Annotated in this window: 36 protein-coding genes; 7 read left to right on the top strand and 29 right to left on the bottom strand. The window is 74.0% G+C overall.

Going from position 1 to position 49,301, the window contains the following annotated elements:
• Nucleotides 1-207: 207 nt before the first annotated feature.
• The 5 genes from ABT247_RS04830 to ABT247_RS04810 form a co-directional block, all read right to left on the bottom strand.
• Nucleotides 208-1,134, bottom strand: a complete 927-nt coding sequence (locus ABT247_RS04830; RefSeq protein ID WP_350737969.1) for a FadR/GntR family transcriptional regulator — start codon at nucleotides 1,132-1,134, stop codon at nucleotides 208-210.
• Nucleotides 1,135-1,342: 208 nt separating this feature from the next.
• The gene (locus ABT247_RS04825; RefSeq protein WP_350737966.1) at nucleotides 1,343-2,248 is read right to left on the bottom strand and encodes a hypothetical protein; all 906 of its coding nucleotides are present in this window, start codon (nucleotides 2,246-2,248) and stop codon (nucleotides 1,343-1,345) included.
• 3 nt (nucleotides 2,249-2,251) lie between these two features.
• Entirely contained in the window at nucleotides 2,252-3,799 is a 1,548-nt protein-coding gene (locus ABT247_RS04820) for an ATP-binding cassette domain-containing protein (RefSeq protein ID WP_350737963.1), read from the bottom strand.
• A 268-nt stretch (nucleotides 3,800-4,067) separates the two neighbouring features.
• The gene (locus ABT247_RS04815; protein ID WP_350737961.1) at nucleotides 4,068-4,826 is read right to left on the bottom strand and encodes an NUDIX hydrolase; all 759 of its coding nucleotides are present in this window, start codon (nucleotides 4,824-4,826) and stop codon (nucleotides 4,068-4,070) included.
• Between the two features lie 240 nt (nucleotides 4,827-5,066).
• Nucleotides 5,067-7,190 (bottom strand): amylo-alpha-1,6-glucosidase, encoded by a 2,124-nt coding sequence (locus ABT247_RS04810; protein ID WP_350737980.1) that lies wholly within the window; start codon nucleotides 7,188-7,190, stop codon nucleotides 5,067-5,069.
• 766 nt (nucleotides 7,191-7,956) lie between these two features.
• On the opposite strand from ABT247_RS04810, the gene ABT247_RS04805 reads away from it, so the two are divergent.
• Nucleotides 7,957-9,270, top strand: a complete 1,314-nt coding sequence (locus ABT247_RS04805) for an alpha/beta fold hydrolase (RefSeq protein ID WP_350737958.1) — start codon at nucleotides 7,957-7,959, stop codon at nucleotides 9,268-9,270.
• Nucleotides 9,271-9,301: 31 nt separating this feature from the next.
• On the opposite strand, the gene ABT247_RS04800 is transcribed toward ABT247_RS04805, so the two are convergent.
• Nucleotides 9,302-10,843, bottom strand: coding sequence for a DUF4192 domain-containing protein (locus ABT247_RS04800; protein ID WP_350737956.1), 1,542 nt, complete (start codon nucleotides 10,841-10,843; stop codon nucleotides 9,302-9,304).
• Between the two features lie 239 nt (nucleotides 10,844-11,082).
• On the opposite strand from ABT247_RS04800, the gene ABT247_RS04795 reads away from it, so the two are divergent.
• Complete coding sequence (locus ABT247_RS04795) at nucleotides 11,083-13,278, top strand: RecQ family ATP-dependent DNA helicase (RefSeq protein WP_350737952.1); 2,196 nt, start codon at nucleotides 11,083-11,085, stop codon at nucleotides 13,276-13,278.
• 437 nt (nucleotides 13,279-13,715) lie between these two features.
• Entirely contained in the window at nucleotides 13,716-14,435 is a 720-nt protein-coding gene (locus tag ABT247_RS04790; RefSeq protein WP_502892381.1) for a hypothetical protein, read from the top strand.
• Between the two features lie 264 nt (nucleotides 14,436-14,699).
• On the opposite strand, the gene ABT247_RS04785 is transcribed toward ABT247_RS04790, so the two are convergent.
• The 3 genes from ABT247_RS04785 to ABT247_RS04775 form a co-directional block, all read right to left on the bottom strand.
• A complete protein-coding gene (locus tag ABT247_RS04785; RefSeq protein WP_350737949.1) occupies nucleotides 14,700-15,383 on the bottom strand; it encodes a hypothetical protein in 684 nt (227 codons plus the stop codon).
• A 101-nt stretch (nucleotides 15,384-15,484) separates the two neighbouring features.
• Entirely contained in the window at nucleotides 15,485-16,183 is a 699-nt protein-coding gene (rnhB, locus tag ABT247_RS04780; protein WP_350737946.1) for a ribonuclease HII, read from the bottom strand.
• Nucleotides 16,184-16,471: 288 nt separating this feature from the next.
• Nucleotides 16,472-17,023 carry a TetR-like C-terminal domain-containing protein gene (locus ABT247_RS04775; protein WP_350737943.1) on the bottom strand — a complete coding sequence of 184 codons (552 nt, stop codon included), beginning with the start codon at nucleotides 17,021-17,023 and terminating at the stop codon, nucleotides 16,472-16,474.
• Nucleotides 17,024-17,590: 567 nt separating this feature from the next.
• Here ABT247_RS04775 and ABT247_RS04770 point away from each other — a divergent pair.
• A complete protein-coding gene (locus ABT247_RS04770; RefSeq protein ID WP_350737940.1) occupies nucleotides 17,591-19,141 on the top strand; it encodes an MFS transporter in 1,551 nt (516 codons plus the stop codon).
• Between the two features lie 310 nt (nucleotides 19,142-19,451).
• Here ABT247_RS04770 and ABT247_RS04765 read toward each other — a convergent pair whose 3' ends face one another.
• The 15 genes from ABT247_RS04765 to nrdR all read right to left on the bottom strand — a co-directional run bounded on the left by ABT247_RS04765 (nucleotide 19,452) and on the right by nrdR (nucleotide 37,225).
• Entirely contained in the window at nucleotides 19,452-20,957 is a 1,506-nt protein-coding gene (locus ABT247_RS04765) for a DUF4153 domain-containing protein (protein ID WP_350737937.1), read from the bottom strand.
• Between the two features lie 267 nt (nucleotides 20,958-21,224).
• Nucleotides 21,225-22,358 (bottom strand): carbohydrate ABC transporter permease, encoded by a 1,134-nt coding sequence (locus tag ABT247_RS04760; protein ID WP_350737935.1) that lies wholly within the window; start codon nucleotides 22,356-22,358, stop codon nucleotides 21,225-21,227.
• On the bottom strand, nucleotides 22,355-23,392 hold the full coding sequence (locus ABT247_RS04755; RefSeq protein WP_350737932.1) for a carbohydrate ABC transporter permease: 1,038 nt from the start codon (nucleotides 23,390-23,392) through the stop codon (nucleotides 22,355-22,357). The genes ABT247_RS04760 and ABT247_RS04755 overlap by 4 nt, the downstream gene beginning before the upstream one ends.
• Before the next feature lie 384 nt (nucleotides 23,393-23,776).
• Nucleotides 23,777-25,162, bottom strand: coding sequence for an ABC transporter substrate-binding protein (locus ABT247_RS04750; protein WP_350737929.1), 1,386 nt, complete (start codon nucleotides 25,160-25,162; stop codon nucleotides 23,777-23,779).
• A gap of 424 nt (nucleotides 25,163-25,586) precedes the next feature.
• Entirely contained in the window at nucleotides 25,587-26,801 is a 1,215-nt protein-coding gene (locus ABT247_RS04745; protein ID WP_350737926.1) for a cytochrome P450 family protein, read from the bottom strand.
• A gap of 96 nt (nucleotides 26,802-26,897) precedes the next feature.
• On the bottom strand, nucleotides 26,898-28,142 hold the full coding sequence (locus tag ABT247_RS04740) for a cytochrome P450 (RefSeq protein ID WP_350737923.1): 1,245 nt from the start codon (nucleotides 28,140-28,142) through the stop codon (nucleotides 26,898-26,900).
• Entirely contained in the window at nucleotides 28,139-28,774 is a 636-nt protein-coding gene (locus ABT247_RS04735; RefSeq protein WP_350737920.1) for a GTP-binding protein, read from the bottom strand. Before ABT247_RS04735 ends, ABT247_RS04740 begins: the two co-directional genes overlap by 4 nt.
• Nucleotides 28,755-29,123, bottom strand: coding sequence for a DUF742 domain-containing protein (locus ABT247_RS04730; protein WP_350737917.1), 369 nt, complete (start codon nucleotides 29,121-29,123; stop codon nucleotides 28,755-28,757). The genes ABT247_RS04735 and ABT247_RS04730 overlap by 20 nt, the downstream gene beginning before the upstream one ends.
• Complete coding sequence (locus ABT247_RS04725; protein WP_350737914.1) at nucleotides 29,120-29,596, bottom strand: roadblock/LC7 domain-containing protein; 477 nt, start codon at nucleotides 29,594-29,596, stop codon at nucleotides 29,120-29,122. Before ABT247_RS04725 ends, ABT247_RS04730 begins: the two co-directional genes overlap by 4 nt.
• The gene (locus ABT247_RS04720) at nucleotides 29,596-31,458 is read right to left on the bottom strand and encodes a sensor histidine kinase (protein ID WP_350737911.1); all 1,863 of its coding nucleotides are present in this window, start codon (nucleotides 31,456-31,458) and stop codon (nucleotides 29,596-29,598) included. The genes ABT247_RS04725 and ABT247_RS04720 overlap by 1 nt, the downstream gene beginning before the upstream one ends.
• A 327-nt stretch (nucleotides 31,459-31,785) precedes the next feature.
• Entirely contained in the window at nucleotides 31,786-32,349 is a 564-nt protein-coding gene (locus ABT247_RS33600; RefSeq protein WP_502892380.1) for a Clp protease N-terminal domain-containing protein, read from the bottom strand.
• A gap of 3 nt (nucleotides 32,350-32,352) precedes the next feature.
• Entirely contained in the window at nucleotides 32,353-32,589 is a 237-nt protein-coding gene (locus tag ABT247_RS04705) for an RNA polymerase subunit sigma-70 (protein WP_350737908.1), read from the bottom strand.
• A 32-nt stretch (nucleotides 32,590-32,621) separates the two neighbouring features.
• Complete coding sequence (locus ABT247_RS04700; RefSeq protein ID WP_350737905.1) at nucleotides 32,622-33,401, bottom strand: SDR family oxidoreductase; 780 nt, start codon at nucleotides 33,399-33,401, stop codon at nucleotides 32,622-32,624.
• 253 nt (nucleotides 33,402-33,654) lie between these two features.
• Nucleotides 33,655-36,522, bottom strand: a complete 2,868-nt coding sequence (locus tag ABT247_RS04695; protein WP_350737902.1) for a vitamin B12-dependent ribonucleotide reductase — start codon at nucleotides 36,520-36,522, stop codon at nucleotides 33,655-33,657.
• Nucleotides 36,523-36,727: 205 nt separating this feature from the next.
• Nucleotides 36,728-37,225, bottom strand: a complete 498-nt coding sequence (gene nrdR / locus ABT247_RS04690; RefSeq protein WP_350737899.1) for a transcriptional regulator NrdR — start codon at nucleotides 37,223-37,225, stop codon at nucleotides 36,728-36,730.
• Between the two features lie 529 nt (nucleotides 37,226-37,754).
• On the opposite strand from nrdR, the gene lexA reads away from it, so the two are divergent.
• The gene (gene lexA / locus ABT247_RS04685) at nucleotides 37,755-38,450 is read left to right on the top strand and encodes a transcriptional repressor LexA (protein WP_188299320.1); all 696 of its coding nucleotides are present in this window, start codon (nucleotides 37,755-37,757) and stop codon (nucleotides 38,448-38,450) included.
• 291 nt (nucleotides 38,451-38,741) lie between these two features.
• Here the strand turns inward: lexA and ABT247_RS04680 are convergent, their stop codons facing one another.
• Genes ABT247_RS04680 through ABT247_RS04660 form a run of 5 tightly spaced genes read right to left on the bottom strand, consistent with a single transcriptional unit; the run spans nucleotide 38,742 to nucleotide 46,527 of the window.
• Entirely contained in the window at nucleotides 38,742-40,850 is a 2,109-nt protein-coding gene (locus tag ABT247_RS04680; RefSeq protein WP_350737896.1) for an ATP-dependent DNA helicase, read from the bottom strand.
• A gap of 12 nt (nucleotides 40,851-40,862) precedes the next feature.
• Entirely contained in the window at nucleotides 40,863-42,686 is a 1,824-nt protein-coding gene (locus ABT247_RS04675; protein WP_350737893.1) for an IucA/IucC family protein, read from the bottom strand.
• Nucleotides 42,664-44,073, bottom strand: a complete 1,410-nt coding sequence (locus ABT247_RS04670) for a lysine N(6)-hydroxylase/L-ornithine N(5)-oxygenase family protein (RefSeq protein WP_350737890.1) — start codon at nucleotides 44,071-44,073, stop codon at nucleotides 42,664-42,666. Before ABT247_RS04670 ends, ABT247_RS04675 begins: the two co-directional genes overlap by 23 nt.
• Before the next feature lie 7 nt (nucleotides 44,074-44,080).
• The gene (locus ABT247_RS04665) at nucleotides 44,081-44,776 is read right to left on the bottom strand and encodes a GNAT family N-acetyltransferase (RefSeq protein WP_350737972.1); all 696 of its coding nucleotides are present in this window, start codon (nucleotides 44,774-44,776) and stop codon (nucleotides 44,081-44,083) included.
• Nucleotides 44,668-46,527, bottom strand: a complete 1,860-nt coding sequence (locus ABT247_RS04660) for an IucA/IucC family protein (protein ID WP_350737886.1) — start codon at nucleotides 46,525-46,527, stop codon at nucleotides 44,668-44,670. Before ABT247_RS04660 ends, ABT247_RS04665 begins: the two co-directional genes overlap by 109 nt.
• A 337-nt stretch (nucleotides 46,528-46,864) precedes the next feature.
• Between ABT247_RS04660 and ABT247_RS04655 the strand changes: the two genes are divergently transcribed.
• Both ABT247_RS04655 and ABT247_RS04650 read left to right on the top strand, forming a co-directional pair.
• Complete coding sequence (locus ABT247_RS04655) at nucleotides 46,865-48,091, top strand: trypsin-like serine peptidase (protein WP_350737884.1); 1,227 nt, start codon at nucleotides 46,865-46,867, stop codon at nucleotides 48,089-48,091.
• 28 nt (nucleotides 48,092-48,119) lie between these two features.
• Nucleotides 48,120-49,250 (top strand): trypsin-like serine peptidase, encoded by a 1,131-nt coding sequence (locus ABT247_RS04650; RefSeq protein ID WP_350737881.1) that lies wholly within the window; start codon nucleotides 48,120-48,122, stop codon nucleotides 49,248-49,250.
• The last annotated feature ends 51 nt before the right edge of the window (nucleotides 49,251-49,301 follow it).

Here is a 49,301-nt window from a genome sequence, read left to right as displayed (position 1 = left end):
GGCCCCGGGGCGGCCGTCGGGGCCACTCCGGGGCCGGCTGCCGTACGGGTCCGCGGGGTCGCCACCACGCGGAAGCCCTCCGGCTGCGCCGCGCGGGTGCGGCCGGAGGGCCTGGCGGAAGACTCGGCGGAGGGCCCGGCCGAAGGCTCGGCGGAGGGTGGCGGAGCGGGCCGCGCCCGGCGGGCCCGCTCGCGGAGAACAGCCCGCTCAGTGCTCCCGGGGCGCGGGGACGGAGGGCTCGATCTCGGGGTGGACGGTGAGCAGCGCCCGCATCGCGGCCTCGGCCGCGGTGCCGTCGCCGGTGCCCAGCGCGTCGACCAGCCGGGCGTGCAGGCCGACGGAGGCCTCGGAGGGCCGCTCGCACGAGATCGCCGGGCCGCCCGAGACCTGCAGCGCGCAGGAGACGATGCCGGACAGGTGCTCCAGCATCCGGTTGCCGGCCATCTGCAGGACCAGGCCGTGCAGCTCGGCGTCGGCCCGGGTGTAGGTCGACAGGTCGGCCTGGGCGGCGGCGTGCCCCATGATCTCGATCAGCTCGACCAGCCGCTGCTGGACGTCCTCCCGGCCGTGGCCGGCGGCGAGCCGGGCGGCCAGCGGCTCGATCGCCCAGCGGAGCTCGAAGAGCTCCCGACGCTGCTCGTCCCGCTGCGGGCCGAAGGCGCGCCACTCGATGATGTCCGGGTCCAGCAGGTTCCAGTCACTGACCGGACGGACCCGGGTGCCGACGTTCGGACGGGCGCTGACCAGGCCCTTGGCCTCCAGCACGCGCAGCGACTCGCGGACGACGGTCCGGGACACCTCGAACCGCTGGCCGATCTCCTCCGGCACCAGCGGACGGTCGGCGCCGAGGTCGCCGGAGACGATCATCTGACCGAGCTGCTGGACCAGCTGGCCGTGCAGACCGCGGCCTCGGCTGCTGGTGGTCTTGCGGCCGACCCGGGCGATGTCCGACTCGGCGCCCTCCCAGCGGGGCACCGGCGGCCGGTCGGCGTACGAGAAGCGGTCCAGATCGCCGGAGCCGTGGATCGGCCCCTCGGCGGAACGGGCGGGGGTCATGGTGGGGTGCGCAAGGGTACTCACGCCTCCTTTGTCGGCGATCCGCCGACGCAGCTTGAGAATTCTCGTGAAAAGCACACGAAAGGGTGATCGACCGTGACTGGATAATTGACTTCTTATCAGGAAGAACCGCTCATTACGGTCACTGCTGGTCGATCTTGGTGGATCGGGGCGGTCTGACGGGCAACTGGCGGCTCGGCGGCGGGCGTTACGGCCGCTGGACGGTGGGGCTGCGGTGCCTTGCGGCGGGGCGCGACGGGTCCTCGCGGGCGGTGGGCGACGGACGCTACAGCGCTCGGCGGCGGGCCTGGACGAGCAGCGCGGCGAGCAGCAGGACCGCCCCGGGCGCCGCGACCGCCGCGAGCAGCGCCGGGTCCGTCAGCGCCGAACCGCTGGCCGCCACCTGGCGCGCCCCGCCGTACACCCAGCCGTAGGCCCATTCGATGCCGGACTGGAAGGGCAGCAGCCCGGCCGCCCGGCTCGGCCAGGGCCGACCGGTCCGGCGCAGCAGCAGGGCCACCCCGGCCTCCAGCAGCGGCGGCAGGGCGCACAGCAGCAGCATCCCCGCGGCGGCGCTGCGGGTCAGCGAGGCGGTCAGCACGCCCGTCCAACCCGCCACCACGGTCAGCAGCACGAACGCCAGCAGCGCGGCCGGCACCCCGTGCCCGGCCACCAGCGCCAGCGGGGCGAAGCCGCCCGGCAGATCCCCGAGCCCGTCCAGCCCGAGGGCGCCCAGCGCCTCGGACACCTGCGCGGAGAGCGCGGCCGGGTCCGACCAGGCCGCCACGCTCACCCCGGCCGGCAGCGCGAGATGCACCGCCACCGTGTCGAGCAGCAGGGACGCCAGCGCCAACAGCGCCGCCACCGGGCCGATCACCAGCAGCTTGGCCAGCAGCAACCGGACCCGACGGGAGTAGCGGACGTGCGAGGCCGCCAGCCCCGGCTGGCGCACCTCGTGCCCGTAGGAGAGCGCACCCAGCAGGCCGGCTCCGAGTGCCGTGAAGGGCAGCGGGATCAGCGGGACGGCGGCGGTCAGCAGTCGCACCCCGGCCGGGGCGGCCAGCAGGCCCGCCGGGGCCTGGCTCGCCAGGACGGCGGCCACGACCACGTCGCAGAGCAGCACGGCGGCGAACAGCAGCCAGGTGGAACGCAGGCCGCGGAGGCGGCGCAGCTCGTAGGCCAGGACACGCACGGTTCACTCGCTCCGGTGGTCGTCGGGGGTGGCGGGGGCGTTGCCGGTGGTCAGGCGGCCGAGGCGGACGGTGTCGTCACTGAGCAGGTCCTCGGCGCTCTCCCGACGGCGCGGGTGTTGGGCCGGGGTGCGGGCGGAGCCGTCCGACGGGGCCGGGGCGCTCGCCATGGCGGTGGCGCCGGTCGGGGCGGTGGCCCCGGTCGGGGCGGGGGCGCCGGTCGGGGCGGTGGCGCCGGTCGGGGCGGTGGCGCCGGTGGGGGCGGGATCCGGCGTGGGGGCAGTGGCGTCTACGGGGCCGGGCTCACCGGGGAAGAACCGGTCCATCGCCAGGGTGGGGGCGGGGTCGGTCTGGCGGGCGGCGGCGGCCGCGCCGAGGGCGGGGAGCGCTGCCCGCACGGCGGCCACCGGCAGCGCTCGGGTGGGCAGGGAGGCGTCGGCCCGGCCGCGGCCCTCGGCGGCGGGCTCGGGGACCGCTGGCTGACGAGCCGGCTCGAGGTGCGGCTCCGGATGGGGGCCCGAGGTCGGATGAGGGACCGAGGTCGGGTCCGGGTCGGGGTCCGGGTCCGAGCCCGGGCTCGGGCTGGGCTGGTCGGTCCCGGGCGCCGGCTCGGGGTGCTGGTCCGGCGTCTGCTGGACCCTGAGGTGGCCGGACCGCCCGGAGGGGGCCGGCAGGGCGGCCCGGGGCACCGGTTGCTCGACCACCCGGTCCGCCAGCTCGTGCAACAGGATCCCGTGGCGGTAGGCGAGTTCACCGATCTCGGTGCGGTCGATGCCCGCCACCGCGAGGCCCGCGCCGCCGTCCCGGCGCACCTCGGCGCCCTGGCTGACCAGCAGGTCGGCCAGGCGCGCCATCTGCGGCCCGCGGACCGCGACTTCGGGGCTGAGCCTGGTCCGGCAGAACTCCGACACGGGCTGATCGGCCACCATCCGACCGCGGTCCAGGGTGACCACTCGGTCCGCCAGCTGCGCCGCTTCCTGCGGGGTACGGGTGGTGACCAGGACCGTTCCGCCCGCGACCGCGAAGGACCGCAGGAAGGAGTGGAACCACTCGACGTTGCGCGGCGACAGCCCCTCGGTCGGCGCATCCAGCAGCAGCGTGCCGGGATCGCCGAGCAGCGCGGCGGCCAGGGCGAGCCGGCGGTGCATGCCGGGCGAGAAGCTGCGCAGCCGCTGCCCGGCGACGGCGGCCAGCCGGGTCTGCTCCAGCAGTTCGTCGGCCCGGCGAGGGGGTACGCCGACCGCCGCGGCCAGCATCCGCAGGTGGCCGCACGCCTTGCGCCCCGGGTGCCCGGCCCCCTCCCCCGGCCCGGCCAGCAGCACACCGATCTCCCGCTCGGGGCGCCGGATCCGGCGGTACGGCCGGCCGTCGAAGAGCGTGATGCCCTGGCCGCGTTCGAGTTCGAGCATCAGCCGCAGGGCGGTGGTCTTGCCCGCTCCCTCGTCGCCGAGCAGCACCGTCACCATTCCGGGCCGGGCGTCGAAGGTCAGATCCAGCACGGCGGGCGGGACGCCTTTGCGATACGCCCTGGTCAGTCCCGTGATCTGGATCATCGCTGGCTGCTCCCATGCGCTCGGCCGACCTTCTCGACGCCAGCACATTAGGGGTCAGCACCGCCGATTCCGGGCATTCTCGAACCGCCACGGGCCGACCGCCTGTCCACCTCACCCGATCAGGGGACAATCCGATCCTGCGATTCACAGGTCCGGGCATGCCGTCGGGCATCGCTACCGGCGATCCGCCGCAGGGGGTGCGGTGCGGTGGTCCGCCGGCGGGGGGCGCGGTGGTCCGCCACCAGCTTCCCGGCCGGACTCCGGGCTCTCAGGATTCCGGGCGGAGCATGGGCGGGTTGAGGACCGTGGCACCGCCGGCGGTGAAGAGCTGGGCTGGGCGCCCGCCCTGACGGGTCGTGGTGCCACCCGACGGGAGGAGGAAGCCGGGGGTGCCGGTGACCTTGCGGTGGAAGTTGCGCGGGTCCAGGACCACGCCCCAGACGGCCTCGTAGACGCGGCGCAGCTCACCGACGGTGAACTCGGTCGGGCAGAAGGCGGTCGCGAGGGAGGAGTACTCGATCTTGGAGCGAGCGCGTTCCACACCGTCCGCCAGGATCAGACCGTGGTCGAACGCGAGCGGGACGCCGTCGGCCGGGCTCTCCCCGAGGAGTTCGCTGACCGGCGCCCAGCGGGCACTGCTGGCGTCGCCGCCGGCTCGGGGGGTGGGGAGGTCGGGGGCGAGCACCAGGTAGGCCACACTGACCACGCGCATCCGAGGGTCGCGCTGCGGGTGGCCGTAGGTGGCGAGCTGCTCCAGGTGGGCACCGGCCGCGCCGGGGCCGACCGCGTCATGACCGGGGGCGGAGTGGGCGCGCAGGCCGGTCTCCTCCGCCAGCTCCCGGGAGGCGGCCTCGGCCAGGCCCTCGTCCGGGCGGACGAATCCGCCGGGGAGCGCCCAGTACCCCTGGTAGGGCGGCTCACCGCGCCTGACCAGCAGGGCGCAGAGTGAGTGGTCGCGCACCGTCAGCACCACCAGGTCTACCGTGACAGCGAACGGCGGGAAGGCCGACGGATCGTAACGCGACATGGCGACGATCATAGTCGTCTCTCTGACGATAAGCACAGGCCAGGACACGGAGGGGCGGTGTCGGTGGCCTGCCCGCGCGGGCACGTTCGGGCACGGGCGGACGCGGCGGTGATGCCACGGCGACCTCGGCCCGGCGACGGTCGGTGCGGCTACCTGGGCCCGGCCGACGGCGCCAGGCAGCTCCGGGCCCGGGCGGGGCCGCCGCGGCGGGTCCCGAGCCGGGGGCACCGCCGGGGCGCGTCAGCGGGCGACCAGTTGAAGATCTGCCGAAGCCTCCTCCACTATCGCCACCCCGATCCGGCTGACCCGGACCGAGAACGGCTCACCCGCCACCCGTAGGCCCGTCAGCTCCAGTTCGCCCAGCGGGGCGGTACTGGCCGGGCGGACCAGCACCCGGCCGCCCGGGACGTCGGGCCGCACCCCCGCGAGGGCGAACACGGCGTGGACGGCTCCGGCCGCGGAGACCGCCGCCGGGCGACAGGCGGCCGGGTGCGGCACCGGAGGGCAGCCCAGGGTGCGCTGCTCCCCCGCGTACATCTCCGGCAGCCGGCCCTCGAAGTGGGCGGACGCCGCCAGCAGTCCCTCCAGCAGGGTCCCGGCCTCGTTCTCATGGCCGGCCTCGGCGAGCCCGGCGATCGCCAGCGCCGTCTCATGGATGCGCACCGCGCCGCCGCGGTGGCCCAGCGGATTGAAGCGAGGGGACTTGGCGCTGAGCGTGCGGAGGCCCCAGCCGCTGTCCAGCTCCGGCGCGACCAGACGCTGGGCCAACAGCCGGGTCTGCTCGCGGTCCAGCAGGCTCTCGTGCCGACCGCCGTCGACGGCGAGCCCGGTGTCGAGCAGGTGCACCAGGGAGGACGCGAGGGCCGGCAGCGGCTGGCCGCCGGGGGCGAGGCCGGCTGCGGGGCGGCCACCGGAGAGGTCGTCGATCCAGAACCGCTCGCGGAAGCGGCCGCGCAGCTCGGTGGCCCAACTCCGCCAGTCGTCGGCGCCGGGGCGGCCGAAGGCCTCCAGGAGCTCGGCGCCGTGCAGCGCCGCGCGGTGCGCCTGCGCCTGCACCTCGGCGCGGGCCGCCACCGGGTGGGCCGCGCGGTCCTCCACCGGACGGCTCAGGTCCGTGACGAAGCCGTCGACCAGGCCCTCGCGCAGCACGGCCAGGGCCCGCTCGGCGGCCGGGAGCAGTTCGGCGACCTCGGCCCGCGGCAGGCCCCAGCGCCATGCTTCCGCCAGCACGGTGACGAACAGCAGGGTGGCCTCGGTGGCCGTGCAGGTGGGCGGCAGCTCGGGGCCGCCGTGCCGCAGCGCGCCGGGCAGCAGTCCCTCGACGCGGCCCGGAGCGGCGGAGAGCTGCTGACGGCGGGCCAGCGCGCGCAGGGTCCCGGCGGCGAGCCTGGTGCCGAGCGGCAGGGTCAGCCGGGCGGCCCAGAGTGCGTCGGCCGGGGCGAGGCCGAAGCGCCAGGGTGCTCCGGAGGCCGGGTAGAGGTCGGTCGGGCGGTCGGGGTCGGCGAACAGCAGCCCGCCGAGGGCGTCCAGCGAGCGGGTGACCAGCGGGGCCGCGCGGGTGTCGTCGCTGCGCACCTCGGGTTCGGCCCAGGGCAGTGGGACGCCGGTGCCGCGCCCGGCGGGCGGGCGGGGACCGCCGGGGGAGCTCTCGAGCTCGGCGCGCAGCTCGACCGACCAGCGGGCGCCGGGCTGGACCTCCAGGTCCCAGCGAAGCACTCCGGCCCCGGCCAGGACGGCGTGCGGGGAGGGCTTGGCACTGACGACGGCGCTGTGCACCGGGCCGGACCAGCGCAGCCCGGCCGACTGGACCTGGCCCGGGAGGTCGGCCGGGCGGTGCCCGGCCGCGATCTCGGCGACCGGGCCGAGGTCGGTGCCGAGGGCGATCTCCAGCGGCAGGCGGGCCGGTCTGGTCCCTGTGTTGCGTACGGTGACCGTCTCCACGCCGTCGGCGTGGCGCAGCCGCTCGACGGTGAGCGCCGGGTCCGGGTCGAGGTCGCCGGGCAGACGGAGGGCGCCGAGGAAGCGGGCCTGGGTGGCGCTGGTCTGGGTGCCCTGGAGCGGCAGCGGCTCCATGCCGCCGAGCCGCAGCTCCATCCGGGCGAGCACCCGGACACCGTTGCGGTAGAAGCCGTGCAGTCCGTGGCCGCGCAGCTGGCCGTCGGGACCGGAGGCGGCCATCGCGGGGGCGTTGACGCAGAGCACCGCGTGGTGGACGGCCGGGGGCTGGGGGCGCGGCGGGGCCGCGAGCCGTCCCGGGGCGGCGGGCGCGCCCGCCGGCCCGGGCGCCGGAATCTGCTCGGACCGACCGGCCGGCCTGGGCGCGCCGACCACGCTCTCGGCCGGCATGGCCTGGGGTGGCCTCATGGCGGTCACCGGACTCTCCTCCCCTCGGCGGTCCGGCGGCCGGTCAGGGCCGGTGGGCCGCGAGCATGCTCGATCGCGTACTGATGGTGCCGCACCGGCGGGCTTCTCCCGTCGGCGCCTGTGCCGTGTCTGGCCGTACCCGGTGGTGGGCCGTGCCAAGCGGCGTGCGGTACCTGGCTGGTACCGGCGCCCCATGCCGTCGTGTCGGGCACCTCCTCGTGCCCAGCGCCTCGCCCGGCCGGCACCTCGTCAGGTCCGGCGCCCCGTCAGGTGCACGGCGCCACCGACCTGCCGGGACGCCTCGCCCGTACGCCCCGATCGCGGCGCGTCGCCCCCGTGGCCCGCGCCCGGGGGCTCGCGGCCGAGCTCGGCCGGTCGGCACCTCGGGGCGGACGGCCGCTCGGATCCGGGCGGCCGGTCCGGCGCCGTACGGGCGCAGGGCCCCCGGGGTGAACGCCGCGCACCGCCCCCAGGTCACGCCCCCGCCCGTGACTTCCGGTCGCCTCCGGGCGGCCGGGCCGTCGCGCCCTCGCGGCCGGACCTCCCTCACAGGCCTTGCCGAGGCCCGCCACCGCTCAAGGACCGCACGGGCCCGGTTGGTTGGAGTCGGTGATTCGACCGCCGGCGGCCGCCCCGCCGGGGAGAGGGACGGTCGAACCGGTGCTCGATCGCGGCCAGGATACGGTGCGGGGGTCGCGGCGCTCGCACCCGGTGACCCCGTGAACCGCGACGCAACCGCTGTGACCAGCAGAGACCGAGGAGTTACATGTCCACCGTCAGCCGGCTGCCCGGGATCGTCACGACCGACCACGTCTTCCTGGTCCCCCTCGACCACAGCGCCCCCGACGGCGAGCAGATCGAGGTGTACGCCCGCGAGGTGGTGGCCTGCGGCCGTGAGAAGGACGACCTGCCCTGGCTGGTCTTCCTCCAGGGCGGCCCCGGTGGCAAGGCCGCCCGCCCGCTCGGTCGCGACACCTGGCTGGACCGCGCCCTGGACGACTACCGGGTCCTGCTGCTCGACCAGCGCGGTACCGGACGGTCCACGCCCGCGACTCGGCAGACCCTCGCTCGGCGCGGCGGCCCGCAGGAGCAGGCCGACTACCTGGCGCACTTCCGCGCGGACTCGATCGTGCGGGACGCCGAGCTGATCCGCCGGCGCCTGCTCGGCGCCGACAGGCGCTGGAGCGTGCTCGGCCAGAGCTTCGGCGGCTTCTGCACCCTCACCTACCTCTCCTTCGCTCCTGAAGGTCTGACCGAGGCCTTCATCACCGGCGGCCTCGCCGGTCTCGACAGCTCCGCCGATGACGTCTACCGCGCCGCCTACCCGCGCGTGATCGACAAGAACGAGGCCCATTACGCCCGCTTCCCGCAGGACGTCCAGGCCGTGCGGCGAATCGCCGCCCATCTCGCCGACGCCCCCGCCACCCTGCCCGACGGGGGGCTGCTGACCGTCGAGGCCTTCCAGTCCCTCGGACTCATGCTCGGCCGCGGCAGCGGCTCTGGCGCCCTCCACTACCTGCTGGAGGAGGCCTGGGTGGAGGGCCCGGCCGGGCCCGAGCTCTCCGACACCTTCCTGGCCGGCGTGCAGGCCCGGCTCTCCTTCGCCGAGGGACCGCTCTACGCCGTGCTCCACGAATCGATCTACGGCCAGCGCTCGGTGGACCAGGGCGGCACCGCGTGGTCGGCCGAGCGGGTCCGCAAGGAGTTCCCCCGGTTCGACGCCCAGGCCGCGCTGGCGTCCGACGCGCCGGTGCTGTTCACCGGGGAAATGATCTACCCCTGGATGTTCGACACCGACCCGGCGCTGCGCCCGCTGAAGGAGACCGCGGACCTGCTCGCCGCCCGCGCCGACTGGCCCGACCTGTACGACCCGGCCCGCCTGGCCGCCAACACGGTGCCGGTCGTGGCGGCGGTGTACCACGACGACATGTACGTGGACACCGCCGACTCGCTCCGAACCGCCCGTGCCGTGCGCGGCCTGCGGACCTGGGTCACCAACGAGTGGGAGCACGACGGCCTGTCGGTGAGTGGCGGCAAGGTGCTGGACCGGCTGATCAAGATGGCCCACGGCGAGGTGTAGCAGCCGCGGGAGGGCCAGCACGGCGAGCGGATCAGTGCGCACGACGGCCCGCTCTCGCCGCCTGTCGGGCGCCCCGGCACCGATGGAGCCCGGTACCGGCTCGGACGGCGGCCGACGCACACGCCGCCGCCCGGCCGAGCCGGATGCCCCGGGCGGGCCGGCGCCCGGCCACCGGCCCGCCACCCGGCGTCGGTCCGCACCCGCGCGCCGGGATCATGACCGCAGACCCGGGGCCTGGCCCGTTCCCGTCCGGTACCGGCCCGGGTGAGCCTCCGGAGTCGCTGGATCCGCCGGGGCCGCGTTCGGCCGGGCTGGGAGCGGTAGCCGCCCCCTTCCGGCGAGCGCCCCGTCGGCGTCGACGCCCACCCCCGGACGACCCGGACCGCCCACCGGGAGCATCGGGGTCCGCGCCCGCAGTCGGGGCGGACCCCGGTCCGGGCACGCCGTCTCCTGCGGCCCCGGGCCTTGACGCCGACTCAGCCATGCGTTCCTCACGGCGCCGCCGCTGGGCCTCGACGGCGGCCATCAGTGCGTTGGGCGTCATGCCGTCGTTCATCGACTCGTACAGCAGCTCGGCCAGCAGGTAGCCGGGGGCGAGCCGCAGGACATGGCCGAGCACCACCCGAGCGGTCGCCGTGTCCCCCGCGGCCCAGGAGGCCCAGGCCAGCAGGGTGAGCGGAGCCACCGCACAGCCCTCGTACGGCGGCACGGCGCGCCGGGCGAGGAAGCGCCACAGGCGTTCGGCGGGAGCGAGTTCGGCGGGCCTGACGTACTCGACGCCGCGGTCCCGGGTGAGGCGGTCCCGCAGGGCGAGCAGCAACCTGGCCGTGCGCTCCTCGTCGAGCTCCCGGGCGCCGGCCGCGAACTCGGCGAAGGCCTGCTCCAGCAGTGCGATGCCGTGCTCCCGGGAGGCCGCGCCGGCGACGGCCTCGGCGCGGGCGAGCGCCGCGCGCTGGACGGCGTCCTCCGGCGGGCCGACCGGGGCCAGTCCGCCCGTGATCGCCTTCCGGCTGCCGCGCGGCACCAGGCCGGCCACCGTCGCCGCGGCGGCCGCCGGGCCCGGACCGGGCCCGCGCCGCACCGGACTGCCGGCCGGATCGCAGCACCCCTCGCGACGGCACAGGAAGGACCACCACCGGCCGTCGGAGACGCACAGCGACTCCTTCACCGCCACTCCCCTGCGCCCGAAGGCCGCGCGGAGGTGGTCGGCCAGCGGCCTCAGGCGCTCCACCACGGGCGGGGCGTGCGCCGTGCCCCGGTCGTGGCAGAGGTAGAGGAGCACCTGGAGCGGCCTACTGCCGTGCCGCTCCGAGAGGGCGACCAGCAGAGCGGCCGTCTCCTCGGCCGCCGCGGTCCAGTCCGCGGGCGAAGCCGGGAGGTCCGCCCGGATGACACCGCCCTGGTGAAGGTCGGAGCCCTGGAGGCCGACCGCGACGATGCTGTCGTCGGGGTAGAACCCCAGGAGGTAGGGCAACAGCTCGGCCATGTCGGCCGGACCGCGCATGACGACCGGCCGCTGCTCGGAAGCCGGGCCGAGGGACAGGGTGACGTGTTCGTTGTTCATCGCGTTCATGGCCGCAAGACTGAACGCAATCCGAGATCAGCGCCTGACTTCCTTTTTTCCTGTGGATAACCCCGGCCACGAATTTCCCATCGCTCATTCGGGGCACACTAAACCCACACCGTCGAGTGGATTTCGTCGGCCGTTCAGCGGATCAACGGATGAATTCCACCCCGCCATCCACCCTGTCTTCCCCCTGCGAGCCCCGCCTCGTTCGCCCCTTGTCGGCGCCATGGGGTTACATCGACGCCATGCAGCAGCCCGACATCCACACCACCGCCACCGCCGACCGCGAGCAGGTCCGGGCCCGGGCCGAGTCCGTCCTCCGGGAGCTGGCCGGCCCCGCCGCCGTCCTGCGCGAGGACCAGTGGACGGCCATCGAGGCCCTCGTGGTCGACCACCGCCGCGCCCTGGTCGTCCAGCGCACCGGCTGGGGGAAGTCCGCGGTCTACTTCATCGCCACCGCCCTGCTCCGCGCCCGGGGCGCCGGGCCGACGGTGATCGTCTCCCCGCTGCTCGCCCTGATGCGCAACCAGGTCGACTCCGCGGCGCGGGCCGGCATCCACGCCCGCACCATCAACTCGGCCAACACCGAGGAGTGGGACGAGATCCAGGCCGAGGTCGCCGCCGGGAAGGTCGACATCCTGCTGGTCAGTCCCGAGCGCCTGAACAACCCGGACTTCCGCGACCAGGTGCTGCCGAAGCTCGCCGCCTCCACCGGTCTGCTCGTGGTCGACGAGGCCCACTGCATCTCCGACTGGGGCCACGACTTCCGGCCCGACTACCGACGGCTGCGCACCATGCTCGCGGAGCTCCCGCCCGGCGTCCCGGTACTGGCCACCACCGCCACCGCCAACGCCCGGGTCACCGCGGACGTCGCCGAGCAACTCGGTACGGGCACCACCGACGAGCACGCCCTGGTGCTGCGCGGCCCGCTCGACCGGGAGAGCCTCACCCTCGGCGTGCTCTCCCTGCCCGACCCGGCCCACCGGCTCGCCTGGCTGGCCGACCACCTCGACCGGCTCCCCGGCTCGGGCATCGTCTACACCCTGACGGTGGCCGCGGCCGAGGAGGTGACGGCCTTCCTGCGCGAGCGCGGCTTCCCGGTGGCCTCCTACTCCGGCCGCACCGAGGACGCCGAGCGCCGCACCGCCGAGGCCGACCTGCTGGCCAACCGGGTCAAGGCGCTGGTCGCCACCTCCGCGCTCGGCATGGGCTTCGACAAGCCCGACCTCGGCTTCGTCGTCCACCTGGGCTCGCCCAGCTCGCCGATCGCCTACTACCAGCAGGTCGGCCGGGCCGGGCGCGGTGTGGACCGGGCCGAGGTGCTGCTGCTGCCCGGGCGCGAGGACGAGGCGATCTGGCGCTACTTCGCGTCGCTGGCCTTCCCACCGGAGGAGCAGGTGCGCCGCACCATCGACGCCCTGGCCGAGGCCGGCCGGCCGCTCTCCACCGCCGCCCTGGAGCCCCGGGTGGACCTACGCCGCGCCCGGCTGGAGACCATGCTCAAGGTGCTGGACGTGGACGGCGCCGTCCGCCGGGTCAAGGGCGGTTGGACGGCCACCGGGCAGAGCTGGGAGTACGACACCGCCCGCTACGCCAAGGTGGCGGCCTCCCGGGAGGCGGAGCAGCGGGCGATGCGCGACTACGCGGCCACCACCGGGTGCCGGATGGAGTTCCTGCGCCGCCAGCTGGACGACGAGCAGGCCGCGCCGTGCGGGCGGTGCGACAACTGCGCGGGCCCCCTGCACACCCCGGAGGTCTCCGACGAGACGCTGGCCGCGGCCCGGGCCGCGCTCGGCCGCCCGGGGGTGAGCTTCGAGCCCCGCCGACTCTGGCCCACCGGGATGGATGCGCTCGGAGTGCCGCTCAAGGGCCGGATCCCGGCGGGCGAGCAGGCGGAGACGGGGCGGGCGCTCGGCCGGCTCTCCGACATCGGCTGGGGCAACCGGCTGCGCACCCTGCTGGCCGAGCAGGCACCGGACGTGCCGGTACCCGGCGAGGCGGTGGACGCGCTGGTGGCGGTGCTGGCCGACTGGGCGCGCGGCCCGGGCGGCTGGGCCGGGCCGGCGACCACGGACGGCGCCCGGCTGGACCGGCCCGTCGGCGTGGTGGCCATGGCCTCCGCCACCCGCCCCCGACTGGTCGGAACTCTCGCCGCACGGATCGCCGAGATCGGTCGGCTGCCGCTGCTCGGCCGGATCGAGTACGCGGGCGGCCTGCCGCCGCACGGAGCCCGCAGCAACAGCGCCCAACGGCTGCACTCGCTGGCCGGGGCGCTGGTACTGCCGCCGGAGCTGGAGCAGGCGGTGGCGGCGGCCGGCGGGCCGGTGCTGCTGGTCGACGACCTCGTCGACTCGGGTTGGACGGTCACCGTGGCCGCCCGGCTGCTGCGCCGGGCGGGGGCGAGCGCGGTGCTGCCACTGGTCCTGGCCGTGCAGGGCTGAGCGGGCGGCGTCGGGCCGCCGCAGGGCCGGGCCACCCGGCCAGGGCGGTCACCAACCGCCACCACGACCGCCAGCACGACCGTCGCCACCGACTGGGTAACCAACTGCATCACTCGAATGGCCTAACGAAAGGGGGCTGCCAGGGGATTCCGATCACGCGGCGGACCGACCCGAGAAAGGAGAGCGCGCCATGCCGAAGGGGCTTCACCGCACCTTTTGCGCGATGTGGATCAAGGCTGTGCGGCGTCTCCGCGACGCTCGGGCAGTTGTGGAACATATCCGACAGAACATGGGCTATCGGGTGGCGTTCATCATTTCATCATTGCCGGTCCGCCCCCGTTACCCCGAGAATTGGGAGGTACCCGAAACCCGATCCGCTGGATCCGTCCTTCGGTGTACGCAGGCGCCCGCCCGCCCACGGGCCAGGAAGGAGGATCGTGGTCAACGGTATCGACCGAGGTCAACATCCCCTCTCCGGGAGGCCGGCGCCAAGACGGCTGCTCGACCTGGAGACCTGGACCGCCTCGGGGGTCCCGTTGCTACGCGATCCGCGCGCATTCGTCCTGGAGTTGCACCAGCGCCACCTGCCCCAGCCGGGGACGGTCGTGGTCGGTGTCCTGGACGCGAGCCACCACTTGGCCGCCTCGGCCTCGTTCACGCCCTGGCCGCACGACACCGACGGCTGGCAGCACCGGAACGACGTGCTGGCACACCTGCGCCGGATCACTCCGCACGACCTGCGACGACCCGAGCCGACCCGCACGGCCGTGCTGCTGCGCTGCCGCGAGGGCGCCCCCGGCTGGACCGAGCAGGACGGGGCCTGGATGTGGGCGCTGCGGGACGCGTCCGCGCTGCACGGGCTGCGCTGCGGCTCGTACATCGGGCTCACCCCGGCGGGCTGGCAGATCCTCGGCGAAGGGCGCAGCGGGCGCCACCCGCACGCCGGTTCATGGGCGGAAGGACCGGTGCACACCGTGACCGAGCTGCCTCCGAGATCGGCGCTCGACGACGCTCCGCGCCGACGGCGTGCCCGGCAGCAGGCGGCCGAGCAGACCAAGCGCGTGGACGGTCCGCAGCGCGCCCACCCCTCCGAGACCCCGTGGGCCCCGGCGCGGGTCACGGCCGTCGAGTCGAGCCGCCGCACCGGCACCCGCTGAGAGGCGGGCACGGAAAGCCGCGCTGCGGGAGTCGGCGGGACGACAGGGCGCCGCACCCGTCGGCCGAGTGGTGGACGACGGGTCGGCACCAGGTGGCTGAGGAGTCGGCAATAAGCCCCGTTCCGTCGAAGCTGTGCGGCGAGCGCTTCGGACGGACCCCGGGCTCGGCGCCGTACGGCACCGAGCCCGGGGCGGGAACGGCTGTCGGTCCCTGGCAGTCAGACCTGGGCCTGTCAGACCCGGGTTCTGTCGGCCTCGGCCCGGTCAGGCCTTGACCGGGCGCCCCGGCGCGCCGCCGGACACTCCGGCAGCGGTCGGGCCGGCCTCTCCGCAGACCACCAGCAGCGCGGTCGCGTGGCCGAGCGCCTTGGTGTAGGCGTCGGCGGCCCGGGCGGCCGAACCTCCGTTGACCACCAGGACGACCACCTCGCGGCGGACCGGGCGGGTCAGCGCGGCGTCGGCGTAGAACACGTCCCCGCCCTCGGCGAGTTGCGCCCAGTAGCGCTCCTCACCGAAGGAGAGCTCGTGCTGCTGCCAGGGGTGGGCGTCGCCGACGGTCAGCACCAGGATGTCGCCCGGGTTCCGGCCGGAGTCCAGCAGCAGGTCGACCGCGTCGTCGGCCCGCTCGAGCGCCTGGGCCGGGGCGGCGGCGATCCGCTGGACCTCGACCTGCGGCACGGGGGCGGCCGGCCGGCGCGGTGCGGGCCCCGGCTTGGGGATCAGGCGCGGCGGGCCCGAGCGGTCGGCGCGCGGCGGAGCCGGGCGCGGTGGCGCCGGCCGGGGGCCGGGCACCGGGGCCGGCGCGGCGGTGACGGTGGCGGGTGCGGTGGTGGGCACGCTGCCGGTGGCAGGCGCGTGGAGGGCTTGTGCGTCCGACTCGCGGGGGAAGGGAACGCCGGGGCCCGGGAGGCTCTCGTGAATCTCCGGCTCCTCGGGGAAGACAGGCATACCCGGATATCTATCAAATGCCGGTCGGACGCGCACGGGCGCCCCACCCCTTGGCCACCGGACCCCCACCCGCCATGGCTGGGGCAATTCCAGACGGACTGTCAGAAACCGAGCACCAGCTGTTCGTCAGCGGACCCCTGAGCCGCACCGGGAAGGTCCCTGATGCGCTTGAGGTGCCGCCACTTCGGCAGGGCGTCCAGGTAGGCCCAGGAGAGCCGGTGCAACTCGGTGGGACCGTGCTCCTCCAGCGCGGCGCGGTGCACCGGGGACGGATAGCCCGCGTTGTCCGCGAAGCCGTACTCGGGGTGAGCCTCCCCCAGTTCGGCCATCAGGCCGTCGCGGTGGACCTTGGCGAGCACCGAGGCGGCGGCGACGCAGATGCAGGACTGGTCGCCCTTGATCACCGTGCGCACCCGCCAGGGGCCGCCGAGGTAGTCGTGCTTGCCGTCCAGGATCACCGCGTCCGGCTCGACCGGAAGCGCCTCCAACGCGCGGACGGCGGCCAGCCGCAGCGCCGCCGTCATGCCCAGCTCGTCGCACTCCTGCGGCGAAGCGTGCCCCAGCGCGTACGCGGTGACCCAGTCGGCGAGCACCGGCGCCAGCGCCTCACGGCGCAGTTCGGTGAGCAGCTTGGAGTCGGTCAGCCCCTCGGGCGCCCTGCGCAGTCCGGTGACGGCCGCACCGACGGTGACCGGCCCGGCCCAGGCACCTCGTCCGACCTCGTCCAGGCCGACCACGACCTTTGCGCCGGCCCGGCGCAGCGAGCGTTCGACGGAGTGCGTCGGCGGGACGATGGGCATCGCAGGGGCTCCGTTCGGCAAACAGCCCCTTTCCACTGGGGACAGCCTCCAGCCTAAGCCGTCTTACGAGCGCCCAGAACCGGCCCTTCACGACCCGACACCCGGACCGGCACCGCCCTGGCCCCACCCCGGGACGGGGCCCCACCCGCCCCGACCCGGACCGGGCCCCACCCGGCCCCGCCCCCACCCCGGGCCGGGGCCCCGCCCGACCCCCGTCCCGGACCAGGCCCCGCCCGACCCCCGTCCCGGACCAGGCCCCGCCCGACCCCCGCCCCGGACCGGGCAGCCCTACGGTTGCCGGATCAGCGGCACCAGCACGTCGTCCATCAGCCGGGCCGCGAAGTCGGGGGCCATCTCCCGGTCGTGGATCTTCACCCGGTACAGCAGCATCGCGGGTATGACGTCGGCCACCAGCGGACTGACCGCTCCGGGCCGGACGTCGCCGCGCTCGGCGCCCCGGCGGAGGATGTCCAGGATGGCGTCCTTGGTCGGTTCCATCACCCGCTGCACGATGAAGTCCTTGCACACCTCGGCCTGCTGCTGGGAGAGCTCGCCCATCAGCACGTGCAGCGCGGCACCCGCCCGGGAGCCGATCGCATCGGTGAACAGCTCGACGAGGTGCAGCAATTCGGCCCTGGCCGACCCGAGGTCGGGGACGCCGTGAGGACGTGGGAGAGTGGAGTCCAGGGCGTCGATGACGAGTTCCATCTTGGACGCCCAACGCCGGTAGAGCGCGGCCTTCCCGGTCCGTGCCGCAGCGGCGACGCCCTCCATCGTCAGTCGCGCGTAACCGCCGGAGGTGAGCTGGTCGAGCGCGGCCTCGAAGATCGCGTTCTCCAACTCCTTCCCCCGGCGCCGCGCGGGCCGGGCCAGTGCCTCCCGGGCGGCCCGCACCGCGCAACGCGGCTCCGGCTCCCCGTCCGACACCCCCGCGAGCGCCACCGGGACCACGGGCGGCGATGCCGCCGGCCCCGGAACCGCCGGCATCGCGGACGACCGAACCGCGCCGTCCGCCGGTCGGGCGGCCGCCCGACCGGATGCCCGGTCCGCCGTGAGTCGCCGCACCAACCGTTCCATCGCCACCGCCCTTAAGGAACGCTTGCGTTCACTATCTTGCCCAGGATATCTTCCAGATTAGTGAACGGGACCGTTCCTTCCCAGCCCGCAGCGCGCCGCGCAGCGACCCGCCCGTGTCCGCGCACAGCAGCAGACCGGACCCGCGTTCGGCCGGATACCGGGCACTGAGCCAACGAGCACCGAGCACCGAGCCAGCGAACACCGGATCACGGAACGCCGGCTCACCGAACACCGAGCACCGAATCGGCAAGCACCGAAACGCCGAGCGCCAGAACAGCAAGCACCGAGTCACCGAGTCACCGAGCACGTAGCCAGCAGGGGGAAGCATCCATGGCCATCTCCGACACGCTCAGCAAGAACGCACCACCGAAGGGCCGCCAAGGTCGGGGAAAGGGCATCACCCTGACCGTCATCGCGGCCACGCAGCTCATGGTCGTGCTCGACGCGACCATCGTGAACATCGCGCTGCCGCACATCAAGGACGCGCTGAACTTCTCGACCACGGACCTGTCCTGGGTCATCAACGCCTACACGCTGACCTTCGGCGGCCTGCTGCTGCTCGGCGGTCGTGCGGGTGACATCCTGGGCCGCCGCCGGGTGTTCATCTTCGGCACCCTGCTGTTCGGCCTGGCCTCGCTGCTGGGCGGCTTGGCGCAGGACAGCGGTCTGCTGCTGGCGGCCCGCGCGCTCCAGGGCATCGGCGGCGCGATCTGTTCACCGACCGCCTTCGCCCTGATCGCCACCAACTTCGACGAAGGACCCGAACGCAACAAGGCGTTCGGGGTGTTCTCGGCGGTGGCCGGCTCGGGTGCGGCGATCGGCCTGCTGGCCGGCGGTGTGCTCACCGAGTACCTGAACTGGCGCTGGGTGTTCTTCGTCAACGTGCCGATCGCGATCCTGATCGCGATCGCCGCGCCGCGCTACATCGCCGAGTCCGAGCGCCACCCGGGCCGCTTCGACGTGCCCGGCGCGCTCACCTCCACGCTCGGTCTGGTCGGCCTGGTCTACGGGTTCATCCGGGCCGCCTCGGACGGCTGGTCGGACGGCATCACGCTCGGCTCCTTCGCGGCGGGCGCGATCCTGCTGGCGGCCTTCTTCGTGATCGAGAACCGCACCGCCCAGCCGATCACCCCGCTGCACCTGTTCGCCGACCGCAACCGCACCGGCGGCCTGGTGATGATGCTCTGCCTGGCCGCGGCCATGTTCGGGATCTTCTTCTACGTCGTCCTGTTCGTGCAGGGACCGCTCGGCTACTCGCCGCTCAAGGCGGGCGTGTCGTTCCTTCCGATCAGCGTCGCAATCATCATCGCCGCGCAGATCGCCTCGGCCCTGCAGGTCAAGTACGGGCCGAAGCCGTTCATGGCGGGCGGCGCGCTGCTGGTCACCATCGGCCTCTCCTGGCTGACCCAGATGGACAAGGACAGCGGTTACCTGGACGGGGTGCTCGGCCCCACGGTGGTCTTCGGCTTCGGCATGGGCCTGATCTTCGTCCCGGTGATGCTGCTCTCGGTCGCGGGTGTGCCGGGCGAGGAGACCGGCGCCGCCTCCGGCCTGCTCAACTCGATGCAGCAGATCGGTGGTTCGCTCGGCCTGTCGATCCTGACCACGGTGTTCGCGCACTACGCGACGGCCGAGGCCAAGGCCCAGCTGCCGGGGTTCATGCAGAGCGCATCCCCCACGGAGCTCGGCTACTTCCAGCAGCACCACGAGTTCCTCCCGGGCACCGATCCCGCCAACTCCGTCCTCGCCCAGGGGATTTCGCACGGCTTCATCGTCGGCGCGGCACTCGCGGGGGTGGCCCTGCTGATCGCCCTCTTCGTGATCAAGGCGAAGGCCAGCGACCTGCCCAGCGGTGACTCCGCCAGCGTGGCGATGCACTGAGCCGCGACGGAAGGACAGCGGCGCACCAGCGCCACCACGACCGCGGCGCCACAGACCGTACGGGCCCGCCGGGAGCACCTCGCCCCCGGCGGGCCCGTTTCGTGCGCCGGGCCGGGCAGTGCCGGGCCAAGCTGAGCGACGCCGGGCCGGGGCGGCCAAGGCCGGGCCGGGCAAGACCGCGCCGAGCCACGCCGGACCGGGCCGGGCCGGTTGTCAGGCCGTCCGCCCACCCGTCCGCCCGCTCAAGCCCCCGCCCAAGTGCCCGTCCGAACACCCACCCGTTCGTCCGCCCATCCGTCCATTCCGTCCGTCAGGAGTTCGGCCCGACCCGTAGCCCCGCCCACGCGCAGGCGGTCGCGCCATCGGAGCCCCCGTCACTCAACGGCCGGGCGGTCAGGATCCCGCGGGCCTGCTCGGCGGAGCGGCTGGTGGCGTACCAGCCCGGGGAGTGGCCCGCCAGGTCGGTGCGGATCAGCTGCAGCGCGCAGGTCCGCTGGGGTTCGGGGAGACGGTCCAGGGCGGGCACCGCGTCCGCGGAGAGTTCGCGGACGTTGCGCAGGTCGATCTGCTGCGAGCGCTCGAAGCGGTCGACGTTCTGCTCCGCGACGATCGAGTCCGGCCCCATCAGCCCGTACACCGCGACGGTGAGCATGCCGCTGAGGACGACGACGCGCGGCAGCCAGTCGGCGCGCCGGGTGAGCCCGGCGGTGATCAGCAGCAGGAAGACGACGCCCAGCCAGGATTCGACCACCAGCACCCACAGCCGCAGCCGGGTGAGCCCGGAGGCGTCGACGTAGAACCACATCCGGCCGAGCGCCGAGGCGACCACCACCAGCGCGAGCAGGCAGAGCAGCCCGAGCAGGACCCTGGCCACCCGGCGGTCGCCGGGTGTGGTGCGCGGGGCCCACCGCTTGGCGACGGCCACCACGACGAGGGTCAGCGCGGTGATCGCGCTCAGCTGCCAGAGGCCCTGCCGCGCGTACTCGGAGCGGCTCATGCCGGTGTCGCGAAGCACGGCGTCGGCCCCGCCGAGCACCACCACGGCCTGGATCACGGCGAAGGCGCCGAACAGCAGGTCGAGCGCGACCAGCGGCAGGGCCCACTCCAGACGGCGCCGTTCCCGCCCCGGGGCGGCGGTCATGCGGTCCCAGCGGCGCGGACCGGCTGCGGTGTGCGCGAAGCCGAGTGCGGTGACCGCGCCGGCCAGGAACAGCAGCGCCCGCAGTGGCAGTTGACCGAAGTCGACGCTGGGGCTGAGGTCGCTCAGCAGGTCCGCCATGCCGACGTCGGCGCTGGCGAACAGCAGGCCGAAGACGGTCAGCAGAACGGCGGCGACGGCGAGCGCCTTGAGCACCGGGACGATCCGGGCCCGGCCCGGGAGGCCCCTCCCCCGCAGGCCGCTCCAGGCCCAGGCCACGCCCGGTACCGGCTGCCAGACGGCGGCGGGCAGCGCCAACAGCACTCCCGCCCAGCGCCGCCCGCCGTGCAGCGCCAGCGAGGCCAGTCCGAGCGCTCCCGCGACGGCCAGCAGGGCGGCCGGGCCGGCGTCCCACAGGGCCGGGACGGCGAGCAGGGCGAGGGCGAGCAGGCTCCAGACCACCGTCCACGGCCGGATCCGGCGCCCGGCTCCTCGGGCGACGACACCGGCCCCGACGGCGGTGGCGGCGCCGCAGATCAGCAGGTTGGCACCGACGCCGTCGTACAGCAGCCAGGCCGTCAGGAGGCCGGTGGCCAGGGCCGCCAGGAGGACGCGGGACGTGGCCGCCGCCCGGTGGTCGGGCGCCGTGCGGCGCAGCCGGTCTCCGTGCGAGGGCACGGGCACGCCGGGCGACCGGAAGGGGCCCGTCGGGCGGTGCCAGGCAGCGGGTAGCGGATCGGTCGGGGCAGGCGTGGACGGACCTGACGTGAGTCCCCCTCAGTGGTCGGCGGGCATGCGGAAGCCACCCTCGGGGTCGTCCGCCCGGTGGGCGCGCTGGCCCGGCGGCCGGGGCGCCGTGCGCCTCGACCGCTGCCGACTCTAGACCATTCTGAACAAGTTCAAAAGTCAGTACTGAACGTGTTCAGAACCCTCCGATCACCTGCTCTACCCCTTGACCGACCCGGCCAGCAGCCCGCGGACGAAGTACCGCTGGAGGCTGAAGAAGACGATCAGCGGCACGATGATCGACAGGAACGCCCCGGCCGTGAGCAGCTCCCAGCGGCCGCCGAACGAACCGGACAGCTGCGCCAGCCGGACCGTCATCGGTGCCACCTCCGGCGTGCCGCCGGCGAAGGTGAGGGCCACCAGCAGGTCGTTCCAGACCCAGAGGAACTGGAAGATCGCGAACGAGGCCAGCGCCGGAGCGCACAACGGCAGCACGATGGACCGGAAGATCTTGAAGTGCGAGGCGCCGTCCACCACCGCCGCCTCCATCAGGTCACGCGGCAGCTGGGCGATGAAGTTGTGCAGCAGGAACACCGCGAGCGGCATCGCGAACATGGTGTGCGCCAGCCAGACGGGCGCGTAACTGCCCTTCAGGTCCACCGCCGGGATCAGCGTCAGGGAGCCCAGGTGCGCCCCGCTGGAGAACAGCCGCAACAGCGGGATCAGCGCCATCTGGAGCGGCACGACCTGGAGCGCGAACACCGTGAAGAACACCGCGTCGCTCCCCCGGAACCGCACCCAGGCCAGCGCGTAGGCCGCCATCGCCGCCAGCACCAGCGGGAAGAGGGTGGCCGGGACGCTGATCGCCAGCGAGTTCACCAGGAAGGGCATCAGACCGGTGGAGACGCCGGAGCCGCCCTCGAACAGCACCGCGTGGTAGTTGCCGAGGCCGAAGTCGGGGTGCAGCAGGGCGTTCCACCACCCATCGGCGGTCACGTCCTGCTTGGGGCGCAGCGAGGTGACCAGCAGGCCGAGGGTCGGGATCGTCCAGAGCACCGTCATCGCGATCACGAACGCCGAGGCCAGCGGGCTGCTGAAGGCCTTCCGGACGGGGCTCCCCGCACCGCCGCGACGGCCCGCGGGCTTCCGGCCGAGCGGACCCGGGCCGACCGGCCGATCCCCGCCGGCCTCCCGATCCCCGCCGGCCTCCCGACGCCTGCCGGCCGCCCGATCCCCGTCGGCCGTCGCGCCCACCGCGTCCGCCACGTCCACCGCGCCGGCCGCGCCCGCCTCCGGCCCCCCGCCGGACCCCGCTCCGACCGCCGCCGCTTCCTCCTCCTCACGAGCGCTCACCGCACCTCACGCTCCCTCCGCAGCTGGATGATGTTGTAGGCCACCAGCGGCAGCACCGCCAGGAACAGCAGGACCGCGAGGGCGCTGCCCCGTCCGTCGTTGAACTGCACGAAGGACTGCGAGTACATCTCGTTGGCCAGCACCTGGGTGCCGAAGTTGCCGCCGGTCATGGTGCGGACGATGTCGAAGGCCTTCAGGGTGATGATCATGACGGTGGTCAGCACGACCATCACCGTGGTCCGGATCATGGGCACGGTGACGGACCAGAACAGCCGCAGGCCGGTCGCGCCGTCCAACCGGGCCGCCTCCGTCACCTCGGCCGGGATCGCCTTGATCGCCGCCGACAGCACCACCATCGCGAAACCGGTCTGCACCCAGACCATGACCACCATCAACAGGAAGGTGTTCAGCGGCTGGCTGAGCAGCCAGTTCGGCGGATCCGACCAGCCGACCGCATGGGCGAGTTGGCTGAGCAGCCCGATCTGCGGCTGGTCCTTCCCGCGCGCCTCGTAGACGAACTTGAAGATGATCGAGGCGCCGACCAGCGAGATCGCCATCGGCATGAAGATCAGCGACTTGTACACCGCCTGACCGCGCATCCGGTCCACCAGCAGCGCCAGCACCAGGCCCAGTCCGGTCGCCGCCAGCGGCGCGACCACCAGCCACAACAGGGTGTTGAGCAGCACCTGCCGGACCGAGTCCGTGGTGAAGGCCCAGCCGAAGTTCTCGCCGCCGACGAAGCGGCTGCCGTCGGAGTTCTGCAGGCTCAGGTAGACGGTCCGCACCAGCGGCACCACCAACCCGACCGCCAGCAGCACCACGGCGGGCCCGAGGAACACCAGCACGGCCAACGGTCGGGCCAGGCGGCCCCGGGCCCGACCGGCCACCAGGAAGATCACCAGCAGGATGCCCAGGAAGCCGGCGATCGCGCCGATGCTGTTGCCGAACTTGACCGCCGCGTCGCCCAGGGTGCCCGCGGCCAGGGGGTCGGCGACCGACGGGTCGACGGACGGCGGGGAGCCGGATACCGGCATGGCTGTACGTCCCTTCGGATCCGGTGGGTGAGGGGAAGGGGCGGGCGGTGCGGGTGCCGAGATGAGGCAGCCCCGGTTGCCGCACACGCAGGGCGGGCCCCGTCGGGGTCGCGGCCGGGGGGGCCCCGGTATCCCGGTTGGGTGTCCCCCCACTCCTTAGCGGGGGGTTGTGGGACTGGGGGGGGGGGGGGGGGGGGGTGGCCCCGCACCGCCCTCGGCAGGTGGTCCTCGTACGCGCGCCCGACGCGCCCGCGGCGCCCGACGGCCCGGGCGAGTCCGATCGGCCCGACGACCCGGGCGAGTCCGATCGGCCCGACGACCCGGCCGACCCGGCGACCCGGCGGCCCGAACGGGCCCGGGCGAGCCCGCCCGGGCCCGGCCGTCCTACTTCGGCCAGGCGGCGTCGATGTCCGCGGCGGTCTTCTGGATCGACTGCCCCTCGGCGAACCAGGCGGTCAGCGACTTCCACTCCTGCCCGGAGCCGATGGCCGCGGGCATCAGGTCGGAAGCGTCGAAGCGGAAGGTCGCGCTCGGGTCGGTCAGCGCCTCCGCCGAGAGCTTGTCGATCGGGTCCGTGTAGAGGCTCTTGTCCACGCCCTGGTTGGCCGAGACCCAGCCGGGCGCGGTCTTCACCCGGCTGCTCGCCCAGTCCGAGCTGGACAGGTAGTTCTGCACGGCCTGCACCTCGGGCCGGCTGGAGAACGCGGCCAGGAACTCACCGCCGCCCTCGACCGGGTTGGCGACCGACGGGTTCACGGCGGGCAGGTGGAAGGCGAAGACGTCGCCGTCCGGGCCGACCTTGGTGCCCTTGGGCCACTGGGCCTCGTAGAAGGAGGCCTGCTGGAGCATGGCGCACTTGTTGGTGAGGATCGGCGCTCCCGCGTCCTGGAAGGTGGTCGTGGCGATCGACTTGACGTCACCGTAACCGCCGTTGACCCAGGCCGGGTTCTGCATCCAGTCGGCGACGGTCCGCATCGCCGTGGTGACCTTCTCGTCGGAGAACTTCACCTGGTGGCCCACCCACTGGTCGTAGACCTCGCCGCCGTAGGTGCCCAGCACCACCTCCTCCAACCAGTCGGTGGCCGGCCAGCCGGTGGCCGTGCCGGAGGCGATGCCGCCGCACCAGGGCTTGGGGCCGCCCGCCTTGGCGATCCGGTCGCTGAGCGCCACCAGGTCCGCCCAGGTCTTCGGCACCTCGTAGCCGGCCGCTTTGAAGGCCTTCGGCGAGTACCAGACCAGCGACTTCATGTTGGCGCTCATCGGGGCGGCGTAGAAGGTGCCGTCGACGGAGCCGTACGTCTTCCAGACCGGGCTCCACTTCTCCTGGTTGGCGACGGTCTGGGCGGGCGGCTTGACGACCTTGCCGCTCTTGACCATCTGCGCCAGCAGGCCCGGTTGGGGGACGATCGCGAAGTCCGGTGCGTTGCCGCCGGCCACCCGGACCGGCAGCTGGGACTCGAAGTCGTTGGACCCCTCGTAGCTGATCTTTATCCCGGTGCACTTGCTGAAGTCGGCCCAGGACTTCTCCAGGTTGTCCGACTCCGGGCTGAGGATGGAGGCGAACATCGTCACCGTGGTGCCCGAATGTCCGGCGTACGGCTGGTACTTGGCGCAGTCACCGGTCAGGGTCTGGGCTGCTCCGTCACCACCGCCCGAACCGCCGGAACTGTTCGAGCAGGCCGCGGTCAGGGCCAGTGCCGCCAACAGGGCTGGGGCTGCGGCCAGTCGGCGGCGGGAACTCCGTGATGACGCGGTCGGGTTGAGGGCCAATGCGGTACTCCTCGTCAGGGCGTGCTGTCGACGTGGGGTGAACGACGTTGCGCTGTACCTGAGATGGGCGTACGGAGATCGCGGACGAGCGACGGCTGAACCGATTCGACGACGTTAACGCAGCCATCGGCCGCCGCCAAGGTCCATGGTCGACCTTCGTCCGCCGGCACCCGACCAGCGACTCCGGAAACCGGCGGCCGCCTCCCGATCACACCGGCGGCCGTCTCCCGATCACGCCGGCGGCCGTCTCCCGATCACACCGACAGCCACCCCCCGATCACACCGGCGACCGCCCCCGATCACACCGACAGCCACCTCCCGACACACCGGCAGCCCCCCGGCCCGATCACACCGGCAGCCCCCGGCCCGATCACGCCGACGGCCCCGCCCGAAAAACCGGACGGGGCCGCGACGCCACCACGGGTCAGACCAGCCGGACCGGCAGCTCCAGCAGACTGTTCACCACCAGCGTCGGGCTCGGCCGCAGCTCGGCGTCCGGCACCGCCAGCGACAGCGCGGGGAACCGCTCGAACAGCGCCGGCAGCGCGATCCCCGCCTCCAGCCGGGCCAGCGGCGCCCCCGGGCAGACGTGCGGGCCGTGCCCGAAGGACAGGTGGCGGGTCGGCTCCCGGGTGATGTCGAACAGCTCCGCGGTCACCCCGTGCTGCAGCGGGTCCCGGCCGATCGCGTTGTACGAGATCAGCACCGGCTCGCCGGCCGGTACCACCACGCCGTCGACCTCGATGTCCGCGGCCGCGAAGCGGAACAGGAAGTTGCTGGTCGGCGGGGTCCAGCGGAGCGACTCCTCGACCACCGCGTCCCAGGACACCTTCCCCGACCGCACCAGCTCCAGCTGGTCCGGGTGGGTCAGCAGCGCCCGCACGGCGTTGCCGATCAGGTTCACCGTCGTCTCGTGGCCGGCCGCGATGATCACCCGCAGGGTGGCCGCCGCCTCGGCGTCGGTGAGCGCCCCGCCCTCGGTGTCGGCCGCCAGCAGCGCGCTCGCCAGGTCCTCGCCGGGCGCCGAACGGCGCTGCGCCACCAGGTCGTCGACGAAGGCGTTCAGCCCGGCGATGGTCGCCTGGATGCCCGCCGGGTCGGGCTTGATGCCGAAGAACCGCTCGTACAGGTCGCGCAGCACGCCGTGGTCCGACTCCGGCACGCCCAGCAGCGAGCAGATCACCGTCATGGGCAGCGGGAAGGCGAAGGCGGTCTTCAGGTCGACCACCGGCTCCCCGGCCGCCAGGCCGTCCAGCAGCGCACGGGTGATCGCCTCGACCCGCGGGCGCATCAGCTCGACCCGCCGCGGGGTGAAGGCCTGGGCGACCAGCGCCCGCAGCCGGCGGTGCTCGGCGCCGTCCGTCGTCACCATGCTCGGGCCCGGCACCGCGAGGCCGATCAGCGGCCAGGTCTTCGGCACCTCGCCGCGCTGGTAGGCCGCCCAGTGCCCGGCGTCCTTCACCAGCCGGGCGTCGGTGAGCAGCTCACGGGCGGCCGCGTGCCGGGTCACCGCCCAGGCGGCGACCCCACCCGGCAGCACCACCGGCACCACCGGGCCGGCGGCCCGCAGCAGGGCGCCCTCGGCCGCGTTGTCACGGGCCAGTGGGTCGAGGGCGATCGGGGCCGGGGCAGCGCTCATCGGCGGCAACTCTCTTTCGGGTACCGGAACTTCGAACGATTGTGCACGTCCTGTGGATCTTGGCTGCCCGGGCCCGGTTTCCGCAAGACGTGCCCGCTACCCCAGCTGGCCCGGAGTGAACGAGACCGGCAGCGCGACCAGCCCGCGGACCCAGGCCGAGGGGCGCCACACCAGCGCGTGTTCGGCCACCGCCAGCCGCAGGTCCGGCAACCGGTCCAGCAGCACCTCGATCGCCGTGGTGGCGATCACCTCGGCCGCCTCCTGGGCCGGGAACGGGCAGCCGTGCTCGCCGTACGAGTAGCTCATGTGCGCCCGGTTGCCCTCCGCCGGACGGCCGTCCGGCTGCCGGACCGCCGGGTCCGCGTTGGCCCCGGCGAAACCGAGCAGCAGCATGTCCCCCTCGGCGATCCGCTGACCGCCCAGCTGGGTGTCCCGCACGGCCCAGCGGCCGGCGAAGATCTGCGTCGGGGTGTCCTCCCAGAGCGCCTCGTTGAGCGCCTGGCTGATGCTGCGCCGGCCACCCGCCAGCGAGGCGGCGAACCGCTCGTCGGTGAGCATCAGCCGCAGCGCGTTGGAGATCCAGTACGAGCTCGGCTGGTGGCCGGCGATCAGCAGCACCCGCAGGTCGCGCATCACCTCGTCGTGGGTGAGCCCCGCCGGGTGCTCCAGCATCCGCGAGGCCACGTCCGCACCCGGGTGCTCGGCCTTCTCCTCCACCAGGGCGAGCATCAGCTCCAGCAGCCGCTGGGCCCCGGCCGGTGCGTCCGCGCCGCCGTCCAGCATGGCCAGCAGCGCCGCGATCAGCTGCGGCGCCTGCTCCTCGTCCAGGCCCAGCACCCGGCACAGCACCAGCAGCGGCATCCGGTGCGCGTACTCGGCGACCAGGTCGGCCTCGCCGCGCCCGGCGAACTCGTCGATCAGCCGGTCGGCGATCTCCTCGGAGTGCTTGCGCAGCTCGTACGGGTCGATCGCGGCCAGCGCGTCGGTGACGGCGCGGGAGCGGCGCACGTGCTCCTCGCCCTCGGCGTACAGGATCGACGGCACCGGCGCCATCATCGGCCTCAGCGGCCAGTCCTCCGGCAGCGTCGCCCAGGCGTGCCAGCGGCTGGAGTCGCGGCCGAACAGCTGCGGCTGGCCGGTGACCTGCTGCAGCTCGCGGTAGCCGATCACCAGCCAGGCGGGCACGCCGCCGGCCAGCTCGACCGGGGCGACCGGCCCGTGCGCGGCCCGCAGCTCGCGGTAGAGCTGCGCCGGGTCGGTCTGGAAGCGCGGCCCGTACAGCGGCGTGGCGCCGGCGTGCGCCGGGCAGCCCGGGGGCGGGGTGGCGGCGGGCTGGGTCACGGGGTGCTCTCCTCGTAGATCGCGTCGGCCGCTCCTGCCAGGGCGGCCAGGTGGTGGACGAGTTCGATCAGCACCCGCTTGCCGGACTCCCGGTCGCGGGCGTCGCAGTCCACCAGCGGCACCTCGGGCGGCAGGTCCAGGGCCTCCCGGACCTGCTCCAGGGTGTGGGTGGGCTCGCCGAAGTTGTTGCGGGCGACGATGAACGGGGTGCCGTGGTGCTCCAGCCGGTCGATCGCGTACCAGGAATCCTCCAGCCGCCGGGTGTCCACCAGGACGACCGCGCCCAGGGCGCCGCTGAACAGGCGGTCCCAGAGGAACCAGAAGCGCTCCTGGCCGGGCGCGCCGAACAGGTAGAGCACCTGGCGCTCGGACAGGGTGATCCGTCCGAAGTCGAAGGCGACCGTGGTGGAGCGCTTGCCCCAGGTGCCGGCCGGGTCGATGCCCTCCCCCGCCCTGGTCATCACCTCCTCGGTGTTCAGCGGACGGATCTCGCTGACCGAGCTGACCAGGGTGGTCTTGCCGACCCCGAAGCCGCCGACCACGACGATCTTCAGCGCGTTGTCGGCGGTCGCCCGCAGCGGGGTGCGCACCGCGGGCCGGGCGTCCTGGAGGTCAGAGCCGTTGGAGGCCATGCAGCACCTGCTTCAGCGTGTCGAGGTCGGGCAGCCGGGCCTTGTTCGGCGCGAACCGGGGGTGGCGGGCGGTGACCGCCCCGGACTCCAGCAGGTCGCCGAGCAGGATCTTCACCACCGAGATGGGCAGCGCCAGCTCCGCCGCCACCTCCACGACGGCGGTCGGGGCCTCGCACATCCGCAGGATCCGGGCGTGCTCCGACTGCATGCCGGGCACCGGCTCCCGCTCCGCGACGATCAGGGTGACCAGGTCGAAGGCGTTCTCCGGGGCACGGCTGCGGCCCCCGGTGATGGTGTAGAGGCGGTCCGGGTCGTCGTCCCGGCCCGGCAGCACCGGCCCGCCGTTCATATCCCGGCGCTCTCTTGTGTGGCGGCGGGCTCCCCGGCGCCGCCCTCCCCGCCGGCGGGCTCCCCGGCGGCGGACTCAGCCCGGGCGGGTGCGCTGAGGTGCACGCCGATCTGCTCGATCAGACCGTGCATGTTGTGGCCGACGACGCCCACGTCGGCGTCCTCGTCCGTGACCACCGCGAGGTGGGCGCCCTCACCGGCCGCCACGATGCACAGGATGCCGCCGTGGAACTCGGTCATCGACTGCCGCACGCCGCCGCTGCCGTCGCCGAACTCGATCGAGGCGCCGTGCGCCAGGCTCTGCAGGCCGGAGGCGATCGCGGCCAGCTGGTCGGCCTGGTCGGCGCTCAGCCCGTCGGTGTGGCACAGCTTGAGGCCGTCGGCGGAGAGGACCAGGGCGTGCCGGGTGCCGGGGGTTGCCGCCAGCAGGTTGTCCAACAGCCAGTCGAGGTCGCGGTCGGTGGCGCTGCTCATCAGGAGTCCTTCTTCGTGACGGGGGAAGCGTCGGGCGTGGTGTCGGTGTCCGCGGTCGGCGCCGCCGCTGCGGACGCCGCGGGTGCCGCAGGTGCCGGCTCGCCGGCCGGTACGGGCGCGGCGGCCGGTACGGGAACCGCCGGCTGGGCGGCGCGGCGGAAGGCGCCGAACCGGGCGGCGGCCCGCGCGGCGTCGGTCCGTACGGGCCGCGCGGCGGGGGTGGGCGGGGCGGCCGCCGTGGTGGTGGCCAGGGTCTGCCCACGGCGCCGCTGGGGCAGGCCGCTGTCGGTCGTCCGCACGGGCACGGCCGGGCTCGCGGCGGGAACGCCCTGGGCAGGAACGCCCTGGGTGGGAACGCCCTGGGCTGGAGCGCTCCGGGCGGGGAGGGCGGGCGCCGGGACCGCCGGGGCGGTGCTCGGCGCGGTGGGCGCCGGCGGCAGCGAGGCGGGCGCCGGGCGGGCGGGGGTGAGTGCCGGGCGCGCGGACTCCACGGCGGGCGCCTGGCGCGCGGACCCCGCGGCGGGAGCGGGGGCCTGGAGGGACGCCGGGGACGGGTGGGTGACCAGCTGCTGCGGGATCAGCATCACCACCCCCGTGCCGCCGCGTGCCGACGGCCGGAACGAGATCTGCAGGCCGTACTTGCGCGCCAGCACGCCGACCACCGCGAGGCCCAGCCGGGTGCCGGCGGAGAGCGTGGCGAGGTCCAGCGGCTCGGCGGACACGGCCCGCTCGGCCCGGCGCAGCCAACTGTCGCTCAGGCCCAGGCCGCTGTCCTCGACGGTGACCGCCAGACCGGCCGGCACCTCCTCGACGTAGACGTGCACCTCGGCGGGCGGGGCGGAGAAGTTGGTGGCGTTGTCCAGCAGTTCGGCCAGCGCGTGCATCACGCCCTCGGCCGCGTATCCGGCGACCGCCGCGCTGCTCGCGTTGTGCAGCCGCACCCGCTGGTAGGCGCCGATCCGGCCGAGCGCCCCGCGCAGCACCGACTCCACCGCGATCGGCTTGGCCCAGCGGCGTCCCGAGCGGGCTCCGGTGAGCACCGCGATCCCGTCCGCCATCCGGCCCGCCTGGGCGGTCGAGTGGTCCAGCCGGAGCAGGTCGCCGAGGACCTCCTCGTCGTGCCGGTGCTGCATCTCCCGCAGTTCGGCGTGCATGCTCGTGGCCAGTGCCTGCACCCGCCCGGCGGCGGTCGCGCAGACGGCCAGCGCGGCCGCCCGCAGCCGCTCGCCGCGGCCGATCTCCTCGCCGACGGCGCGCAGCAGCGCGTACTGGGGGTGCTTGCGGTGCGCAGCCAGCGCACTGTCCACGGACGCGCCCCCACGCAGCTTCTTCACCACGTCGGGCAGCACGCCCTCGGGGACCCGGTCCAGTTCGGCCCGCTCGGCGGCGGCCTGCTCCCGCGCGGCCTCGACCTCGGCCCGGGCCGCCTCGAGCTCGGCCCCCAGCCGGTCCAGCTCGGTGCGTGCGGCGGCGACCTCCGCCTCGGCACGGGCCTGCTCGGCGCGGGCGGCGTCCCGTTCGGCCTGCGCCGCGGTGGCACGTTCCTTGGCCGCCGTCTCGGCCTGCCGGGCGGTTCCTGCGACGACCAGGGCCGACATCGCCTCCTGGCGCTGCGCCTCCACGTCCTCGGCCAGCCGGCGGGAACGCTCGGCCCCGAGGGCCGCCAGGCCGACCGCGATCAGCCACAGCACCGTGACGGCACCCACCGCCAGGGCGGTCAGCGGCTGGTTCGCGTGCAGGGCCCGGCCGATGCCGACCGGGCCGGCGACCAGGGCCAGCAGGACGGCGGCCGCCGTGAGGGCGACGGTGCGCGGCGCCGGGCGGCGACGCGGCTGACCCTCGGGGCTGGTGGCTTCTCTCATCGGTGCGGTCCTCGGCAACGTCGGCGGGCGGCGGCGCGGGCGGCGGATCGGCGACGGTCGCGGCCGCCGACAGCGGGTCGAGCGCATACCAGACCGCCCGGCGACGTCGTGAAACGTCTCCGGGCGGCTGATCCGTTCACGCTTTCGGCCGATCATATCGATTCAGACTTTGCCCTCAAGCGGCAAGTTGACGGGCCATCTCGTTCAGGCACGTCACCCGCACCGGGCCGCGACATCTGGTGGCCGCCCGATGAAGCCGGAGGGGCGTCGGTAGGAGGGGCCACAGGCAGGTCACAGGCACCCCGATCGACCGTGCCGCACCGTCGCTCAGGCCAGCTTCGCCTCCACTGCCTGCCGGACGGCGCCCAGGTCCAGCCCGTGGTCGACGATCACCCGCACCCCGAGCCCCTCCCCCTCCCGGATCACCCCGAGCAGCAGGTGCCCGACCGCGATCTGGCCCGACTTCAGCCGTAGCGACTCCCGCAGCGACAGCTCCAGCGCCTTCTTGGCCCGGCCCGTGAAGCGACCGCGTCGGCCCTTCGGCTCCGATCGGAACCAGCCGCGCCGCTTCGGCTCCTCCTCCCCGGGGGCGTCCAGCGCCCCCTCCCCGAAGGCGGCCTCCACCGACGACCGGACGGCGTCCAGGTCGATCCCGATCGAGGCCAGCGCGGCGGCGTCGTCGCCCGGGCCGAGCAGCGCGCACACCGCCCGCCGCGCGGTCTCCTGGTCCAGGCCGCTCTCGATCAGGACGGCGGCGGCCGGATCGTCGGGCACCCCGAGGAGGGCCAGCAGCAGGTGCTCCGTGCCGATGTGCCCGTGCCCCAGCGCTGCGGCCTCCTCGTGGGCCGAGGTCACCACGTTCCGGGCCTGGTCCGTGAATCTCTCGAACATCGCTCAGTCTCCGTCCTGGTCCGGGCCGGCGCCGCGCCGGGCGTACTTCTTGTGCACCGCCTGCCGGGTCACCCCGAGGCAGACCGCGATGTGCTGCCAGGACCAGCCCTGCGCACGCGCGTTGCCCACTTGCAGGCTCTCCAGCCGGTCCGCCAGATCGCGCAGCGCCCGGACCGCCCGGAGCCCCACGGCGGGGTCGCGGCTGCTCGCGGCGGCCGCGAGATCTCCACTGTCGCTCATGCCGTCAACTTTGGTTGACGTGACCGCTGATGTCAACCCTGGTTGACATCAGCGGTCCCGAAACGCCGCTCCAACGCCTCCTCGAAGGTCCCCCGCCCCACCGCCCGCTCCGGGGCCGTGAGCCCGCCGGCCCGCAGCGCCCGGCCCGCCGGCCCCGGGAGCGGCACCGGCAGGAGCACCCGCCGGCGCCCAGCGGCCCGCAGGTACGCCTCGGCCAGGTCCCGGTGTGTCCGCACCTGCGGCCCGCCCACCTCCGGCGCGTAGCCGGACGGGCCCTCCCCCACCAGACCCGCCACGTGCTCGGCCACCTCCCGGACGTCCACCGGCTGGATCCGGGCGCCGCGCACCACCGGGAACACCGGCAGCTTCGCCGACGCGTCGAAGAACCTCAGCAGCAGGTCGTGGAACTGGGTGGCCCGGAGCACCGTCCAGCCCAGCCCCGACTCCCGCACGACCCGCTCGCAGGCGAGCTTCGCCCGGTAGTAGGCGAGCGGCACCCGGTCGATCCCCACGATCGACACGTACGCCAGGTGCCGGACCCCTGCCCGCCGGGCCTGCTCCACCAGCCGCTCGACCCCGGTCACGTCCTTCTTCCCCTGGGTGGTCGCGCAGTCCAGCACCGTCTCCACCCCGGCGAGCGCCTCGGCGATCCCCTCGCCGGTCACCAGGTCCCCGACCACCCACTCGACACCGTCGCCCCCGGGCCGCGCCCGCCGGCTCAGCCCCCGCACCGCGGCGCCACGCGCCGCCAGCAGCCGCACCACCTCCCGGCCCAAGGTCCCCGTCGCCCCGGTCACCAGCACCGTTCCCATCACCACACCGTTCCTCTCGGTCGCAGCCGTCACCAGTACCGACCGGACACCGGCCCCGTCCGTGACATCGGCGCGCCCGGGGACACGGAGAGGATCGAGCGAGGACCGTCAGCGCCCCGAGAACGCGGAGAGGATCGAGCCAGGACCGTCAGCGCCCCGAGAACGCGGCAAGGGCGGGGCGAGGACGTCATGTCCTCGCCCCGCCCTCGGCGGCTCACCTCGTGGTCACCTCATCCGAGGCGACCACCGGTGGTCAGCTGCAGCCGCTGGTGGAGCCGCACCCCTCGCAGAGGTAGCAGCTGCCGGCGCGGCGCATCTTGGTGCCGCAGGAGAAGCAGAGCGGCGCGTCGGCGTTGAGGCCGAGCTGGATCTCCATCAGCTCCGTGGAGTTGTGGGCCTGCTTCGGGGCCGGCTTGGGCGCCTCGACGGCGGGGGCCGGCTTGGCGACCACGGGGGCGGACTGGGCGAGCGACTCGGTGTCGATCTCCTCGGCCTCCAGTGGCTCGTAGGAGCCCGTCTCCAGGTGGCGCTGGCGCTCCTCGACGGAGTGGATGCCGAGCGCCGAGCGGGTCTCGAACGGCAGGAAGTCCAGCGCCAGGCGGCGGAAGATGTAGTCGACGATCGACTGCGCCATCCGCACGTCCGGGTCGTCCGTCAGGCCGGCCGGCTCGAAGCGCATGTTGGTGAACTTGGAGACGTAGGTCTCCAGCGGCACGCCGTACTGCAGGCCGACCGAGACGGCGATGGAGAAGGCGTCCATCATGCCCGCGAGGGTCGAGCCCTGCTTGGACATCTTCAGGAAGACCTCGCCGAGGCCGTCGTCCGGGTAGGAGTTGGCGGTCATGTAGCCCTCGGCGCCACCGACCGTGAAGGAGGTGGTGATGCCCGGGCGGCCCTTGGGGAGGCGCTTGCGGACCGGGCGGTACTCGACGACCTTCTCGACCGCGGCGGGGGCCTCGGCCGCGGCCGCCTTCTCGTCCTTCTTCTTGGCCGAGAGCGGCTGGCCGACCTTCGAGTTCTCGCGGTAGATGGCGAGCGCCTTGACGCCCATCTTCCACGCCTCGAAGTAGATCTCCTCGACGTCCTCGACGGTCGCGCCGGCCGGCATGTTGACCGTCTTGGAGATCGCGCCGGAGATCCACGGCTGGATCGCCGCCATCATCCGCACGTGCCCCATCGGGGAGATGGAGCGCTCGCCCATCGCGCAGTCGAAGACCTCGTAGTGCTCGGTCTTCAGGCCGGGCGCGTCCACCACGTTGCCGTGCTCGGCGATGTGGGCGACGATCGCCTCGATCTGCTCGTCCTGGTAGCCGAGGCGCTTGAGGGCGCGCGGGACGGTGCCGTTGACGATCTGCATCGAGCCGCCGCCGACCAGCTTCTTGAACTTCACCAGGGCGAGATCGGGCTCGACGCCGGTGGTGTCGCAGTCCATCATCAGGCCGATGGTGCCGGTCGGGGCGAGGACCGAGGCCTGGGCGTTGCGGAAACCGTTCTGCGCGCCGATGCGCAGCACGTCCTGCCAGGTCTTGTTGGCCGCGAGCCAGACCGGGGCGTCCAGTTCGTCGGAGGAGACGGCGTCCAGCGAGGCGTCGGCGTGCTGCTTCATGACCCGCTGGTGCGCGACCGCGTTGCGGGCGTAGCCGTCGTACGGGCCCACCACGCCGGCGAGTTCGGCGCCGCGGCGGTAGGCGGTACCGGTCATCAGCGAGGTGATGGCGCCGGCCAGGGCGCGGCCGCCCTCGCTGTCGTAGGCGTGGCCGGTGGCCATCAGCAGGGCGCCGAGGTTGGCGTAGCCGATGCCGAGCTGGCGGAAGGCGCGGGTGGTCTCGCCGATCTTCTCGGTCGGGAAGTCGGCGAAGCAGATCGAGATGTCCATCGCGGTGATGACCAGCTCGACGACCTTGGCGAAGGTCTCCGCGTCGAAGGAGTCGTCCTCGCGCAGGAACTTCATCAGGTTCAGCGAGGCGAGGTTGCAGCTGGAGTTGTCCAGGTGCATGTACTCCGAGCACGGGTTGGACGCGTTGATGCGGCCGGACTCCGGGCAGGTGTGCCAGTGGTTGATGGTGCTGTCGTACTGGATTCCCGGGTCGGCGCAGGCCCAGGCGGCCTCGGCCATCTTGCGGAACAGCTTCTTGGCGTCGACGGTCTCGATGACCTCGCCGGTGAGGCGGGCGCGCAGGCCGAATTCGGTGCCGTTCTCGACGGCGGTCATGAATTCGTCGTTGACGCGGACCGAGTTGTTGGCGTTCTGGTACTGGACGGACGTGATGTCGTCGCCGCCGAGGTCCATGTCGAAGCCCGCGTCGCGCAGGGCGCGGATCTTCTCCTCCTCCTTCACCTTGGTCTCGATGAAGGCCTCGACGTCCGGGTGGTCGACGTCCAGCACGACCATCTTGGCCGCGCGGCGGGTGGCGCCGCCGGACTTGATGGTGCCGGCGGAGGCGTCGGCGCCGCGCATGAAGGAGACCGGGCCGGAGGCGTTGCCGCCGGAGGAGAGCAGTTCCTTGGAGGAGCGGATGCGGGAGAGGTTGAGGCCGGCGCCGGAGCCGCCCTTGAAGATCATGCCCTCTTCCTTGTACCAGTCGAGGATCGACTCCATGGAATCGTCGACGGACAGGATGAAGCAGGCGCTGACCTGCTGGGGCTGCTTGGTGCCGACGTTGAACCAGACCGGCGAGTTGAAGCTGAACACCTGGTGGAGGAGGGCGTGGGTCAGCTCGTGCTCGAAGATCTCGGCGTCGTCCGCGGTGGCGAAGTAGCCGTGCTTCTCCCCGGCCGCGCGGTAGGTGAGGACCACGCGGTCGATGATCTGCTTGAGGCTCCACTCGCGCTGCGGGGTGCCGACGGCGCCGCGGAAGTACTTCGACGTGACGATGTTGACGGCGTTGACCGACCAGAAGTCCGGGAACTCGACGCCGCGCTGCTCGAAGTTGATCGAGCCGTCGCGCCAGTTGGTCATGACGACGTCGCGCCGCTCCCAGCGGACCGCGTCGTAGGGGTGCACGCCAGGAGTGGTGTAGATGCGCTCCATCCGGAGACCGCCCTTCGGGGCCTTCGCGCCCTTGGCCGCAGCCTTCTCGGACTTCGACCCGCGCGCGGAACCGCTCGTGGTGTCTGTCACTTCTCGCTCCTCCTCCTGGGCAAACGCCCGAAGTGCCCCGAAAAATCCGGGCACCGCTGGTTCGTTCTTCCGGTGTGCGGGCAGCCGGAGACCTCGCCTGCTCGCACACGGTTCGTTGTGTTCCGTGCCCCGGTTTCGGGCACGCGGGGGCCCCGGAGGGCCGTGTGGTACTGGCTGGAGGCCCCGGCGGGGGCCCCGGCGCCGCCTAGGGCGCGCTGGCGGGAACGGGCACGGGGGTGCCGTCCGCCTCGGGGACGGGCCGCTCGGCGCGGAGTTCCGCGATGGCGGCCTCGAAGTCTTCGAGTCCGTCGTACGCCTGGTACACGCTGGCGAAGCGCAGGTAGGCGACCACGTCGAGTTCCTTGAGCGGGCCGAGTATGGCCAGCCCGACGTCGTGGGTGGTCAGCTCGGCGTTCCCGCTGGCGCGCACGCACTCCTCGACCCGCTGCCCGAGCTGGGCGAGGGCGTCCTCGGTGACCGGGCGGCCCTGGCAGGCCTTGCGGACGCCGGTGATGACCTTCTGCCGGGAGAACGGCTCGGTGACGCCGCTGCGCTTGACGACCATGAGCGCGGCCGTCTCCACGGTGGTGAAACGGCGGCCGCAGTCGGGGCACTGTCGACGACGGCGGATGCAGCTGCCGTCCTCGGTGGTCCGGCTGTCGACAACGCGGCTGTCGGAATGCCGGCAGAAGGGGCAGTGCACCGGGGGATCCCTCCCTGGCAGGACGTGCGGACCGGGTGAGTCTATGCGATGCGCCCCCGGCCTCGGCAAGCTGATCATGTGACGCGACCACTAGTACTGGGCACGCGGAGGACTCTAGCCACTACATCTAGGTTTCGGGGGGAGGCGACACCCCAGGCGTGTCGACGCCGATTAGACTTCCGGCGTCGACATCCGGTCGAACGTTTACTCGATGTACAGCAAAGCCTTGATCGAGTCAGCCAACTCCCGAATAATTCACTCGAACGTGTGTTTGGCGCAACCTTTCGATAGGAGGTGCGTTGGGCTGGAAAAGGGGAGAGGACAGCCGTCGAGAGGGGCCGCCGTGAACACCGTCGAAACCAACACCATCCCGGTGCAGGAACACTCCCAGTTCAAGGTGGGGCAGCGCACCGTGAATCAGCAGAGCGTGGACATCAGCATGGACCGTAGCGAAGACCACCGCCTTTCCGGCCCCGCGCTCTCCACCGCGAGCCGCGTTCCCGACCAGCCGATCGAACACACCCCCGCGATGGACGACACCCACCCCTCCCCCGCCCGCGCGATGCCCGGCCGCCCCCCCGGGATCCGCACCGACGAGGCCGGCCTCACCGAGCGCCAGCGCCGGGTGATCGAGGTCATCCGCGACTCCGTCCAGCGCCGGGGCTACCCGCCGTCCATGCGCGAGATCGGCCAGGCCGTTGGCCTGTCCAGCACCTCCTCGGTCGCCCACCAGCTGATGGCCCTGGAGCGCAAGGGCTTCCTCCGCCGGGATCCGCACCGGCCGCGCGCCTACGAGGTCCGCGGCGTCGAGGTCGCCCGCCCCAACACCGCCGAGACGGCCGGCCGCCCGTCCACCTCCTACGTGCCGCTGGTCGGCCGGATCGCCGCCGGCGGCCCGATCCTGGCCGAGCAGACGGTCGAGGACGTCTTCCCGCTGCCCCGCCAGCTGGTCGGCGAGGGCGAGCTCTTCGCGCTCACCGTGCGCGGCGACTCGATGATCGAGGCGGCCATCTGCGACGGCGACTGGGTCACCGTCCGCCGCCAGCCGGTCGCCGAGAACGGCGACATCGTGGCCGCGATGATCGACGGCGAGGCCACCGTCAAGCGGCTCAAGCGCGAGGACGGCCGGATCTGGCTGATGCCGCACAACCCGGCGTACGAGCCGATCAACGGCGACAACGCGACCATCCTGGGCAAGGTCGTCGCGGTCCTGCGCCGCCTCTGACGGCCGGGCGCACCGCCTCCGCCCGCAACGGCGGCGGCCAGGCCTCCGGCACCCACGGCGCGTCTCCGGCACCCGCAGCGCGTCTGCGGCACGCACGGGCGCGTCTCCGACACTCACGGCGGCGGCGGCACCCGCGGCAGGTCGGCGGCACCCACGGCACGCCTGCGCCACCCGCAGCGCGTCCGCAGCTCGGGCGGCACCCACCGGGAAGGGGCTCCACCGCGTCAGCGGGGAGCCCCTCCGTCGTTCCCGGCGCCGGCCGAGCGTCCTCAGCCGGCCGAAGGCCCGCCCTCAGCCCCGCTTCGCCACCGGCCGCACCGGCGCCGCCGACGCGTCGATCGCCGCCAGCGAGCGGCGCACCTGGTTGCGGTCCGTGGTGTACCAGAACTCCGGCATCGAGGACCGGAAGAAGCTCCCGTACCGCTTGGTCTCCACCCGCGGGTCGAGCACCGCCACCACGCCCCGGTCGTCCGCCGCACGCACCAGCCGGCCCGCGCCCTGCGCCATCAGCAGCGCCGCGTGCGTCGCCGCGACCGCCATGAAGCCGTTCCCGCCGTGCTGTTCGACGTCCTTCTGCCGCGCGCTCATCAGCGGGTCGTCCGGCCGGGGGAAGGGGATCCGGTCCATCACGACCAGCTGGCAGGCCGAGCCGGGCACGTCCACGCCCTGCCACAGCGAGAGCGTGCCGAACAGGCAGGTCGTGGCGTCCGAGGCGAACTCGCGGATCAGCTCCCCCAGCGTCTCCTCCCCCTGGAGCAGGATCCGGTGGTCCAGCCGCTCCCGCATCGCCTCGGCCGCCGCCTGGGCGCCGCGCATCGAGGAGAACAGCCCCAGCGTCCGGCCGCCCGCCGCGCCGATCAGCTCGGCCAACTCGTCGAGCATGTCCGGCCGTTCCGGATCGCGCCCGGGCTCGGCGAGGTGCTTGGCGACGTACAGGATGCCCTGCTTGGGGTACTTGAACGGCGAGCCGACGTCGATGCCCCGCCAGTACGGGACGACGTCCTCCCCGAAACCGGTCTCGGGGTTGTCGCCGGGCGTGCGCTCGTCCGGCAGCCGGGCCTCCTTGGGCAGGCCGACCGAGCCGGCCACCCCGTTGAAGTCGCCGCCCAGCTTGAGCGTGGCCGAGGTGAGCACGACCGAGCGCTCCTTGTACAGCCCCTCGCGCAGCAGCCCGGAGACGCTCAGCGGCGCGACCCGCAGCGAGGCGGTGCCCAGCCCGTAGCGGTCGCTCCGCTCGATCCAGATCACGTCGTACTCGGAGTTCTCCAGCAGCCGGTCGGCGGTCTCGTGCAGCGTCTCGGCCGAGGCCATCGCCTGCTTGCGGACCGCGTCCTCGTCGCTGAGCCCCTTGTCCCTTGTCTCGCCGAGCGAGGTGATCACCTGCCGGGCGGCGTCCCGGATCGCGGTGACCGCGTACGCCAGGTACTCGGGCAGTTCCTCGACCCGGCCGGGCTGGGCGGTCTCCATCAGGCCGTGGTAGTTCTCGGCGGCGGCCTGCAGCGCGTCCACGGCCTTCTCGTTGGCCAGCCGGGCCGCCCGCTTCACCGCCCGGTTGACCGCGCCGACGGTGAGCTCGGCGGTGGCGGCACCGGTGACCCGGTTGACCAGCTCGTGCGCCTCGTCCACGATCAGCAGCCCGTGCTCGGGCAGCACCGGCGCGCCCTCGATGGCGTCGATCGCGAGCATCGCGTGGTTGGTGACCACGACGTCCGCCAGCTTGGCCCGCTCCCGCGCCTTCTCCGCGAAGCACTCCTGCCCGTACGCGCAGCGCGTCGCGCCCAGGCACTCCTTGGAGGTGACGGCCAGCTGCGCCCAGGCCTTGTCCGAGACGCCGGGGCTGAGGTCGTCGCGGTCCCCGGTGTCGGTCTCGTCCGCCCAGTCGCGCAGTCGCAGCACCTCCTGGCCGAGCTTCCCGGTGGGGCCGCCGAGCGCGTCCACCGGATCGAACAGGCCCTCGCCCTCGTCGCTCGGGGTGCCCTCGTTGGCCCGGTGCAGGCACAGGTAGTTGGAGCGGCCCTTGAGCATCGCGAACAGCGGGCGGCGACGCAGCACCGGGTGCAGCGCCTCGACCGTGCGCGGCAAGTCCCGCTCCACCAGCTGGCGTTGCAGCGCCAGGGTGGCGGTGGCGACCACCACGCGGTCCCCGTGGGCGAGCGCCGGCACCAGGTAGGCCAGGGACTTCCCGGTGCCGGTGCCGGCCTGGACGAGCAGGTGCTCGCCGTGGTCGACCGCGTCGGCGACGGCCTCGGCCATCCGCACCTGGCCGGGGCGCTCCACGCCGCCGACGGCCGTCACCGCGGCGTGCAGGAGTTCGGGGATCCGCGAACGCGGGACGGCGACGGCTTCCTCGGCCTCGTCACCGAGGTCCGCCGCGGGCTGGGATTCGGAGTCGTTCGTCATGACCCCTCCACCCTACGGGGCGGGGGTGACAATGCGGTCCCGTTGGGCCGGAACGCTCCCGTCCACGGCGACCAGCGCGTTCGGGACGGTCCCGTGCCGGGCGGCGTGCGGGCGGTGCGGGCGGTCCTGGTAGCCGTCCAGCAGCAGCCGGTTGCGGTTGAGGCAGAGCCGGGTGATCCGGGGCTGGAACAGGTCGAACAGCTCGAAGCGCTCGCGCAGCTCGGGGAAGCGGTCCTGGTAGCGGTGGATCTCGGCGCGCAGGAGGGCCCAGAACGCGGTCTCGGGCAGTCCGGTCTGGGCCTCCAGCAGCGGGGCGAGGTAGCGGAACACGCCGATGAACAGCCCGGAGTGGATGAACTGGCAGAGCTCCGGGGGACTGTCCCGCAGCAGGACGCCGGCGACCTCGGCGGGCAGGCCGCGCAGTTCGGGCAGGTCCTGGTCGCTGAGGTTGACGTCGTCGACGAAGTCCTTGACCGCCAGCCGGGCCGGGGTGTCGTGGTCGTCGAAGACCACGATGGCGTTCTCGCCGTGCGGGGAGAAGACCAGTCCGTAGCGGTACAGGAAGTGCAGCAGCGGCGGCATCATCGCGGCGAACAGCCGGCCGGTCCACTCGGCGGGGGCGAGGCCGGAGCGGGCGATCAGCTCGGCGGCCAGCGCCCGCCCGTCCGAGCCGGTCTGCAGCAGCGCGGCCAGGGTCCGGGCACGCTCGCCCCCGGTGAGGAAGGGGCCGAGCGGCTCGCGCCAGATCGCGCCGAGCAGTTCCTTGTACTGGTACGGCGACTCGGGCATCTCCCGGTACACCGGGTGGTCGACGGTGACGGAGGCGATCTCGCCGAGCAGGATCACCCGGCACTCGTCCCGCAGGTACAGGTCGGCGTCGCGCAGCCCGTGCAGCCAGGCGGTGACGGCGGGCGCGGCGAGGGTCCGCTCGACCGGCAGCCCGCGCCAGACCAGGGTGTTGAGGATGGACAGGGGCAGCTTGACGGTGCAGCGCTCGGGGTGGGTGGTGTTGAAGAACGAGCGGATGGACTGCTGGGGCAGCCGTGGGTCGCCGTCCGAGGGCAGCGGGACGATCTCGCCGGACGCGATCCAGGGCGCGAACAGCGGCAGGACCGTCTCGTCCCACTGCCAGGGGTGGACGGGCAGCAGCAGGTAGTCGTCGGCGTCCGGACCGAGCGGGGCGCGCAGCGCGTCCACGTCGTCCAGCTCCCGGGCGTACAGCTGCTCGGGCCGGTCCAGGCCGGGCACCCCGCGGTACTCGGCGAGCCGGCGGTGGACGGCGATCCAGGGCAGCGGGCGCGGGCTGCGCGCCTCCGGGGTCCAGCGGGCGGCGTCGGTGCCGGAGAAGCCGATCCGGCCCTTGTTGGGGACGATCCACGGGTGGCCGCCCTGCCGCCCCTCCAGCGCGGGGTGGTCGAGGTCGGCGAGTTCGGCGGCGGTGAGCGCGGTGGCGAGCTGGCGGGCGTCGGCGGTCAGGGTGGCGGACAGCTCGCGGACCAGGTGGGCGGTCGTCTCGCCCCCCGTCCCGAGGGTCTGCCGGGCGTACAGGAGGAAGCGCAGCGGGTCCAGGCCGTCCGGGCGGGAGCAGCGGATCGACTCCGGGTCGACGTGCCAGCTGTCGTAGGCGCCCCGGCGGGCGGTGAAGCGGTACTCGGCCTCGGGCAGTTTCACCAGGTACTCGCCGTCGAGGGCGCCGGGTGCGGGGGTGAGCAGCTCCTCGTAGGAGAACTCGGCGAACATCTTGGCCAGCAGGGCGCGGCCGGCCCGCTGCCAGTGCCCGGCGGTGAGGTGCGGGGGCAGGTAGAGCGGCGGTTCAGCGGCCGACGGTTGCGGCACGGGTCAGCTCCTGGGGGCGGGGGACGACGGAGGTGGGCTGGGCGGCCCGGCCGGCGGGGGCGGGCGGCGCGAAGCCGGTCCAGGCGGTCCGGTCGGGCAGTCGGTGGACGGTGCGGCCGGTGACGGCGTTGAGGATGACGGCGGCCCGATGGGCGCCGAGGCCGAGGTCGGGCGTGCCGACGCCGTGGGTGTGCAGTTCGGCGTTCTGGACGTAGAGGCCGCCGGTGAGCTCGGGCCGGGTGGCGACCCGGTGGTCGAGGTCGACCCGGTAGCGCCCGGACCGGTCCCAGTCGATCAGGTGGGCGAGCGGTTCGATCGCGGCGGGGCGGGCGGCGCGGTAGCCGGTGGCGAGCACCACGGCGTCGGTGCGCAGCACGTGCTCGGTGCCGGAGTCGGTGTGCCGGCAGTGCAGTTCGAGGCCGCCGCAGGGGCCGGGCCGGGCGTCGGTGACGGCGGTGCCGGGGGTGATCTCGACCGGTGCGGTGTCGATCGGCCGGCCGATGGTGCGCTCGTACAGGTGGTCGTGGATCTCGGCGAGGGTCTCGGCGCTGGCGGCCTTGTGCAGCTGCCACTGGGCGGTGACGAGGGAGTCCCGCACGGTTTCGGGCAGGCCGTGGAAGTAGCGGGTGTAGTCGGGGGTGAAGTGTTCGAGGCCGAGCTTGGAGTACTCCATGGGGGCGAGCGCCCGGGTGCGGGTGAGCCAGCGCAGCCGCACGCCGTCGCCGTCGTGGCGGCGCAGGAGGTCGAGGAAGACCTCGGCGCCGGACTGCCCGCTGCCCACCACGGTGATGTCCCGGGCGCCGGCCAGGTCGGCGCGCCGGTCGAGGTACTCGGCGGAGTGGAAGGCCCTCGGGTGGTCCGCGAGCCCCGCGAAGGCCTCGGGCAGGACGGGCCGGGTGCCGACGCCGAGCGCGAGGTTGCGGGCCCGTACGGCGGAGCGCCGGCCGGTCGCGGTGTCGGTCAGCTCGGCCAGGAACAGCGGGCCGTGCTCCGGGGTGGTGGTCCAGTGCAGCGCGGTGACCTCGGTGCCGAAGCGGCAGTTGGCCAGTCCTTCGGCGGCCCACCGGCAGTAGTGGTCGTACTCGCGGCGGGGCAGCTGGAAGCGCTCGGAGAAGTAGAACGGGAACAGGCGGTCCTGGGCGCGCAGGTAGTTGAGGAAGGACCACGGGTTGGTCGGGTCGACCAGGGAGACCAGGTCGGCGAGGAAGGGCACCTGCATCCGCGCCCCGTCCACCAGCATCCCGTGGTGCCAGCGGAACTCCGGGCGTTGGTCGCAGAAGAGGGTGCGCAGGCCCGGTACGGGCTCGGCGAGTGCGGCGAGCGAGAGGTTGAACGGGCCGATGCCGACGCCGAGCAGGTCGTAGGGAGGGGGTGTCGAGGTGTCCACAGGTGTCCTAGGCGGGGAGTTGGGCCTGTCCCGGGGCGGGCCGCGGGTCGCGGTCACGGACCATCAGGGCGGCGCGCTTGTCGGGCAGGTGGAGTTCGGCCGCGGCCCGGAACCCGGCCCGTTCGAAGGCCCGGACCGAGCGCCGGTTGCGCACGTCCGGTTCGGCCACCACCCTTTCGCAGTCCGGCCGCCGGTTCAGGACCAGCTCGGCCGCGGCGGCCAGCAGCCGGGCGCCCAGGCCCCGGCCGCGGCTGGCGGCGGGGCCGAGCAGCAGGTGCAGGCCGGTGTCGTGCGGTCGGGCCTGGTAGTACCCGGCGAGCGGGTCGAGGTCGGCGCGGTAGACCTCCCAGTAGCTCATCGGCGCGCCGTCGAGCAGCCCCAGGCAGGGCACGCTGCGGCCGTCGCCGTCGAGTTGGGCGCGGACGTGCCGCTCGGTGGTTCCGGGCGGCCCGGCCAGGTCCCAGAACTCGTCGACCTCGGGGTCGTTCATCCAGCCGACCAGCAGGTCCAGGTCGGCGGGCAGCCGTACGGGGCTGAGCCGGAACTCGCCGACCGGGGTGGGGACGGCGCCCCACCCGGGCAGGTCGTCCAACATCAGCGGCCCGCCACCGGGTTGGGGATGTCCACGTACACGGACTGGGAGGCGACCGGGCCGACCAGCTCGTCCAGGCCGTTGATCCGGGTGAGCAGGTTGGCCTTGCAGGGCAGGGTCGGCGCGTCCAGCAGCAGGGCGGGCAGCGCCGATCCGGTGGCGCCCGCCCGGGGGCCGGCCAGGAAGCGGCGCAGCCCGGCGATCAGCACCGTCTCGTCGGCCAGCCCCTGGGAGCCCAGGGCGCCGACCAGTCCGAGCACGTGGTTGATGCCGAGGTAGTAGGCGAAGTGGTGGTCGATCACCGGGTCCGGCAGGAAGGTGTCGCTCTGCGCGCCGAGGCCGGGCAGCCGTGCGGTGAGCCGTTCGGCGGCGCTCTCCCGGTAGTAGTAGCCCTGGTTGTCGCGGTAGCGGCCGCCGCAGGGCCAGCCCTCGGCGTCCAGCAGCACGATGCTGTTCTGCTGGTGGGCCTCCAGGGCGATGCCGCCCCGGCCGTCCAGCCACAGGACGGGCAGGACGACGGCGTCCAGGTACCGCAGGAACCATTCGGCGGCCACCGTGGGCAGCGGGCGGCCGGTGCGGGCGGCGAGCGAGCGCAGGGTGTCGCCGAGCCGGGACGGCACGGTGGCGCCGGTGCCGAGCGGCTGTTCGGCGACCAGCCCGGCCACGCACAGCGCCCGGTCGGCGGGCGCGAAGGGCTGGGCGCGCAGGACGGTGTCCAGACCGCCCGGGTCGCCGAGGTCGGGGTGGTCGACGCCGATCCAGGCCGGGTCGCGGACGACGTCGAAGCCGGGGTGGGCGGCCCGCCACTCGGCGGCCAGGCCGCTCTCCAGCAGCCGGTGCATCTCCAGGCCGCGGTGGAGCTCCTTGCGCAGGTTCTCCCGGCGGGAGTTGGTGATCCGCAGGCCGAGCGAGAGCTTGAGCATCCACGGCACGCCGGGCCGGTAGACGGTGCGCACCGAGGAGGTGGGGTACCAGGGCTCGCCGGCCGGCCCGAGGTCGTGCAGCAGCCCGTCGGCGAGCAGCGCGGCCACGGCCGGGCGGTGGGCGAGCTCGCGGGCCTGCCAGGGGTGCAGGGGCAGGGCGGCGGTGCCGGGCGGCAGGGCGGCGCGGCCGTCGAGCAGGGCGGCGGTGAGCCGGTCGGCGCTGTCGTCGACGGCGGAGCCGGCCGCGAGCAGGTCGCGGTCCACCGCGTACCAGTGCAGTTGGAAGGAGCCGTGCAGTTCCGGCGAGTACGCGGCGCTCTGGGCGGGGCCGAGGCCGTCGCGGCTCTTGGGGGTGGGGTGCAGCGGGTGGCCGAGCAGCAGGGACTGTTCGGCGGCGAGGAAGTGCGAGCGCTCGGGGCCGCCGGGTTCGGCGCCGGTGCGGCGGTGGGCGAGGATCTCGGCGGTGCGCACCACCGAGTCGGCGACCCGGGCGGCGAGGTCGGCGACCTGCCCGGGGTCGGGCCGTTCGGCGGCCGCGGCGGCGAGCAGCGCGGCGGTGGTGACGGCGTCCACCGGGGCCTCGGCGGTGCCCTCGCCCGCCGAGAGGGTGGCCGCTCCGAACCGGTGCCACCCGCCGGGGGACCAGTAGCGGACCGGCGCGGTGAGCCGGGCGGCGCCGCCGAGGACGTCGATCCGCAGCCGCCCGTCCGCGCCGGGCCGGGCGCCGGTCTCCCTGGTCCAGCAGCGCAACAGGGCTTCCAGGGCTGCCTGTTCGGCGGCGACGGCCGGGTCCCGGTGCAGCAGCGGGTCGGGCCCGGGCCGGTGGTCCCCGCTCGTGCCCGGGTGCTCCCGGCCCGGCGTCGGGACGCCCCGCTGGTCGCGAGGCGGCTCCGCGGGCTGCGGGGATTCGGGCGGGGCTCCGGTGAGGGCGGTGCTCAAGGCTGCTCCTTGGTGGCGCGTGGGGGTGCGGACGCGCGCTGGTGGCGGAGGGGATCGGCGGGCGCTCGCACCGTCGCGTCAGGTAAGGGTTACCTATCCCTGACGGTTGATCACAAGGACGGCTCACTCGTCCGGGTGAAGATCGGGGATTGTCCGCCTCGGGGGCGGAGGGCCCTGCTGTGCCAACGAGTCGGCCTGTCCGGCGTCACGGATCGGTGACCTCGGGTCAGCTCCGCAACCCGGGGGCCGGGCAGGGCCGTCCTGGACGGCGATGGAAGACTCCATGGCGGCGAGCCGCCGCACCGACGCCCGACCGAGCACAGGGGGAAGCGCACAGATGCCATCGATCCACCGGTCAGCCCTGGCCGCCGCCCTCGTCGCCGGAACGCTGCTCGCCGCGAGCGCCTGCGGGCCGGACGGCCCGCCCGGTGACGGCGGCCGGACCGCCGCGGCGCCGCCGGACGCGGCCGTCGCGAGCGGAGCCGCCGCTCCCGGCGGTGGTGGCGGCGCCATCGGCGGGATCACCCTGCCTTCCGGTCTGCCGAGCGGCCTGCTGGAGGGCCTGCCGCGGAGCTGGGACGACCTGAAGAAGTGGAAGTTCGAGGACTGGGACAGGTGGGCGTCCAAGCACGTCTTCCACAACCCGGTGGTGAAGGACTTCTGGGACCCGGACACGATGGGCGACGCCAAGCCCGCGGACCCTGCCCCGCCCGCCGCCAAGCCGTCGCCGTCCACCCCGGCGCCGTCCACCCCGGGCCCCGCCGCCGGCGACGGCGTGACCGATCCCGAGCCCGCAGTGGTGAAGGCCGTCCCGGTGCCCCGGCCGTACCTCGGCCAGCCCTCCGGCAAGGTGTTCTTCTCCGCCCAGGGAGGCCGGGGCAACTGCTCGGCCACCGTGGTGGCCGACCCGCAGCACCCGGGCAGGAGCAACCTGGTCTGGACGGCCGCGCACTGCGTGCACGAGGGCAAGGGCGGGAACTTCTACAAGGACCTGGTCTTCGTCCCCGCCTACAACAACTCCGGCGCCTCCAGCGGCGGCAGGAAGGCGCCGCTGTCCGAGCTGGCCCCGCTCGGCACCTGGTGGGCCGAGCAGGTCACCACCTCCCCGCAGTGGATGGTCGAGGGCGGCCGGAGCGGCGACGCCGCCAACCAGTACGACTTCGCGGTGATGCGCGTGCGCAGCCAGAACGACACCGGCAAGTCCCTCGAGGAGACGGTCGGTTCGGCCGTTCCGGTGTGGTTCGACGCACCCCGTGACCAGCTCCGGGTGTCGGCCGCCGGCTATCCCCTGGTCAAGCCGTTCGACGGCCAGGAGCTCTACCGGTGCGACGGCGGCAGGCCCACCCGGCTGTCCTTCGACGCCAAGCGCCCGGCGATGCTGACCATCGGCTGCGACATGACCCAGGGCGCCAGCGGGGGCGGCTGGTTCGCCACCCTGCCGGACGGCAGGAAGGCCCTGGTCAGCAACACCTCGATCGGCACCCAGGAGCACACGTCGCTGAGCGGCCCCTACCTGGAGACGGTCGCCAAGCAGGCCCTGGACTGGATCTCCAGGAAGCAGTGACCGGTACCGCGACGTGGGACGAACGAGCATGCGCACGCTCGGCACCAGGACGCGCAGGGCCGCCACGGCCGGCGCCGCCCTGCTCGCCGCCCTGACCCTCACCGCGGCCGCCTGCGGGCCCGAGGGCCCCGCCGTCCCGGCCGCACCACCCGCCGCCCTGCCGAAGGCCGCGCCGACCAGCCTGGGCGACCTGAGCGGCTGGAAGGTCGAGGACTGGGCCCGGTACGTCGCCGAGAGCGGCTTCACCAACCCGGTGGCCCCGGGCTACTGGTCCGTCTCCCGGATGGAGACCGCCAGGGCCAGGCCCACCCCGGAGTACTCGCTGACGGCCTCCGCGCCCGCCACCGGACCCGGCGCCGTCCAGCGCGACGCCCCGCCCGCCGCCGTCCCGGCCGTACCGCAGCAGCACCCGTACGGCCCGGACTCCGCCGTGGTCGGCAAGCTGTTCATGACCACGCCCCAGGGCGACGCGGTGTGCTCCGCAACGGTCGTCTCCGACCCGCTCGACCCCGGCCGCAGCAACCTGGTGTACACCGCCGCCCACTGCCTGCACGACGGCAGGGGCGGCGGCTGGGCGAGGAATCTGGTCTTCGTGCCCGGTTTCAACCGGGACGGCCGAGCCCGCCGCGGCCGCCCGTACGACGACCAGCAGGCCGCCCCGTACGGCCGGTGGACGGTGGTCCGGGCGCTGGTGTCGCCGACCTGGCTGAAGGAGAGCGGCGTGGGCGCCCACGAGCAGTACGACTTCGCGGTCCTGCGGGTGCGCGGCGAGGCCGACTCCGGGCCGTCCCTGGAGGAGGCGGTCGGCGGCTCCGTCCCGGTGTGGTTCAACGCCCCCCGGGACCAGGTCGGTTCGGTGGTCGCCTACGGCTACCCGGTGGAGCGGCCGTTCGACGGCATGGAGCTGGACCGCTGCGGCTCCCCCACCGCACCGGGCCTGCTCTCCTTCGACCGGACCCGGCCCCCGATGTACGTGATCGGCTGCACCATGACCGGTGGCGCGGGCGGCGGCGGCTGGTTCGTCACCAAGGACGGCAAGCCCAACCTGGTGAGCGTCAGCGCGCTCGGCGACCGCAACCCGGCCGGCTACCTGGCCGGGCCCGCGCTGCTGGACCAGGCGAAGCAGGCCTTCGACTACTTCACCAAGAACGTGAAGTAGCGCCCCGACAGGTAGCCCCGAGGGGGAACGCGCAGGGCCCCGGACGCGATC

Source organism: Kitasatospora sp. NPDC001539, from assembly GCF_040298565.1.
Lineage (GTDB): Bacteria > Actinomycetota > Actinomycetes > Streptomycetales > Streptomycetaceae > Kitasatospora.
Note: the sequence above shows the minus strand (reverse complement) of the source record. Positions and strands in the feature narration are given on the sequence as shown.

What these genes read in the sequence shown, in the direction of transcription:
- ABT247_RS04820 (WP_350737963.1), bottom strand. Translation starts at nt 3,799, where the DNA reads ATGATCCAGATCACGGGACTGACCAGGGCGTATCGCAAAGGCGTCCCG.
- ABT247_RS04815 (WP_350737961.1), bottom strand. Translation starts at nt 4,826, where the DNA reads ATGTCGCGTTACGATCCGTCGGCCTTCCCGCCGTTCGCTGTCACGGTA.
- ABT247_RS04810 (WP_350737980.1), bottom strand. Translation starts at nt 7,190, where the DNA reads ATGAGGCCACCCCAGGCCATGCCGGCCGAGAGCGTGGTCGGCGCGCCC.
- ABT247_RS04805 (WP_350737958.1), top strand. Translation starts at nt 7,957, where the DNA reads ATGTCCACCGTCAGCCGGCTGCCCGGGATCGTCACGACCGACCACGTC.
- ABT247_RS04800 (WP_350737956.1), bottom strand. Translation starts at nt 10,843, where the DNA reads ATGAACGCGATGAACAACGAACACGTCACCCTGTCCCTCGGCCCGGCT.
- ABT247_RS04795 (WP_350737952.1), top strand. Translation starts at nt 11,083, where the DNA reads ATGCAGCAGCCCGACATCCACACCACCGCCACCGCCGACCGCGAGCAG.
- ABT247_RS04785 (WP_350737949.1), bottom strand. Translation starts at nt 15,383, where the DNA reads ATGCCTGTCTTCCCCGAGGAGCCGGAGATTCACGAGAGCCTCCCGGGC.
- rnhB (WP_350737946.1), bottom strand. Translation starts at nt 16,183, where the DNA reads ATGCCCATCGTCCCGCCGACGCACTCCGTCGAACGCTCGCTGCGCCGG.
- ABT247_RS04770 (WP_350737940.1), top strand. Translation starts at nt 17,591, where the DNA reads ATGGCCATCTCCGACACGCTCAGCAAGAACGCACCACCGAAGGGCCGC.
- ABT247_RS04755 (WP_350737932.1), bottom strand. Translation starts at nt 23,392, where the DNA reads ATGCCGGTATCCGGCTCCCCGCCGTCCGTCGACCCGTCGGTCGCCGAC.
- ABT247_RS04745 (WP_350737926.1), bottom strand. Translation starts at nt 26,801, where the DNA reads ATGAGCGCTGCCCCGGCCCCGATCGCCCTCGACCCACTGGCCCGTGAC.
- ABT247_RS04735 (WP_350737920.1), bottom strand. Translation starts at nt 28,774, where the DNA reads ATGGCCTCCAACGGCTCTGACCTCCAGGACGCCCGGCCCGCGGTGCGC.
- ABT247_RS04730 (WP_350737917.1), bottom strand. Translation starts at nt 29,123, where the DNA reads ATGAACGGCGGGCCGGTGCTGCCGGGCCGGGACGACGACCCGGACCGC.
- ABT247_RS04725 (WP_350737914.1), bottom strand. Translation starts at nt 29,596, where the DNA reads ATGAGCAGCGCCACCGACCGCGACCTCGACTGGCTGTTGGACAACCTG.
- ABT247_RS04720 (WP_350737911.1), bottom strand. Translation starts at nt 31,458, where the DNA reads ATGAGAGAAGCCACCAGCCCCGAGGGTCAGCCGCGTCGCCGCCCGGCG.
- ABT247_RS33600 (WP_502892380.1), bottom strand. Translation starts at nt 32,349, where the DNA reads ATGTTCGAGAGATTCACGGACCAGGCCCGGAACGTGGTGACCTCGGCC.
- ABT247_RS04705 (WP_350737908.1), bottom strand. Translation starts at nt 32,589, where the DNA reads ATGAGCGACAGTGGAGATCTCGCGGCCGCCGCGAGCAGCCGCGACCCC.
- ABT247_RS04700 (WP_350737905.1), bottom strand. Translation starts at nt 33,401, where the DNA reads ATGGGAACGGTGCTGGTGACCGGGGCGACGGGGACCTTGGGCCGGGAG.
- lexA (WP_188299320.1), top strand. Translation starts at nt 37,755, where the DNA reads ATGGACGACACCCACCCCTCCCCCGCCCGCGCGATGCCCGGCCGCCCC.
- ABT247_RS04680 (WP_350737896.1), bottom strand. Translation starts at nt 40,850, where the DNA reads ATGACGAACGACTCCGAATCCCAGCCCGCGGCGGACCTCGGTGACGAG.
- ABT247_RS04655 (WP_350737884.1), top strand. Translation starts at nt 46,865, where the DNA reads ATGCCATCGATCCACCGGTCAGCCCTGGCCGCCGCCCTCGTCGCCGGA.
- ABT247_RS04650 (WP_350737881.1), top strand. Translation starts at nt 48,120, where the DNA reads ATGCGCACGCTCGGCACCAGGACGCGCAGGGCCGCCACGGCCGGCGCC.